The organism is Acinetobacter sp. YH12132 (assembly GCF_013418645.1).
Lineage (GTDB): Bacteria > Pseudomonadota > Gammaproteobacteria > Pseudomonadales > Moraxellaceae > Acinetobacter > Acinetobacter indicus.
This window is the reverse complement of record NZ_VPBR01000003.1, coordinates 115,344-173,014: the sequence shown is the minus strand read 5'-3', so window position 1 is coordinate 173,014 and position 57,671 is coordinate 115,344. Positions and strand designations below refer to the sequence as shown.

Genomic DNA, 57,671 nt, shown 5'->3' with positions numbered 1-57,671 from the left:
AGTTGCAAACCGTCGTTTGGCGTTTGCTCGTACTCGTAATGCAGCAACTGTTGGTAAATTATTTACCGTTCTTGGCCCTCGTTACAAAGAACGTAACGGCGGTTATCTACGTGTTCTTAAAGCGGGCTTCCGTGCAGGTGATGCTGCACCGATGGCTTACGTTGAACTTGTAGATCGCGAAGTTAAATAATTTCGCAAGAGCAGTTCAGTTGTTCTAAAAAAGGTCGGTTTTTTAAACCGGCCTTTTTTTATGGCCAGTTGTCAGACAATTTTTCTGTTGTGTCCCGAATTGATATAAATTTTATCGCTTTTTATTAAACTTGACATTGAGTATTGTCAAATTTGTGCTTTAATAAAAACAGAACGTTGAACAGGTATAAAAACAAAATGGACAAGCATGTTGATATTCTGATTGTGGGTGCGGGCATCTCTGGTATTGGTCTGGCCGCGCATCTTTCCAAACACTGCCCGCAGCGCACCTTTGAAATTATCGAGCGTCGTGAGAGCTTTGGGGGCACTTGGGATTTATTTAAATATCCGGGTATTCGTTCCGATTCGGATATGTCGACCTTTGGCTTTAATTTTAAGCCCTGGACGCAAGACAGCATTCTGGCTGATGGCGCTTCAATTAAGAACTATCTGTCAGAAGTGATTGCAGAGTATCAACTGAAATCCAAAATTCATTTCCAGCATCGGGTGCTGTCTGCCAATTATGATAGCCAGACCCAGAAATGGTCTGTCGTGATTGAAAATGCACAGGGCAAAAAACAGACCTGGATCGCCAATTTTGTTCTGGGGTGTACCGGTTATTACAATTATGATCAGGGCTTCCAGCCGGATTTCCCGAATCAGTCGGCATTTAAAGGTACTTTTATTCATCCACAGCATTGGCCGGAAAACTTCGATTATTCTGGTAAAAAAGTGGTGATTATTGGCAGTGGTGCTACCGCTATTACCTTGGTGCCTGCAATGGTCAAAGGCGGTGCAGCGCATGTCACCATGCTGCAGCGCTCACCGACCTATATTGCTTCCATTCCATCGGTAGATTTTATCTATAACAACATGCGCAAGGTGTTGCCGGAGGAGCTGGCTTATAAGCTGACGCGGGCACGAAATATTGGTATGCAACGCGGTGTGTATGCGCTGGCACAGAAACAGCCGAAGCTGCTGCGTAAATTTTTATTAAAGTCAATTGAGATGCAGCTGAAAGGCAAAGTGGATATGAAACACTTTAGCCCGAGCTATAATCCATGGGATCAGCGTCTGTGTGTGGTGCCAGATGGAGATTTGTTTCAAGTGCTGCGTGAAGGGCAGGCCAGTGTTGAAACCGACCAGATTGAAGCCTTTACCGAACAGGGCATCCAGTTAAAATCTGGCAAACATCTCGACGCAGATGTGATTGTGTCGGCTACCGGTCTGCAAATTCAGATTTTAGGCGGGGTTAAAGCCACCATTGATCATCAGCCTTTGGATACCTCGAAACATATGCTGTATCAGGGTGTGATGGTCAGCGATGTGCCGAATATGGCCATGATTATTGGCTATATCAATGCCTCCTGGACTTTAAAAGTTGATATTGCTGCGGATTATATCTGCCGTCTGATTAATCATATGGATCAGCAAGGCTATACCGAAGTGATTGCGGAAGGTGATCCTTCAGAGTTGATGGAAGACACTGTGATGGGTAGTTTAACTTCGGGTTATATTGCCCGTGCCGCGAATGTGATGCCAAAGCAGGGTAAACATGCGCCTTGGCGGGTGAGCAATAATTACCTGAAAGACCGTAAGGATTTAAAACAGGCTTCATTTGCTGATCCGGTGCTGAAGTTCCGTAAAGCAGTCAGTGAGTCTGCACGTAAACCTAAACTGGTGTCTTAAGCACACATCATCATGATCGTGCAATGAACAAAGGAAGCTCAATTGAGCTTCCTTGTTGTTTATATCGGGTTCTACGCTTGTAATGCGTTATAGGGAGCGGGAAATCAGCTCTTTCATAATTTCATTGGTACCGGCATAAATCCGGTTGGCGCGATTGTCTAAATACGCACGGGCAATCGGATATTCCAGCATATAGCCATAGCCGCCATGCAATTGCAGACATTCATCCACCACTTTGGAAAACAGCTCCGAGATTTTGTATTTGGCCGCCGCTGCTGCATCAACACTTAGCTGATCTTCGAGCTGCAGTTCCATACACCGGTCCAGATAGGCGCGGCAGAAATCAATTTCAGTGCGCATTTCCGCCAGTTTAAAGCGGGTATTCTGAAAGGCGCCAATCGGTTTGCCAAAGGCTTTACGTTCTTTGGTGTATTGCAGGGTATGCGCAAAGGCTGCTTCGGCACCAGCTTGGCAGATAATCGCCACAATCATGCGTTCCCAGGCCAGCTCTTTCATCAGCATGATAAAGCCCATGCCTTCCATGCCGAGCAGGTTTTCTTTGGGTACCCGGACATTGTCAAAAAACAGCTCGCAGGTGTCCTGACCTTTCATGCCAATTTTATTCAGCGGTTTACCTTTGCTAAAACCGGCACGATCTGCCTCGACCATAATCAGCGACAGGTTGGCAGAACCTTTGTCGCTATTGCCAGTTTTACACACCACAATCGCCATATCGCATAAATAGCCATTGGTAATAAAGATTTTTGAGCCGTTAATGACGTATTCATCGCCCTCTAAAACTGCTGTGGTGCGTACCGCCTGTAAATCTGAGCCTGTGCCCGGTTCGGTCATGGCAATGGCGGTGACCACTTCACCTGTCGCCATTTTCGGCAACCAGTACTGTTTTTGCTGTTCGTTGCCAAAGTTATGAATATAGTTGGCGACAATATCGGAATGCAGCGAGAAGCCGGTGGCCGAGTCGCCAGCATAGGCCTGTTCTTCAATCAGAATCATACTGTAGAGGCGATCTACCCCGGAGCCACCATACTGCTCTGGCATGGTGGTACACAGCAGCCCCAGTTCACCGGCCTTGTTCCATAAATCGCGGTCTACATGCTGTTGCTGTTCATATTTTTCCGTATTCGGCAAAACTTCCTTTTCATAAAACTTGCGCACCGTATCGCGGAATGCCTCATGCTCACTCTGAAATAATTTTCGTGGCAACATGTTGTTGAGTGGGCGAATTGCAGCAGATTGCATGGTTAGAGTTCCTTCACTTATTTTTATGCCTTGAAACTAAAGCAAACTGAGCCGGCAGTACAATGTGCAGAAACATCATTTCTGGCTTTTTGCTGGCGGTTTTGGTCAGTCCGATAAATTCATCGAAACTTTTTCTGGGCTGGGTTAAACTAATTGCGATATCAATATGATGTGGACAAAACCATGAGTGAAGACATTAGCTTAGAAGAGCGTAAAGTGATTTATCGTGCCCGTCGCGGTTTAAAGGAAATTGATGTCTACTTTGATCCTTATGTGAAAAACTATTATTTAACCGCTGATCCGGAAGAAAAAGCCACGTTTGCGGCGCTGGTTGAACAGGAAGATCCGGATTTACTGGACTGGTTTATGGAAGTGTCTGAACCGCCACGCCCGGAAATGCGCGAGCTGATCCGTAAATTAAAACACTATGTCCACGGCTAAGCGCGACTTTCAGCTGAAACCGAGCCGTCTGGCGCTGCTGTTTCAGCTGAGCCTGCTGATTCTATTTTCTGTTTTAAGTTTTCAATTATTACATCCGCTGCTTTGGCTGCTAGGTCTGCTCCTGGCGGCTGTCAGTTATTACGGGTTTCAGCGACGCTCCCAATTAACCGCCTTGGCGCATTTAGATGGGGCAGAGTGGAGTCTGCAGTTTAATTCTGGCTCCAAGATTCAACGCGGTCTGCTCGAGCATATTCTGGATCATCAGCTGTATCTGGTGCTGTATTTTCATCATGCACCGGTCAAATCTGCAGTCATCTGGCGTGACCAAGTTTCGTTTGCAGAGTGGAAAGCCTTAAAAACATTGGCAAAAACCATCTAATTGTCAGACAGTTGTATATTTTAATATAAAAATAAGATATTGATTTTAAATAAATTTATAAAGTCTACCATTTTATTTGTCCTACACAGTCACGGTAAATTGGCAAAAAATACCGATTGTTGGACAAAAGCCTCTTGTGTTTGAAAATTATCCAGATATATTAAAGACACCAACAGCAAACAGGGAAATCGCCAGGGTGATCGCCACGTGAATGTTTCTGGTCATCGCAATTGTGTTCAATTGTGGCTGGATGATGAGGAAGCTTGCTGAAGGAACGAATTGCACCAATAAAATGCCCGTAATTGGGTTCCAGTTAATAAGTAGCATGTGCTGAACCGTCGCAATGCTACTTTTTTTTGCCTAAAATTTGGCTTTCCTGCAAATTCAGTCAATTTTCTTGCCCGCTTTTCATGTCAAAGTACAGCTCTCAGATTAGAGTAAATGCTCTTTTATTCAGATAATGCATCTGATATGTTTGTTGCCATGGACATAAACACAATTATAGAGGACAGGAAAATGTCGCAAGTCCAAAAAATCTGCCAGGGTGTGGCGGTTATTGCATTCACAACAACACTTCTTTCCGGCTGTTCACAAGTGGTGAAAACCGGTGCCAATGTGGCTTTAGGTTTTACAGAAAAACATATTGTTCCTCCCATTCTGGCTATGGATGATGCCGAAATGGTCTGTAGCAGTGGTAATTCCCTGACCCCTGCAATTATGGCCACCAAAGATATGGGGGCAGACCCGACCCGGGTTGCGGTGCTAATGTATTCAGCCGCCGGTATCTGTGCGGAAAACCGTGCCCTAGATGCCGAGCTGCGTTATTTGCGTGCGTCAAAAGCCGGACAGGTCAGTGAAGCGCAAGATGCCCGGATTGAACAGAAACGCTGGGCGGCCATTGCGGCACAGCGCCAATATACCGGTTATCAGTTATTTCAGAATCGCTGGGAAAAGAAATACAGAAAACCACTGGGTGAAGGCTGCCCGAAAATGAATAGCGATATTGATCAGACCGTATATTTGCTTGGCATGATCAGCGGTTTGCAGGCCATGACCAATGACATTAACTCGGGCGGTGCGGTGCATGTGCCCAAAGATATTGCTGCCGTGGTCGAGCGTGGCATGACCTGTCTGAACAACGAAAAGTTCTGGGGTGCACCACAAGCCACCCGTGCCGTGATCTGGACCTTGTTGCCAGGTGCGGGAGAGGGCAAACCGGAGCCGTATCAGACCCTGAAACAGTCGATGCAAATTGGCGAGCAGAAAGGCGTGCGCCTGTCGCATGCCCTGTATGCAGTGGCCGCGCAGGCCAGCGGCGATGATGCCAAGATTCGTGATGCGCTAAAATCATTTGCGGCTGCACGCACCGAAGAAAAACCAATTAACCCGCAATTCAAGCTAATTGACAGCATGGCTGCCACCATGGTGCAGGGGATTTCAGACCGTTACTGGACTGAAAATACCGGGGTACGTACTGCCGATGATGGCATGAGCCGTTTCTGGGATGAGCAGGACAATGCGTCTGAACTGGATGATTTATTTGGTGAAGATACAAGCGCTGATCCAGATACGGAACTCAACAATCTGTAAATAGTCGCTACGAGGAGGACGCTTTATACTTAAAAGATTCAACAGGGACAACGACATGACACTTCATTTTTTCAGTAAGAAAATTATTTTTATTGCCGTGTTTATGTCGCTGGCGGCCTGTTTGCAGGTGTTTGCGGATCATTTTATTTATTGGCGTCCTGCTCTGTTACAAGAATTCTGGCGCTTGTGGACAGCGCATTGGGTGCATGTGGGTTGGGTGCATTATCTGCTGAATATTCTGGCCTTTGCCTGTTTGCCTTTTATTTTTCCGCGGGTCAAAACCTGGCATTTTGTCAGCCTGTTATTGCTGTTACCTCCGGCTATCAGTTTCAGTTTCTATTTCCTGTTTCCACATATTGAAGCCTATGCCGGCCTGTCTGGGGTGCTGCATGGAGCGTATATGGCAGTGGCGGTGGTGCATCTGCTTGATGCTCAAGAACGCCGGTTTGCCGCGCTGGTATTGCTGCTGATTCTGGCCAAACTGCTGTGGGAAAATACCTTTGGCAGTAAGGAAACGGCCGAGCTGATTGGCAGCCCGGTACTGGTCGAGGCGCATTTGCTGGGCGTGATCTGGGGTGCGGGATTGGCGATTGTCTATCTGATCTATACCTACAGCTTGAAAAAGTGATCCGGTTGACCATTTCTACCAAAAAGAAAATGAATATTGTCATTTTAAATGAATGTACTTTGATGCACATTCGAAAAGAATGACAACAAGATTTGAATAGCAGCAGGATGGCTGCTTGCTACAGGATGCGCGAAATACGGCCCTGTTGCCGTTTCCGAAAATAAAAAAACAGGAAAAAATATGTCAAATCAAGGACAACGCAGATCCGGACTGGATCTGCTCAGATATATATGGACAGAATGGATTTCTGCCTTTGTGATTCTGGTGCTGCTGCTGCTGACGCTGATCATTGGAACCGGTGAGATGATTCACGGCCAGCTGTTGCGTATGGGCGAACGTCTATACGGTGATCCTGCCACCGGTATGCAGTATTCATTCTTGCGCGCTGAACCAAGTGCCCCTGACTGTGACCGCAACCCGGATATTGACGGCCAGGTGCAGGCACAAATGAAAGCCAATGCGGCCGATGAATTTGCTGATATTTTTGGAACCCCGTCTGAATCGGATGTGCGTGCCTCAATTATGGCCGCGCAGCAGGTCTGTGAAGAAAAATATGTGTTCTATGATCAGGCCGTGCAGCATATGCAGGCGCATCCAAGTTTACGCACCTATCGCAGTGTAGAAACCACTTTCTTTGGCATCTTTAAATTTGGTACGGAAAACCGTGCCTTGCTGCTGGTGTTGATGGTGGTGTTTGCGGCGATTAGTGCCACTTTAAAAACCCATCATATTGGTTTGCGTGGGCCTGCCACACGAATTGATTATCGGATATATACCACCTGCATGACCGTGGCCAATGCCTTTCTGGCATTCTCGGCCTATAGCCAGTATCGTTCGGTGCTGAATTCCGGGGTGCCAATGACCGGTGAAATGCAGATCATTTACTGGTTGTGGATGATCCTGTTTAGTGCGCTGACCCTCATCAGTTTATGGCAGTTTGTTCGTCCGCCTGCACCAACGCGAGAAGGCGGCAGTCTAGGTCTGGCTTTCCTGAGTGTACCGCTGTATGCCTATATGGCCATTATTACCGGTATTGCCTTTACCTTCTTCATGGATTATCCAATGGGGCAGGGGATTTACCTGGGCCAGCTGGTGGAATTCTCCAGCATCTTCCTGAATCTGGCGCTGTTTATCTGGGCCGGTATGCTGCTGAAACAGACCCGTGTGGTGGATAAATTCCTGAACATCATGCGGCCATGGAATCTGGCACCCGAAACCCTGACCTGGTTAATCCTGATTGGTGCGGCATTACCGACAGCCTATACCGGTGCCTCGGGGATTTTTGTGATCGCGGCCGGTGCCATCATTTATAAAGAAGTCTGGAATGCCGGCGGGCGCCGTCAGTTTGCCCTGGCAGCAACGGCTTTATCTGGTTCGATGGGGGTAGTCTTACGTCCATGTCTGCTGATTGTGGTTGTTGCCTCTTTAAACAAGGAAGTCACCACCGATGTGCTGTACCACTATGGCGTGTATGTATTCCTGCTGACTACAACAATTTTCCTGGTGGTATCGCTGTTCTTTGCTGAAAGTAAGTTCCGGATTGCTTCACCAGCTGTGGCTGCACCACGATCTTTACGTGCCATGGGTGCGGTGGTGCCGTATGTGATTATTTTCGTGCTGATCTGGATGTTCTACAAATATGCGCTGGACACCAACCTGAACGAATTTACCGCGCCGGTGATGATGCCTGTGATTCTGCTGTTAATTGTCCTGTTTGATAAATTGCGGCATGAACCGGCGCCAATTCCACCAGTAGGTCATTGGGATGAAAGCCTGACAGCAAAATATACCGATTCATCGCAACCGGCGCTGGCGACCGCCAGTGCAGTCAGTGGTGTGGAATACCGCGATGGCGTACATACTGCAACTGAGGATACTGGCATGTCGGCGGATCATAGCGTGGCGGTGTCCGAGCCGGAGCGTGAGGTTGGCTTCTGGAAGTCGATGCACATTTCCATTAATGAAACCGTGGGGCATATTGGCGCGCTGGTGATTCTGATGGCCTTATCGGTCAGTGTCGGCGGCTTCCTGGAACGGATTGAAATCATGGAGGCTTTCCCGACTGATATCAGTAGTACCTTTATTGTGATTAGCCTGATTGTACTGGTGATGGTACTGGTCGGCATGATTATGGACCCGTTTGGTGCGGTCATCCTGATTTCTGCCACGGTGGCACCGGTGGCCTACCAGTATGGGATTGAACCGGTGCATTTCTGGATGATTACCCTGATTGGCTTTGAAATGGGCTATATCACCCCGCCGGTCGCGCTGAACCACTTGCTGGCGAGGCAGTCGATTGGCGATGAAGAAGTGGCGGCGGCAGATGCCGAAGTGCGCCACAAATCCTTCTACTATCGTTTTGAGCGCTGGATTCTGCCGATTCTGGTGATGCTGCCAGCGATGCTGATCATTGCCTATGTACCATACTTCTTTAAACTGTTTGGCTGGTATCAGTAAGCCAGCCGTTCAACCGTGATGATGACCATACCCTGATCTTTTGCGAAAGGTCAGGGTATTTTTATGGCGCCTGTGTAGGACTGGCTTTTTTAAACAGCGGGCTGCACAGTAAAATCGCAATTAAAATCAGGCCAAAGCCGAGCAGGCTAGACAGATCTGGCAATTCCTGCCAGAACAAAAAGCCCCAGATGCCGGCAAAAATAATCGCAATATAATTTACCGGCCCAATCTGACCGGCAGGTGCCAGACTATAGGCCCGCGACATAAAAATCTGGCTGATATTGGCCAGTACCCCGGCACTGATCAGCAGGCCCAGTTCACTCCATTGATAGCTTCGCCATAGCCAGAACATCGGAATGACTGAAATCAGGGTACCAATCAGGCAGAAATAAAACACAATTCGTTCTGGTGGTTCGGTTTGCGTCAGGGCGCGCACAGTGACAAAGGCCATTGCAGCCAGAAAACTGGCGCCCAGACCAATGATCGACAGATGATTGAACAGGCCGGCATCTGGTTTGGCCACACAGAGTACGCCCATTAGACCAAACAGGGCAGCGATCAGCATGGCTGCACTGACTTTTTCTTTCAGGAATAACCAGGCAATGAGCGGAATAAAGATCGGGGAAGAATAGGTAAACACCATCGCATTGGACAGTTTAAGCTGGGCAATGGCATAGAAAAAGCCATACATCGCCAGCAGACCGACCACACTACGCCAGGTATGCATCCACAGACGCCGGGTTTTAAAAAAGCCGAGGCCTTTATTGAACAGCAGCGGCAGAAAAATAAACAGGCCAATAAAATTACGGAAGAACACAATAGTGGCATTGTCGACCGTATGCGAGGCGTAGCGGATACACACGCCCATGAGCGAAAACAGAAAAGCAGAGAGGGTGAGTAAGCCAATGGCTTTGATCAGATCATGCTGAGGCGTGGAGGCAGTCATCATCAACCCGGGCGAGGAATAAGGATGTACTCTAGCCGATTTAACGCAGACTGCCGGTCATAATTATTGCTGTTTGAGCTGGGCTTCGAGCAGCTGAATCTGTTCTTCTTTCAGGCGAATCAGTTCATCAGCATCGGCGTGCTGGGCATTGAGCAGTGCGGCCTGATCATCTAGCTGTGCCTGCAGATCTTCCAGTTTGGCCATTTCTTCTTTGGCCAGGGTCGCGTTGGTAGCAACCGGCTGTTTCAGAATATCTTCACTCACCAGTTGTTGTGGTACTTCTTCCAGCTGCACCGCTGGTTCTGCTTTGGCTTTAGCCGCAGGTGCGGCCGGCTGACTTAGCAGCTCGGCTTCAGGTGTTACCTCTGCACTCTGGTTTTGGCTCATCCATTGATAAGACAGCACCACAAGTACGATTACGATCAGGCCCCCAATAATGGCCCATAATAGTTTTGAGCTATTTCTCTGATCAAGCGTCATGAATAAATGAACCTTAATTTTTTTACTTAGGATGACGTGGTTTAAATTGAATCACACCCACTTCATCAGGCGCTGCCGGTGGCTGAGGTTCATCGACATGGGTCGGGCGATTTTCGCTATAGCCACAGTCGATACATTCAATCCATTCATCATCACCTGAGGTCAGCATGACCACCCGATCCATAGCCTGGCATTTTGGACATTTTGCGCCTGCAATGAAACGACGTTTGATGGTCATCATACTGATCCTGTGTTCAAATTAAGGCCCTAGTTTAAGCGTTTTTAATTGGCTTCGTCCAACCTTGATGACGCAATAATGCATCTATTTTTGGCTCGCGTCCGCGGAAATTGATAAACGCGTCAAGTGCTGAATCTTTTCCGCCAACTGCTAGAATAAACTGCCTGAACTGCTTTCCGGTGTCGGTGTTAAATACCCCTTCATTTTCGAAGCGATCGAAGGCATCGCTGGCCAAAACTTCGGCCCATTTATAGGAATAATAACCGGCCGCATAGCCCCCGGCGAAGATGTGACTGAAGCTATGCTGGAAGCGGTTGTAATCGGTGGTTGGCACCACCGCATATTTATACCGGATTTCATTCAGCACATCCTGAATCTGGCTGGCGGTCAAGGCCGGAGTCATGCAGTGAATATTCAGGTCAAACAGGGCAAATTCCAGCTGGCGTAAGGTCTGCATGCCGGACTGGAAGAAGCGCGCATTCAGCAGCGCCTGCAGTAAATCATCCGGCAGGGTGGCCTGTGTGTCGATATGCTGACTGAGTACATCCAGGCTTTCTTTGTCCCAAGCCCAGAATTCCATAAACTGGCTTGGCAGTTCCACCGCATCCCAGGCTACGCCGTGAGTGCCGGCCACCGCAATGTTGTCGACTTCCGTCAGCATATGATGCAGGCCATGCCCAAATTCATGGAATAAGGTCAGTACTTCATCATGGGTCAGTAAGGCCGGCTGATCCCCCACGGGCGGGGTGAAGTTACAGACCATATAGCAAATTGGCTGTTGCAGGCCCTGGCTTTGCTGCATGCGCGAACGGAAACCGCTCATCCAGGCGCCGCCGCGTTTGCCCTGACGGGCATACAGGTCAAAATAGAAACCGCCAATTACCTGACCCTGATCTTGCAGTTCAAAATAACGGGCGTCTGGATGCCAGACCGGTGCTTCACGCTCGATAATATCGACATCGTATAGACGCTTGACGATGCTAAATAAGCCGTCAACCACTTTCGGCGCCGGGAAATACGGTTTCAGTGCTTCCTGAGACAGATTGAACTGGGCCAGTTTCAGTTTTTCTGAATAGAAACTGGTATCCCAGGGTTGCAGCTGCTGAATGCCATCTGCTGCGGCAATGGCTTTCAGTTCGGCAATTTCCTGTTCAGCTGGCTGACGGGCATGTTCGGCCAGCTCAACCAGGAACTGCTCAACTGCTTCGACACTTGGTGCCATTTTGCTGGCTAATGACAGTTCGGCATAGTTGTTAAAGCCGAGCAGCTGGGCCATTTCCTGACGCAGGCTTAAAATTTCTTCCATCACCGCGGTATTGTCAAAGGCCTGATCGGCCGACTGGTCAGAAGCACGGGTGGTATAAGCCTTATATAACTCTTCACGCAGGCTGCGATCTTCAGCATAGGTCATAATGGCCAGATAGGACGGGAAATCCAGCGTCGCAACCGGCTGCTCCAGCTCACGTTGCTGGCCATACTGCTTGAGTAATTCCACACTGCTGGCAGGCAGGCCGGCTAGTTGTGCTTCTGTGAGCGGTTTAAAGTAAGCCTGTGTTGCATCTAGTACATGGTTGGAAAAGTCAGAGGACAGCTGCGACAGGCGCGCTGAAATTTCCGCATAGCGTTTTTTCGCTTCACCTTCTAAGGCCACACCTGACAATTTAAAGTCACGCAGTGCCAGTTTAATTGCGCTTTGTTGCGCTGCGGGTAAGTCATTAAACGTCACTGCATCATGAACCTGCTGATAGGTCTGATACAGCACCGTGTGCTGACCGAGCTGGGTATAGTATTCGCTCAGGCCAGGTAACAGTGCCTGATAGACTTCACGGGTTTCGGCATTGTTCATCACCGCATTCAGGTGCGAGAGTACGCCCCAGCTTTCGCTCATCTGGTTTTCCAGATGATCGACCTGCGCCAGAACCTGCAACTGTGCATCGCTACTGGCCGGAATGTCTTGGAGTTGCTGTAAAAAGGCCTGCCCTTGGGTGATGGTCTGTTCAACCTGTTGTTTTAATTGGGGCAGCGTAATCTGGTCAAACTGGGGTACTGGCAGGGTTGCCTGTTCTAATGTCATGTCGGTCTGCCGATTTATTTCCTGTGTTATTTGTAGAAGTAAGGCTTCTAGAAGGATAAATCAAGCCTTGGGTGCTATTTATTCTGTGTTGCTTTGACAATTTGGATGGATTCGATCTTTTTGATGTAAGTCCCAAATTGCCCTTGGATGACGGACAGCTTTATCTGTAAAACCTGATTTTTATAGTGTTCATATTCATTTGAACTGAGTCGAAAAATACCAGATCCATCATACGCTGTATCCAAAAAATAGCTGACGCCATGTTTATATGTCTGCTCTTTCACTGCACTTGTCTCAACGGTCACGACACTAGGTGTACCAAAAACAAGGGTATGCAGTAGAGGGGGATAAAACACCAGATTCAAATAACAAATCAAAATTGCAAAAAGAGGCAGTAGCAGTAAGAAATAGAATTTCGGTTTTTTCTTTGCATTTTTCCATGTGCGGGGAATGACCCATTCACCCTGTCGATGGAGCATATAAAAGTAGATCAAAATCACCAAATACATAACGATTGCTAAAATGAAAGCACATATTTTGACGTGATCCGTTGGGGTGAAATCTAAGCTAAAGATGGCAAAAAGCGCTGAGATCGTCAGCAAGAAAAATGCGAACAAGACATAGTTGTGATAATAATATTTCGAGATCTTTTGCGGATTCATTGTTTTTAAGTAGCTTATTTTTATATGGATATATTAAAATAAAAAGAGCGCCGTAGCGCTCTTTTTATTTAGCAAAAATCATTCACCCTTTGCTTTGGCATTGGATTTTTTCTTTTTCGCTTTGGCTTTTTTCTTGACCTTGTCTTTGCTTTCGGCCTTGGCGGTGACTTTTTTCGCCGGCTTTTTGCCATAAGAACTCGGCTTGGATTTGGCCTTTTTCTTCTTCAACGGCTGTTCGCCATCTTCACTCACGGCAAGCTTGACTGGACGATCATGAAAGATTTCTTCGGTGGCTTCAGCACGCGGCGCGGCTTTGGCCACGCGTGGTGCACGGCTGCGGATCGCACGACCGGCATGGGTCAATTGTTTGACCAGCTCGAAATCAATCTTGCGTTCTTCCAGGTTGACTCCGGCCACTTTAACTTTGACTTCATCGCCCAGACTAAAGGTCTGACCGCGTGACTGACCGACCAGTGACTGGCTGGCCTGATCAAACATAAAGAAGTCATCGCCCAGCTGGCTGACGTGAATCATGCCATCGACATACAGATCTTTCAGCGTGACAAACAGACCAAATTCGGTCACGGCAGAAATCACCCCGACAAATTCTTCGCCTAAATGCTGCTGCATATAATGACATTTCAGCCACATGGTCACAGAGCGGGAAGCTTCATCGGCACGACGTTCGGTTTGCGAGAAATGCTCACCGGCATCATCCAGCGCGGCACCCGAAATCGGATATGGTTTCTGGGCCAGATGCGCTTTAATGGCACGGTGCAAGAGTAGATCCGGATAACGGCGAATTGGCGAGGTGAAGTGAGTATAGGCTTCATAGGCCAGACCATAGTGGCCGGCATTGGCCGCGCCGTAATAGGCCTGCATCATCGAGCGTAACAGCACCGCATGAATACTTGGCGCATCAATGCGGTCTTTGGTGGCATCAATCACGGCCTGATAATCGGCCTGGGTTGGCTGTTCCGGGAAATTCAGTCCCAGCAGTTTTACAAATTCACGAACTTTCTGAATCCGTGAAAACTCAGGTGGTTCATGCACACGGTACAGCATCGGAATATCATTTTTGAGCGCAAATTCTGCCGCCGCCACGTTGGCCAGCAACATGCACTCTTCAATCAGTTTATGCGCATCATTACGGGTTCGCGGCAGGATTTCCTGAATCCCGCCGAGTTCGTCGAAGGTCATATAGGTTTCGACGGTTTCAAATTCCATAGCATGACGCTGGGCACGTAAACCTTTGAGTACCTGATACAGCTGAAACAGGGTATTTAGCGATTTGCGTACATCCCGGTCTTCCGGAATGGCAGCGCTGTCGCCGTCAAAATATTGCGCCACCTGGGTATAGGTCAGACGGGCTTTGGAATGCATTACCGCAGGATAGAATTCGAATTTGGTCACCCGGCCGGCACGGGACAGGTTCAGGTCACAGACCATACACAGACGATCTACCTGCGGATTTAGCGAACATAAGCCATTTGATAAGGCTTCTGGCAACATCGGCAAGACAAAATGCGGGAAATAGACCGAAGTGCCGCGTTCCTGAGCTTCATCATCCAGCGGTTTGCCCGTGCGGACATAGTGGCTGACATCGGCAATCGCGACCACTACGCGGTAACCACCCCCTGGACGTTTTTCTGCATACACCGCATCATCAAAGTCGCGGGCATCTTCACCATCAATGGTGACCAGAGCTAAATCACGTAAATCGACCCGGCCCTCACGGTCTTTGGCTGACGGTTCTTTAAAACTGTCGGCATCTTTTAAGACATTGTCCGGAAATTCATACGGCAAACCAAACTCTAAAATGGTTTGTGGAATGATGATTTCAGTGTCGGCTTTATCGGCCATCGACTGCACCACATGGCCGGTGGCAAATTCTTCACGGCTTGGATAGTCATCAATGGCGACGCGAACTGAATCGCCCAGATTCAGTTTGGCGTGTTCAACCAGCTCTTTTTCTAAAGTCACCGGCTGATGGCTGTTCGGATTGCCCGGCTGAATAAAATATTCACCGTCATACATCGACAGTTTGCCAATGATCTGTTTCACACGGCGCTGCTGGACTTCGGTAATAAAGCCCCAGGCTTTGCCTTTGCGATCGACCGAGGTCTGGCGCACTTTGACGCGATCGCCATTAAACACCAGACGCAATTCACGCTCGGGTAGCAGGATGTCATTTTGTCCGTCAATATGAGCAGAACCCAGACCTTTGCTATTAATGTAGACCGTGGCTTCATGGGTAGGCTGCTCGGCGGCAAGCTGGAACTTGAATCCGTCTTTCATGAGCTGGCCATCACGCACCATGGCAATTAAGCGGTGGCTCAGGGCATCAATACTTTTCTGATCGGCAATTTCAAAATATTCAACCAAGTCGGCATGCGACTGGGCCTGTTGCAGTTTTTCAATACTTTCAAGAATCAGTGTGCGACTTGGAATCGGATTATCGTAACGTTCGGCTTCAGCTTTTGCTTCAGGATCGACCCAGTTTTTCATCATGTCTTTGGCTTCAAGTCAGAAGATAGGTTTAGCATAAGTCATGCAGCGTCAGACTGCACGTAAATGATTGCAATAATGTGTTTTAAGTCTTTATTTTAAGATGATTGCGAGTAGATAAAATCACATTCCCCGTAAATTTGCAGAAAATGCCAGGCTAGAAGCAATAAATTGTTTAAAAAATATTTAATTGAGCAAAAAACTGCAAAAAATAGAGTGACTGCGCTTGCAGTGCTACAGTTAAATTTGTATTATGGCGGCACGTTACGGTGAGATGGGTGAGTGGCTGAAACCACGTCCCTGCTAAGGACGCATACGGGCAACTGTATCGAGGGTTCGAATCCCTCTCTCACCGCCACTTTACTTATGTCGCGCTCATAGCTCAGCTGGATAGAGCACTTGGCTACGAACTAAGGGGTCGGGAGTTCGAATCTCTCTGAGCGCACCAATAAGTAAACCGGGAAATAACGCAGTCTGATATAGACGACACAAGTGACGCGCTCATAGCTCAGCTGGATAGAGCACTTGGCTACGAACTAAGGGGTCGGGAGTTCGAATCTCTCTGAGCGCACCAACTTGAACAATTAACCGCACATGTTGCGGTTTTTTTGTGCCTGCAATTTGGCTACTCAGCTGCATCCGCCGGCTTCCTTATTTGTTACAATTTCAACTGCAATTTAAAACCTGTATAAAATCAGCGCACAAATACATGATTTGTCCAATATCTATCCATTTGGTTGCATTTTTATGAAATAAGACTTAACAAATACCGAAAAGCCCGTATAATGCACCCCATCAAGACGTCGCGCTCATAGCTCAGCTGGATAGAGCACTTGGCTACGAACTAAGGGGTCGGGAGTTCGAATCTCTCTGAGCGCACCAATCTTGATAAAGAATTCTGAAAAAACCGCACATGTTGCGGTTTTTTTGTGTCTATAATTTACTAAAACATTCCCGCATTATTTGATCTTCTGTTGAATCTTTAAGGTCAGCACAGTATTGCCACCCAATGCCGGCAGCAGCTCGTGATACGGCATACTGCGCATGGCGCGTAATAAAAACGGTGCCTGCGCATCAATGTTCATGGCACTGGTCACATTCAGTAAACTGCCCTCAACTTGCGGCAAAATCTGCATGCCGCCTTGCACATAGCGTAAATCTCCACCCACCGCCTGAAACTGCTGCTCCAGAGCGCCTTGTGCCTGAAAACGCAGTTTAAAATCAAACGGAATCTGAATCACGCCCAGTCCGACCGAAATTTTATAGTCGGCATCCAGCTGCCGGGCAGAGGACTGCTGAATATGAACTTTTTTAATTTGCCGTGGAAACAGGTGCTGGTAGGCCTGCGGTTCAAGCCAGGGTTTTAGCTTGCTGGCCGGCTGGGCATAGTACTGATAGCTGCTGCTAAAACGCATGATTTCCTGCTTTGCACCATAGGACACCTGATAGGCCGGTAAAATAAAGGATACGGGTTCTTGTGATTTCTGGCTGATCTGCCGGATTTTGTTCATCTGGCTGACACTTAATTCAGGGGCTGGTACGTCGCCGGCGGGTAAGGCTCGGGGTGTGGTGCTTTTAAATTTACGTTGCAGTGCTTCCAGAATAAAGGCATTGGTGCCGGCCGGCAGGCCCAGTTTGGCATCGGGCAGGGCATTCAGGATGGTACGAAATAAAAAGCCTTTGGGCTGCGCCAAATCTCCCCAGTGCGTGACCGTGACCAGCGTCTGATGGGCCGACAAGGCAAACCATTCTATTTTTCCGGCGCCATACGGAATGGGTGCGTCAATCACCAGGGTTTCAATACTGTTGTCGGTGCGCTGATGTTGCAGGATCACATCCTCTTTAAAGTTCAGCACCGGAATGGGCGTGGGAATATGAATCCGGTATTTGACCTGACTGATGTGCTGGCGCTGCTCCAGCATCTTGGCGCTTTTTAAGGTCGGAAACAGCTGGGCATAGCCTGAATAATCACTGAGCAGCGCCGCAACTTTGTGACTGGGCACTGGCAGCACCACCGCAGCACTATAAAATTTACCCCGTTTTGTGGATGCGAAAGTTGGCAGCTGAATCGGTTGCGCGGCATGCGCATAAATCAGAATTCCATCTCCGGTCAGCGCGGCCAGCTGCTCGGCACTGCTGCCATAGCCTTGTAAACTGCCTGGCATTTTTCCTGTCCAGCGAACTAAACTGGCCCAGGCAGAAACCGGCAGCAGCAGACTGCAAAGCAGGGCGATCAATCGGGTGTGCGTCTGTGGCATAAAACATCCTGTTTTTGCTGTGGAGGTGAGCGAATCATCCCGTTTTGAATCGGGTTATTTTTTGAATGGTGGTTGCAGCATCATCATGACAGCACTGGCGAGAAAAAGAATAAGGAAATCACCTATTCTGGTGTAATATTTAGCGTAATTTAACTGATTTGATGATGAGCCGATGTCGGAACTCAAGCCTGCCTTGTCGCTACGTTATTTTTTAAATCTGGAAGAATCTCAGGATGGCTTTGCTCTGGCCACCTTTGGTAAAAAACAGTTTACCCGTTTTATTACTCCATTAATTAGTGTCGGGATTATTGCCTGGGGCATTTATTTGGGCCTCGATGGCGTGGGCCGTTACTATCTGGCATTGGGGGTATTTTTTCTGGTGCTACAGATGCTGATGCGCTACTGGTTCCTGCCAATGATGTTTAAGCGTCAGTTTGTCAAATACCAGTTTGGAAAAAGCGAACAGGGCATTGCGCTGTATCAGGATTATGCCGAGATTTCTGCCAATGGCCGTGACAAAGTGGTGCATTATAACGAAGTGCAGAATTTTGCTTCAGGCAAGCTGACTTATATGATTGAGCTGAAAAACCGCATGGTGATTATTGTGCCAAAACGCGTGTTTGAAAGCACAGCCGATCAGACCCTGTTTGAAAATACCTTTAAAAAATAAGCCTGTTAAAACCATCACATTATAAGAGGGAAGATCATGAATACACGTCCATCCAAAATTGTCTGTGTGGGGCGCAGTTATGCGGATCATGCCAAAGAACTGGGCAATGCGGTTCCTGATCGTCCGGTGCTGTTTATCAAACCGCCGAGCAGCCTGCGTCCGTTATCTGCCGGGATTGCCTGGAATCCGGCCTGGGGCAGCTGTCATTATGAATGTGAACTCAGCCTGCGTATTGACCAGCCCTTAAAGGCAGAAACCGATCCGCAAAAAGCCTTGCAGGCCGTGGGGGCGGTGACTTTGGGGCTGGACCTCACCTTGCGTGACTTGCAGGATGAACTGAAACAGAAAGGCCATCCATGGGAACGAGCCAAAGCCTTTGATGGGGCTTGTGTATTGGCAGACTGGGTCGATGTTGCAGAAGTTAACGACTGGAAAGATGTGCACTATACGCTGCATATTAATGACGAACTGCGTCAGCAGGGGCATACCGCGCTGCTGATTTTTGAAATTGGTGCGCTACTGGCTGAAATTAGCCACAGTTTTAGTTTGGAGCCGGGCGATGTGGTAATGACCGGTACTCCGGCCGGGGTGGGTGCCTTAAAGGCCAATGACCAGTTAAGCATGCGTTTGCAGGGTAAAACCCGGGAATTTGTCTGGAGCACTTTTGTTCAGGCTTAACTGCTTCTCCAGACGACAAGGACTGCAATTGCAGTCCTTTTTTATGGCGCTTTTCGAGCCTTCCTGGTTTCAGTCTTTGAGTAAATCCTGAAACTTGCTATGCAGCTTCATCAGTTTGGGTGGAATTACAAAGTTGCAATAGCCCTGAGTCGGGTTATTGGCAAAGAAGTTCTGATGATAGGCCTCTGCCGGATAAAAACGCGGTGCAGCGGTCACTTCGGTGACCACAGCAATGCCTTCTGCCTTGAGCTGCTGGATCATCTGTTCGGCCTGTTGCTGCTGCTCCGGATTTAAATAATAAATCACCGAACGATACTGGCTGCCGACATCATTGCCCTGACGGTTAAGCGTGGTCGGGTCATGGGTGGCAAAGAACACATTTAACAGCTGGGTATAGCTGATTTGACTGTCATCGAAATCAATCAGAATGACTTCAGCATGGCCGGTATCACCATTGCACACCGCTTCATAATTTGGATTGTCCATCTGGCCGCCGGCATAGCCACTCACCACTTTGGCCACACCGCGCAGTTGGAGAAATACCGCTTCGGTACACCAGAAACATCCACCACCAAAAATTGCCTGTTGCATAGGGTCAGCCTTCTGTTTTCAATCGTTCATAAAAAAGGTCTGCAAAGGTGCAGGCCGGTGCAGTATTAACGCGGTTGTACGGCACTTTCCAGCTGAATCAGCAAATTGCCATAACGATCCAGCAGTTTCAGGGTTTTACCAAAGACCTGATAATGGGTCACTTTGGCCAGTGCTTCATTGAATTTCTGATCAATGCCATTGCTGTTGAGGCAGGCCATACGGGTGCCAGCCATTTGGCTTAGCGTTAGCGTGTCACGGCCGGCGCTGTAGCTGCCCATAATCCGGTTACAGCCATCGGCACCGCTAACGCGTTGGGTGGCGCTATCAAATTGCAGGCTTGGAATATTGTGGGCAGTCGGTTCGGTGCGAACCGCGGTATTGCCAATCTGGGTCACAATCCAAGTGCGGTTTTGCAGCTGGACAAGATTGGCAGTTTCAACGGTAGCACCCGGGGTTGGTAAAGTTTCACAGCCGCTAAAAACTAGGGCTGAACCTAAAAGGGCAACGGCAGCAAGATGTTTAAGCATATGGATTTCTCTTTATTTTAAAGCTGATGGATGTATCTAAACCAATTTTAAATTTGATCGCCAGTTAAAATTGTATCATTGATTTGACGGAGCGCCAGGAGCGGATGGCGCGGGCAAACCCTGCCGGATTAGTGCTGAAAATTGTGCACTATCCAGCTGGCCCGGCTGTTCCACACGCGGATTGATATAAGCGCGCTGATACCAGCTTTCAATGCTCAAGCTCTGATCAAGCGCCTGTAAATCATACAAATAATTGGGTAAATAACCCGAAGCTAGCAGGCGATAATCGGTGGGCAAGGTCTGGTTGGATACTGCCTGCACCATGTCAAAGACCAGGGTAGTGCAGTTACTGGTCAGGGTGTTATACCATTTGGGCTGTTGTGCCAGTTCATCGGCTTTGGTCAGATATTCCAGAAACAGGGCTTTTTGCATTTCTTGCGGCATCTTCAGCGGGAAAAAATAGACCTGTTCACCGCGAATATTACTGCGGGTATAGATAATATCTTTTTCATCCGCCGCCACCAGACTCAGTTCATATTTGCGGAAGAATCCGCCCAGCGAAGAAAATTCTTCATGGCGTTCTTTGCGGATTTCAATCGAAAAAGTCAGCGGTGCGGCATTGGCAAAATCGAAACTGACCAGGGTGTGGGCAATTTGTGGTCCCATCCAGTAGGAAGTGATGATGTTGACGCCCCGAATCTGGTTCAGGTCATAATGGCGACTTTCCCAGCGCTGCTCGTAGGAACCATCGCTGTGCCAGTTAAAGTTACGCACATTGTGCAGAATGACCTGATCGCCGTGACGCTCGGAATGTAACAGCTGCGCCACTTCGGGATTCCAGTCGCGGTCCTGGCGAGGTGGCAGGCCAAAATACCAGAGCTGGCTGCACAGAAACACCAGCAGATAAATCAGCACATCCAGTTTACGGCTAATCAGATGCCGGCTGATATAGATGCCCAGAATGCTCATGGCAAAGGCAATCCACAGGCCAATCAAGATCCGGCTAAACAGCAGTCCAAACGGCTGCTGAAACCACAGGATCAGCACCAGCCAGATCGAGCTGCCAATTACAAACAGGCTAAACAGGCCATGCAAACTGCCTTGAATCAAACGCTGTGCCAGTTCGGCCTGTTGGGGTGTCTGCATGCTGATGAATTCATTCAGAAAAATAAGCTTTATTTTCGGTAGCTGGCAAACTCAAATGCAATGCCAGTTTTGTCATCCAAATGTTGCTCGGCACTGACTTTCTGGAACGCTGCCGGAATTTCCGGATAATGCGCATCGCCCTGCACATCCAGCTCGACATGGGTCAGTTCCAGACGGTCGGCAATATCCATGGTCTGTTTAAAGATTTCACCACCGCCAATAATAAAAATACTGTCCGGCTTTTCTGAAGCCTGCACATCAGCCACGGCCTGAGTTAAAGCTTCTTCAATTGAATAGGCGACTTTGGTGCCCTCAAAGGCCCAATTTGGATCTCGGGTAATCACCCAATTGACACGTTTCGGTAAGGCACGACCCATTGATTCCAGGGTTTTACGGCCCATCACTACCACGCCGCCCTGGGTAATTTCCTTAAAATGTTTTAAGTCGGCAGAAATATGCCATGGCAAATCATTGGCTTTTCCAATACAGCGCTGCTGATCCATGGCCACCACGTGTACAACTTCTAAACCTTGAAATGCCATGCTGTTTCATCCATATCTCATGCGAAAAATTAACCCTATTAAAATGTAAAATCCCCCTCGATGAAAGGGGGATGGGGCATTTGTCCGGAATTAATTGGCTTTAAACCGCTACCGGGGCCTTAATTGCCGGATGTGACTCATAACCGACAATTTCAATATCTTCAAATTTAAACGCGAACAGATCTTTGACGTCCGGGTTCAGTTTCAGCTGGCACAGCCCCAGCGGTTCACGACTGAGTTGCAGTTGTGCCTGTTCAAAATGGTTGGCATATAAATGGGTATCGCCGCCGGTCCAGACAAAATCACCAACCTCTAGATCACATACCTGGGCAATCATATGGGTCAGCAGCGCATAGCTGGCAATATTGAACGGCACACCCAGGAAGACATCGGCACTACGCTGATACAGCTGGCAAGAGAGTTTGCCGTTATGAACAAAAAACTGGAACAGGGTATGACAAGGCGGTAACGCCACCTGACCGGCTTCCTGCGGATTCCAGCCCGATACAATTAAACGGCGTGAATTCGGGTTGGTTTTAATCTCGTTGATTAGCCAGGAAATCTGGTCAAAACCATCCTGATTGTAGCTGTTATCGGCATTTTTGCTGGCGCCAAAGTTGCGCCATTGATGGCCATACACCGGACCAAGCTCGCCTTCAGGACGGCCGAAACGCGCCGTCTGTTCTGCCGTTGACCATTCATCCCAAATCGTAACTTTGTTGTCCTGCAGATACTGGACGTTGGTATCACCTTTCAGGAACCATAACAGTTCAATCACAATTGAACGGAAATGTACTTTTTTGGTGGTTAACAGCGGAAAACCCTGAGACAGATCAAAGCGCATCTGATGACCGAATACAGAACGGGTTCCCGTGCCGGTACGGTCGCCTTTGTCGCCGCCGTGGTCAAGGATATGTTGTAACAGGTCAAGATATTGGCGCATGAAATTCTCTCAATCAAATAGTGATGTGGCTCCTGTGTCGACCTTCATTGCAGCGCAAAAGGCTGGCTGTATTGAAGATCTTGGCTTTAAATGAGCACATAAAAGTGCAGCCATCATAACATTGATGCCGGGCCGAGATGAATATTCATCATCATTAAAAAAGGCATCTTAAAAAAGATGCCTCAGCAAAATAGCGGCAGCTTATGCGGTTGGCCGACCGGTGTGCGGGGTGTAAATCAGATCACTTAGGTCATAACCCAAGCTTTTGGCCTGCGCCAGATATTCATTTTGTGTGGCTTCATCCAGCTGTGGATGACGATGCAGCAACCATAAGTATTTGCGGCTCGGGTCACCGACCAGTGCGGTCTGATACTCCGGATCAAGTTTTAAAATCCAGTAATCACCTTTGGTAAACGGAATCCAGCGCAGGCCTTCTGGCAAGAAGCTGACTTCCAGCTTGCCATGTTCAGCATCGACCGGGGTGGCTTCACCAATCGATTCATCTAGTTGACCCTGACCATCCAGACGGCGGTTTTGCACACGCACTTTGCTATCTTCATTCAGGCTGTAGGTGGCGGAAATATCGGTACTGTCTTCGGGTTCATGGCGCATTGGCAAACGGGCAATTTCGTACCAGGTGCCCAAATAACGTTGCAGGTTAAAACCGGAAATGGTGTTCAGTTCTGAATTCATAAACAACTTCCTGAATTATTTTCATAAAGACTGCAGTTATTCTAAGCAGGCTGAACGGGATTCGGGTTATTGTTGTTAGCGCTCCTGTTTCGGCATGTATGCAGTGTAAATTCAGCCCGGTTTTCTGTGCAGCAACTGCTACACAGGTTATTAAAATGCAAAAAATTGGACAGGAAAATAAAGCTTAGGAGTCAAACCGTTTGGCACGTTGCTGGTAGATCGACACCATAAACAGTCCTACCAAGATAAAGCCGAGTGCTTGCAAGGCCATGGCCCAAAGTTGCATTTTCGGTAGAAACAGCAGCAATACGGCCAGCAGGAGCAGCGGTGCCAGATTCAATCCCCCGTACATCAGTCTGCGCTGATGTTCTGGCCAGGAACGACGATTGCTCCATTGATACAGCAGATGTAAGCCCATGCCCAGAATCAGACTGAGGATGACCCAAAACGGTGGCAGCTGTGCCTGCGTCGAGGCCAGATAAATCAGCAGACAGGTACCAATACAGATCATCAGTTTGAGCTGACGATGACAACGCGCGGAATACCAGAAACTGAGCATTTATGCCTGATCCTGATGTTGATGCAGCAATGACAGTGGCGAGAACAGACAAATTGCCAGAGCCATAAAGCCAAGTCCTTGTGCGCCCGGTAATAAAATTTCACCCTGTTGCATATTCATGAAAATTAGTGCCAACAGCAGGGCAATCGGAATCCAGGTCAGCAGGCGATACAGTAAACCGGTGGGACGTTGTGCCGCAAAATGAATTTTGCAGTAACGGCAAATCAGAAAAATAATTCCGGTGCCCATAAACATCAGGATGGCATCATAGGCCAGCGGTTGCATCCAGTATAAAACGCCGGTGACCACTGCAATCAGAATAAACAGCATGAGTTTTTGCAGTACGGATACGTTGGGATTAAACCAGAATTCGAGCATAGCCCACCAGATGAATTGTGCAAGGGTGCATGCACTTTAGCAAAAATGGTATAAAAAAAGCGAGGCCAATGCCTCGCTCCGGTTTAACTATTTTTCTGTGGGCCCCAGTCATAGATTTTTTTCTGGTAGGCGTACCACATCATCCAGAGACCGACCAGAATCATTGGCAGACTCAGGAATTGGCCTTTACTCATCCAGGCAATAAATAGCTGACCATTGTCCGGTTCGCGGAAGAATTCCACCACAAAACGCGCCAGACCATAACCAATCAGGAACAGTGCCGAAACCGCCATACGTGGACGCGGTTTGGAACTGAACCACCACAGCAGAATAAATAACAGCAGCCCTTCAAACAGCGCCTGATACAACTGTGATGGATGACGTACCAGCTGTAGTGGATCGGTCGGGAAAATCATGCCCAGTGCAAAGTTTGGATCAGTGACCGGACGGCCATATAACTCGCCACCAATAAAGTTGCCGATGCGTCCAAACATCAGCCCGGTCGGGACACAAGGTGCAATAAAGTCCAGGGTTTGGAACCAGGTCATCTGGTATTTTTTACACCAGAACAGCATGGCCAGCATGACCCCCAGGAAACCACCGTGGAAACTCATGCCTCCGGTCCAGACCTGAAACAGCCACACCGGGTTGGCCAGAAACTGCTCAAAGCCATAAAAGAACACATAACCGACGCGGCCGCCAATGACCACACCCAGCGCACCGTAAAAGATCAGGTCCGAAACCATGTCCGGTGTCCAGCCACGCTGCTTGGCGCGATAAGTGGCCAGACCCCAGGCAAATAAAAAGGCCAGTAAATACATCAGTCCATACCAGTGGACTTGTAAGGGACCCAGCGATATCGCCACCGGATCAATATTTGGATAGGTCAGCATTCCTGTTCCTTGTCATTCTGTTTTGCACAGATTTTAGCTGAATAAGATGAAAAATGTTGTACATTCAATGTGTAAAGATAGCGAGCAGGAAATTATGTGTATTGTGGCCTTTGCCTGGCAGGTTCTGGATGAGCTGCCTTTATGTTTAATTTCAAACCGTGATGAGTTTTATCAGCGTCCAACTGCGGCGTTGCATGCCTGGGAAAATAGCCCGATTTATGCCGGACAGGACTTGCAGTCGGGTGGCACCTGGATGGGCGTGACCGCCAGCGGCCGCTGGGCCATTGTTACCAATTTTCGTAATGGACAGGATCAGCACAATTATCCGACTTCACGCGGGCATCTGATTCAGGATTTTCTGGAATCTGAATTAAGTCCAATTCGCTTTGCGCAAGCCTTGGAGCCGCGCCAGTGCGATTATGCCGGCTTTAATTTATTTGTCGGCGACCGGGAACAGGCGGTGTATATGAGCAACCGAGGGGAGGCGCCGCAAGTGCTGGCCAAAGGGGTATATGTGGTGTCCAATGGCTTAATGGGCGAGCATTGGGAAAAAACCGGCCATTTGCGTAAACGCTTTACCCAAGAATTTTTACCGATGTTACAGCAAGCCCAGTTGCCAGAAGCAGATCTGCAGCATGCTGCCTGGGATATTTTGGAAGATGAACGCAAGGTGATTGCAGATTTATTGCCAGAAACCGGCATTTCTGTCGAGCTGGAAGAGTTATTGTCGTCGACCTTTATTCAGAGTCCGGCGTATGGTACACGCTGTTCCAATATTTTAAGATTAAATGCTCAGCAATGGCACTGGTTAGAGAAAAGCCAGCAGGGTGAAACCGCTGGGCAGATCGTGGAGCTGAATATTCCACTACAGAAATAAAAAATACCGGCATCAAGCCGGTATTTTTAAGTTTAAGCATGCTTAAGAGAAAGCGTTTTATGCTTGCTCTAGTGCCTCACCTGCAATCGGACCACCGTCTTTACGGGTGATGACCACAGTAGCTGAACGAGGAACTTTACCTAACGCGCTGTAGCGGGTACTTTGGTTCGCTGGCCAAGCACCACCTGGATGCTGAACATTGACAAAGATCGCTTTATAGTCAGGTGTAATGGTTACCCCGGTAATTTCACAGCCAGATGGACCAACCAGGAAGCGGCGGACACGGTCATTAGAAAGCTGTGCACCCACAATTGTTTCTTGACCACCTGCTTTAGTACTTGCTGCAATCGCGGTACCGCCATCACCGACTGAACCTGGAAGTGCTGCAAGCATCATACAGTTGGTTTCATCTGTATATTGACCATCATCGGTTTGAATCCAAAGGATACCACGTGGGTCAAACCACATACCATCCGGGCTAGAGAAGTCGTTCATATCGTCTAGACCAGACAGGTTGATGTTTGACTCAGCGCGTGCTTCAGCACCAAATAAGAAGATATCCCATTTAAATGCTGTAGCGGCTACCGTGTCGCCTTCTTCACGGAAGCGAATAATATGGCCATTCATGTTTCCGGAACTACTTGCGCTTGTGCCCTTGAAGTCAATATAGCTACGTGGGTTAGCGGCATCAGTTGGATACGAACGACCACGGCTGCTGTTATTGGTTAAGGTGACATAAACTTCGCCATTTTCAGGGTTCACTGCAACCCATTCTGGGCGGTCCATTTTGGTTGCACCAACGTGGTCTGCAGCAAGACGGGCATGAACAACGACATCATCCTGACCGGAGAAAGGATAGATTGCATTCGCAGAGGTGAGGCCATTCTGGTTATGCGACAGTTCTAACCATTCACCGGTACCATCATCATTGAACTTGGCAACATATAATGTACCGTTATTCATATATTTGTCGCCAGCAGCATAGCCGCCGTTTACATCTTTAGGGTCCCACACTGCATCTGATACGAACTTATAGATATATTCACCTGTCGCATCATCACCCATATAGAACGCTAATGGCTGACCAGGGATCGGGTTACTACAACGACAATCTTCATGTGCAAAACGGCCGAGTGCAGTACGTTTTACTGGACGTTCAGTTGCGCTAAACGGGTCAATTTCAACAATAAAGCCACAAGTGTTCATGACATTACGGTAGTCTGCTAGCGCGTTTTCACCTTTAACTGAAATATCCCAACGATCATACAGATCTTTGTCACCAGTTAACTCGGCAACTGGAGTATTCCATAAATATTGCGAAGAACGGGCATTAGCACCACCACGACCATAACGTGATAAGGCAATTTCTTCTTTTGCAATGGCACGTGTGTCATTGGCTTGACGAGCGAAATAACCGCTCCAGTTTTCTTCTGCAGTCAGATATGTCCCCCAAGGTGTATAACCGTTACCGCAGTTTGCAAATGTACCACGTGTTAAAGTACCGTCTTGAGAGAATCGGGTTTTAACCAGATCAGAACCGCGCGCTGGACCACGGATTTCCATTTCAGTTGCGGCAGTAATACGACGGTTAAATTCAGAATTTAAATTAATTTTAACGTCTTGGGTATTTTCATCTTTGCTAATTTCAACAACAGATACACCGTGAGCATTTACTTCACGTAAAACCTGATCTTCAGGGCGGATGCCATCTACTGAAATCGTGCCCACAGGGGTATGTAACTGAGATTGCTGCAGATACTCATGGTTTAATACCAGCAAGCCTTGTTTTGATTCTTTGGCAGCATAGTTTTTGTTGGTTGGATGCATACCGAAGAAGCTCATACCATCATGGTTATCGCCGGCACGGAATTGATAAGATGCACCTGATGGTAGTTCAGCATCGGTTTTTTCTGGATAAGTAGGGTTAATTGGATCGCCTACTGCATATAACACTTTTAGCTGGTAACCTGCAGGAACACTGAAGAAGTTCGCTGTATTTTTTCTCACAGGTTCAAAGGTTAATTTATTCGGGCGGGCGTTCAGATCGCTCCACTCATGTTGATCAGGAGAGGTTGTGTCTGGAGGAGTGGTTGGATTTTCACCTGGATTAGCAGAATCATTATCATCATCTGAACAGCCGCTCACGCTTGCTGCAAATGCTAATGCCATTGCCCCACTTGTAGTTTTTGCAATAAAACCACGACGATTCATATGTTGATCAAGAATCGTTTGAAAATGCGTATTATTTGAAGTGTTACTATCTTCGGTCAGATCCTGACACGGAATCATTTCATCGTTGTTCATTTAAAAGTCCTAGCTTTTCTTTAATGGCTTGGTTGCTGCTTAAAAGCTAGAAATAAACTACCCGCTGAATATGACAGTACCTTGAAGAAAATATTTCAAAAAAGTTAAATAAGAACAATGGTTTACTAAAATAAAAAAGAGCAGCCGGAGCTGCTCTTTTTTAATCGGGTTTGTACAAACTTATTCTGCAGTCAGCCGACGCTTCTCAATGAGCTTGCCTGCAAATAAGCCCAATTCGAATAACATCCACATTGGAATGGCCAGCATAATCATCGACAGCGCATCCGGTGGGGTCACAAACATCGAAACAAAGAAACAGCCAACAATAATAAAGCGACGTTTTTCGACCAGCTGCTGGGTACTAACCACACCAATTAAAATCAGCAATAGGGTAATAATCGGAATTTCAAAGGTAAACCCGAACACCAAAAACAGTTTCACACAAAAAGTCAGATAGCTATTAATATCCGTCATCGGGGCAACTGTTTCCGGTGACACACTGATGAAAAAGTGCAGAATTGACGGCAGTGCAATAAAGTAAGCAAATGAAATCCCAATATAGAACAGGGCAATACTGCTTATGAGCAATGGCAGCGCCAGACTTTTCTCTTTTTCATATAAGGCCGGTTTTACGAAAGCCCACAGCTGATAAATAATAAACGGCATCGCAATCATCAATGCCACAAAAAAATTTAGCTTAAACGGTGCCATAAAGGTGGCCGTGACATCGGTAGCAATCATGGTCGATGAGGTCGGCAACTGCGCACGCAGCGGCTCAGATAAAATCTGATAGGTGCGATTGGCAAAAGGCAATAAGCAGAAAAACAGTGCAATAACCAAACCCACAATTTTAAATAGATGCTTGCGCAGAATCACCAGATGTTTGGTGATCGGCATTTCTTCTAAAGCAGCTTGCTCGCCCACTGTCGCCGCTGGCAATTGAGAAGGAGAACTTTGACTCATACAGCCACCTTATAATCGGTAAATTGTGATGTGGTCGGAGGGATAGCTTCAGTCGCGGTTAGCGGTTGATGCTGAGGACGCAGCAACAGCGAAGGTTGCGGGGCAATAAAGGTATAACGCGTCGGCAAATTTTTATTATCCGTTGCAGCGGTCTGGTTCGGTTGTTCTTCCGCGAATATTTTTTGTTGTTTTAGCTCATGCATCTGAGACTGCATTTTTTGCTCAAGTTCCTGAATACGTGCCATTTCCTGTTGCATCTGTTCACGCAGTTCAGAAAGTCGAAGTTCCCGATCAATATCATTTTGCACATTGCTGATGGTACGTTTAATTTTGCCGTACCACTTTCCAACAAAACGTGCAGCTTCAGGCAGCTTTTCTGGACCCAGCACCAATAATGCAATGATGCCGAAAAACAGCAGTTCCGTCATTCCAATATTGAGCATAACAAAATTACCTGAAAAATTATTGTTTTACAGTCGTGTTAACATCAGATGATGTCGCTTGATGTTCAATGGTCCGTGGCTCGTTTAGGGCCGCAGTGGTGGTTTCATCATCTTTAATTGATTTTTTAAAGTCTTTAACCGCACCGCCCACATCTTTACCCAGGTTTTTCAGTTTAGATGTACCAAACAGAAGAATCACCACGATTGCAAAAATCAGAACGTGCCAGATGGATAAACCAGCCATAATATTTACCTCTTTTTAATTCAAGACATATCTCAACAGGTCTAGATGACAGCGAGGTGACAGGAATATTGCGATTCAAAGACAGCAGATGGGCTAAAAGCATGTTGTGCCATCAATTATGTTAGGATAATCACCACTTTTCTGCCTTCCTGTGTACCCGCATGGCGCTGCTGCTTCCGCTAATTTCATTTCTGATTGGATACTTCGGGGTCGCGTATTTAAAGCCGTTGCGTCCGGTGCTGGCGATGTTACTGGCCCGGCTGTTTATTCCGTTACTGATTATCTACAACATGGTGTTTTATCAGGACGGCAGCTTGTGGCTGATTGGTTTTAGTCTGATCAGTTCCATCCTTTTCTTTGCAGTCTTTTATGTCTTGCAAAAAGATAAACTGATCGCACTGTGCTTCAGTTATTTAAATGGGGCCTGGCTGGGTTTTCCCTTTGCCTTGGCCCTGTTTGGACCTGCGGCCAGCAGTATTATTGTGGCGCTGTATATTGGCGGATCCTTATTTGGCAATGTTTGTGCGGTGATGGCGGTGAGCCAAACCCGGCAAGAATTAAAGTTTATTGTTAAAAATGTGCTGCTTTCACCGCCGGTGATTGCCCTGAGTCTGGCGGGTATTCTATCTTTTTGGGATGTGAGCCAGTTTGAACATCAGACCTGGGTACAAGTGATTTACCAAAGCAATAAAGTACTGGTGACCTTTGCCGGCATGTGCGTGCTGGGGATGTGGCTGAGTAAAGTTCGGATTGGCTGGGCTGACTTAAAGCGTAGCCTGGGTTTACTGGTCGCACGTATTCCGCTGGCCTTGTTGCTATGTGCTGTGGCGTACTGGTGTTTACCCATTCCGCAGCAGACCTTGATTTATGCCGTCATGCTGATGTTTTTCCTGCTGCCACCGGCTGCCAATATTGTGGCACTAGAAACCCATTATCAGGGCACCGGTGATTCTGCCAAATATATTGCCTCAGGAACGATTGCCAGTGCGATTTTGATTGGCGTATATGGCGTGGTGGTGCATGCGGTGGTGCCGGGTTTATAAATCAAAAAGTTCTCTCTCCCTTTGGGAGAGAGTTAGAGAGAGGGTATAAAAGTTTTTGAAAGTCCCTCTTTATTAAAGAGGGGGATTTACGGAAACCCTTTGTAGAAATGAGCAATATTTTAGCGTCAGAAGAAAGATGTATAGAAGAATCTCTCCCAGCCTCCCTTTTTCAAAGGGAGGAGTTTTAAAAGGATGTTACTTCTCCAAACTCGCTTTAAACAGCTGCATCGCCTGACCTCGATGGCTGATCTTATTTTTTTCTTCCTTGCTCATCTCGGCGCTGGAAATACCCAGCTCCGGTAACCAGAACAGTGGATCATAACCAAAACCATTTTCACCACGTGGAGCATCCAGAATTTCACCTTGCCAGATGCCCTGGAAAATTTGTGGTAAAGGATCTTCGGCATGCTGCACCAGGGCCAGCACACAAACAAACATGCCTTCAATCGCTGTTCCATCTTTGCGTAAAGGCTGTAAGTCTGCCAGCAGTTTTTCATTATTGGCGGCATCATTGCCATGTGCGCCAGCATAACGGGCAGAGTAAATTCCCGGTGCGCCGCCCAGTGCCGGTACGCAAATCCCGGAATCATCAGCAATCGCAGGCTTGCCAGAAATTTTAGAGGCATGACGCGCTTTAATAATCGCATTTTCAACAAAGCTCAGACCATCTTCAATGGCATCTTCAATATTGAGCTGGCCTTGCGGGATGACATCAACCGGTAAATTCAGTTCTGCAAATAGTTTTTCAAATTCCGCAATTTTGCCTTTGTTATTGCTGGCCAGAACCAGGGTGCCTTGAGAGAGCCAAGCAGGTGCAGTCATCTCGAATTACTCATGATTGAAAATATGCCGGCTAGTTTAACCGAAAACCGCTAGACAGCAGGCATGAAAAAAGCACCCGAAGGTGCTAGTGTTTTTGAACCTGGCTTATTGTGCCTGAATCCATTTGTCGGCACGGTCACGTGCCTGACGAATCTGTTCTTGGGTCAGGTTGGCGGCCAAGGCCGTTTTTTTGCCTTCAGATAAAGAAATCACTTTATTGTCGAGCATGCCATCACGGGTAGACAGCTCATACCACTGATAAGCGCCCATATAGTTTTTCTTTTTCTCTTCCATCATCGCCAGGTTAAAGCTGGCACGGTTATCACCGCGGCTGGCCGCTTTTTCAAAATACTGACGGGCCAGGACTTCATCTTTTTTGGTGCCAATGCCATCAGCCAGCATACGACCCACGTTCAATTGGGCTGAAGACAGTCCCTGATCGGCAGCGGCTTTATACCAGGCAAAAGCCTGACGTTCATCTTTAGCGACATCTTGGCCATGCAGATATTTGGTTGCTAGATAGAACTGCGCACCGGCCTGACCGGCTTTGGCGGCTTTAATCAGACCCTGAATGTCCATCACCGAATACTGGGCGGCCTGGCTCGACACCGAGCTGCCTGGCGCCACGTAATCTGCATGCGCCTGCAGGCTAAAAAGTCCAACCAGTAGCGTCGTGCTTAATAATAATTTTTTCATAGAGCGCTCACTCGATAAATTGCGACTTCACCAAACAGATTCGGGATATGTTTACTGAGTAAACTAACTTGTTGATCCCCATTCACAGCGAGTCGATTAATAATACGGATATTGTTTTCAGCACAGAGTGCTTCGAAATCACGGAAAGTACAGAGGTGGATGTTCGGGGTGTTGTACCACATATACGGCAAAGCTTCTGAAACCGGCATTTTTCCTTTCAGTGCCAGGAAAGAACGGGTCCTCCAGTGGGCAAAGTTCGGAAAGGTAATAATCGCCTGTTTTCCGACACGCACCATATCACGCAATAATACGTCAGGTGCATCTACAGCTTGCAAGGCTTGTGCCATGACCACATAGTCAAAAGACTGGTCGGCAAAGCGGCTTAAACCGAGGTTTAAGTCTTGTTGGATGATATTTAACCCCCGACTGACGGCAATTGCAATCTTTTCTTGGTCAATTTCCAGGCCGTAAGCACGAATATTGTGCTTTTTACTCATGTGGGCCAGCAGTTCACCATCACCACAACCAAGGTCTAAAACGCGGGAACCGGGTTTAATCCACTTTTCGGCAAGTTGCTGATCAATACGCATTACACAGCCTCCTGCGGGGTGGCCTTGAGGTGTTCAGCACCTCCCAAAAATGCTCTTAAAGATTTGACATATAACGGAATCGGGAACAGGAAGGAGTCATGGCCCTGTTCCGCATCAATATCTAAATAGCTGACTGGTTTATGGTTGCTAATCAGCGCATCGACAATTTCCTGCGAACGCGAAGGCGAGAAACGCCAGTCGGTGGTAAATGAAATCACCAGGAACTGACATTGGGTATGGGCCATAGCCTGTACCAGCGACTGTTCGTATTCACGCGACGGATCAAAATAATCTAGCGCCTTGGTCATAATTAAATAGGTGTTGGCATCAAAGTTACGGCTGAACTGTTCACCTTGATAGCGCAAATAGCTTTCCACCTGAAACTCGACATCGAAACCGTACATGAATTTGCCCAGTTTCAGGTCACGGCCAAATTTCTGCTTCATGGCTTCTTCAGACAGATAGGTGATGTGTCCGACCATCCGCGCCAGAATCAGGCCACGTTTTGGATAGCTGTCATGTTCCAGATAACGGCCATGATGAAAATCAGGATCAGAAAGAATCGACTGACGCGCGACTTCGTTAAAGGCAATATTTTGTGCCGACAGTTTTGGCGCACTGGCAATAATCACACATTTTTCCAGACGGTCCGGATAATCAACCGACCATTGTAGAGCCTGCATGCCCCCCAAAGAACCGCCAATCACTGCATACCATTTTTGAATGCCTAAGCGGTCTGATAGCATGGCCTGGGTTTTGACCCAGTCACGCACCGTCACCAGCGGGAAATCCGGACCATAAGGGCGGTTTTCATTTTCCGGGTTGGGTGAGGTTGGACCGGTCGAACCATGACAGCCACCAATATTGTTCAGTGCCACCACAAAGAATTTAGAGGTATCAATGGCTTTGCCCGGACCAATACAGCTGTCCCACCAGCCAGACTTTTTATCATCTTCATGATGATAGCCCGCCGCATGATGATGCCCGGACAGGGCATGGCAGATTAAAATGGCATTGGATTTGTCGGCATTCAAGCTTCCGTAAGTTTCAACCATCAGTTCAAAACGTGGCAGAATGCGACCACATTCCAGCTCTAACGGCTCTTCAAATTGAAACTGTTGTGGCGTTACGACACCCACAGAGTTAGCAGGGAAAGACACAGGAATAATTCGCCTTAGAATCTTTAGAATGAATAAATAAAAAGGATACCACTTGGGGTATCCTTTCTAAAGTACTTTATGTGCTTAAACGGCAGCAGCAACCAATTGTTCTTTGCTTAATACGCCCTGATCAATCAGACGGTTAGTGCTGGCAATAATGGCTTCAATGGATGAAGTCACAATGTTGTCATGCACCCCGGCACCAAAGGCAGATTTACCGGTACCTTTCACCTGCAACTCAACCAAGGCCAAGGCTTTGGCATTGGCACCCGAGCTGATGCCGCGTTCTTCATAGTTCAAGACATCAATTGGTAACTGCAAGGCATCCAAAATGGCCGAGATCGGACCGTTACCTTCACCGCGCAACTGCTGTGTCGAGCCATTCACCACCACTTCAAGTTCAATTACCTGTTTGCCATTGTCATCAGACAATTTATAGCTCTTGGCAGAATAATGTGAATCTTTGGCATCGACATAGGTTTGCTGGAACAATGACCAGATTTGCTGTGCTGAAATTTCAGTGCCTTCTTCATCGGTCACTTGCTGCACCACTTGTGAGAACTCGATTTGTACACGACGCGGCAACACCACGTTGTAGTTCGATTCTAACAAGTAAGCAATCCCGCCTTTACCTGACTGCGAGTTCACCCGAATCACGGCATCATAGTCACGGCCCAAGTCTTTCGGATCGATTGGCAAGTAAGGCATATCCCAGATTTCTTCGTTTTTCTGGTATTCAAAGCCTTTTTTAATCGCATCCTGGTGTGAACCCGAGAACGCCGTGAACACCAAATCACCGGCATATGGATGACGTGGATGCACAGGTAAACCGGTACATTCTTCTACGGTCGCAATAATTTCGTTGATGTTAGAGAAATCCAATTCTGGTGCCACGCCCTGGGAGTACATGTTCAAGGCAATTGCTGCCACGTCAACGTTACCGGTACGCTCGCCGTTACCAAACACACAACCTTCAACACGGTCAGCACCGGCCATAATTGCCAATTCAGAGGCAGCAATACCACAGCCACGGTCGTTATGACAGTGAACAGAGATGATCACCCCGTCACGACGTTTGATGTTACGGTGCATCCACTCGACCTGGTCGGCATATACGTTTGGAGTCGAAACTTCTACAGTCGCAGGCAAGTTTAAGATGACTTTGTTTTCAGGAGAAGCTTCCCAGATTTCAGTCACGGCGTCACAGACATCTTTAGCCACTTCCAATTCGGTTGCGGTGAAACATTCCGGGCTGTACTGGAAAATCCAGTCCGTTTCTGGATATTGCGCTGCGTATTCTTTCACTTTTTCAGCAGCGTTAATGGCCAACTGTTTGGCACCCGCGACATCAACATTCAAGACTTTTTGACGGAAGGTTGGCGAGTTGGAGTTATAGATATGTACAATCGCGCGTTTTGCACCTTCCAATGCTTCAAAGGTACGCTGAATCAAATGGTCACGTGCCTGAACCAAAACCTCGATATACACATCATCTGGAATGTGGTTTTCTTCAATCAATTTACGGGTGAAATCGAAGTCAATTTGTGAAGCAGACGGGAAGCCAATTTCAATATGCTTAAAGCCAATTTTCACCAACATCTGGAACATTTTGAACTTCTGTTCAATGCTCATTGGTTCGAAAATTGCCTGGTTACCATCACGCAGGTCGGTGCTCATCCAGATAGGCGCTTTTGTAATTTCGTTGTTCGGCCATTGACGGTCTGGCAAGTCAACACGTTGATACATGCGACGATATTTTTTACTTGGATCAGCCAACATCATGAGGTAACTCCTTGTGAAGCATGGGTTGCTTAAGCTTATAGAAAAGCAACGTACTACTTATATAGATGGTATCTATGGTATCAATTTACAAGCGTATTTCCGGAAAATATTAGGATCAGTCCACATTTTCAGAAAGAGTTGCTACCTGGCTGGTACCGTTCGCGGTCTTGCAAATTCCTAAGATAAATATAAGCCAACTGAAGTGGAAATTATTCTCTTAATTTGCATCATTAAAGGTTGTGGAGATAAAAAATTTCACTGGATCTGGTTTTTGTGAAAAATATAGCGACTATTGATCTCTTGCAGGCGCGCCGTTCCCATTAAAGCCATGGTCACTTCCAGTTCTTCCCGCAAAATTTTAATCACATGCGCCACACCTAACGCACCGGCTACTGCCAGACCATAAATATACGGCCGGCCAATCAGCACGGCGGATGCGCCCAAGGCCAGCGCCTTAAAAATATCGGAGCCGCGGCGGATGCCACCATCCAGCACTAAGGGAAAATTTGCCGGCAGTTGTGCGCGTATCATCTGTAGAGCTGTCAGTGGGCTAATGCAGTCATCTAGCACCCGGCCACCATGATTGGAAATGACCAGTCCCTGTACACCGTATTGCAATGCCAGTTGAGCATCTTCAGGATGCACAATGCCTTTGAGCAGCACCGGTAAAGACGTTTGCTGTACCAGCCAGGCGATATCTTCCCAGGTCGGTGCCTGTTGCATCAGACCATCAAACAGGGGATGTTGCTCTGGCCTGAGGATGGGGGATGTAAAGGAAGATAGATGCGGATGAGGCAGATGCGCCGGCACTTGAAAACCGGCCCGACGTTCACGGTCACGAACGCCGCTATGCGGTGAATCGACGGTCACCACAATGGCTTTAAACTGTTGTTGCTCTGCCAGTTGCACCAGTGCCAGCGATTGTTCGCGATTGCCTTGCCAATACAGCTGAAACCATTTAAGAGAGGTTGTTGGCGCAACTTCACGCAGATCGGTAGTACTTAAATGACTCAGGACCAGATTACTGCCCACCGCTTCTGCTGCGAGGGCAGTGGCTAGTTCACCCTGTGGATGAAACAGTTGCTGATGGCCAACCGGGGCTAGAAAAATTGGATGGGGAAATTCCTGCCCGAACAGTTCGCAGCGGGTATGGCCTTGGCTTAGGTCACGCAGCATTCTGGGCAGCAGTTGCAGCTGCTGAAACTGGTCCAGATTCTGTTGCAGGCTGCGCTCATCCATGGCGCCGCCTTGTAAATAGTGCCAGGTGGCCGGCGTTAAATGTTTGCTGGCCTGAGCTTCATAGTCGGCAATAGTTTGCAGATAAGCGGGAATCTGAGTAAGCGGCGGCAGTGGCTGGGCAGGCATCATAGTTCGCCCCATTGACGTAGCAGATTATGATAATGCGCGGTCAGTTGCAGCACTTGTTCATTATCGCCAAGTTGCTGGCGTAGTTGGCCGATGGTCATATCCAAATTAAACAGCATGCTGCGCTGCCAGTCATCGCGAATCATGCTTTGTGCCCAGGTAAAGGCGGCAATGCGCCGGCCGGCAGTAACCGGTTCTACCCGGTGCAGGCTGGTGGCGGGATAGAGAATCACATCACCGGCATCCAGCTTGACTTCATGAGCCCCGTAAGTGTCTTCAATCACCAGTTCACCGCCCTGATATTCTTCCGGTTCAGACAAAAATAAGGTCATGGAAACATCAGTACGAATCAGCTGCTGATGTGCAGCCGAATAATGCACGGCGCTGTCGACATGATTGCCATACGTCCCTTGCTGCTGATAGCAGTTAAACATCGGCCGTAGAATATGTTTGGCTAAGGTCGCAGATTGTACCAGCGGATGCTGTCTCAGTGCCTGTTCAATCTGTTCAGCCACCGCTGGATACACCGGATGCTGCGGGTCAAATTGCAGATTGTGTTTGCTTTTCTTGGCCTGTGGCCCGGCACTGTGCTGGCCATCAATCCAGGCGGTGTGCTGGTCGAGCTGCTGACGGATGTCAGCCACGGCCGCTTTACTGAGAACTTGAGGAACATGCAGCATCATGAGACTTGAATCATCCTTCAGACAGAGCGCTGTCTGTCATCATAAAGCCAAATAAAAAATGAAGCAGCATTTCAGATAAATGCTGCTTCAACAGAACAAAATAAAACTTAGAACTTATAGTTAAAGGTCAGGCTGGCACTGCGCTCCTGACCAAGCGTCATACGCGAACCGCCGTTGTTCAAGGTGCTGATGTATTCTTCATCTGCCAGGTTATAGACATTCAGGTTCAGTGAGGCATTTTCATTGAACTGATAACCGGCCATGGCATCAAATACCACATAGCTTGGAATGCTTGGCATATTGGCTGGAGCAGTGCTGTCGGTGACGACACGTTTTTGCTCATCGATATAACGTGCACCCAGACCCAGTTTAAAGCCGGCAATGTCATAGGTGGTCCATAATGAGGCGGTCCATTCCGGTGACCAGCGCACGCTATCGGTACGGGTCATGACATTGTCACGGAAACTTTGCTGATCTTCCTGTTTGGTTTTCATATGCGCCACACCGGCAGAAATATTCCAGGCATCGGTAATCTGGCCGACTGCACTCAGCTCAACCCCATCGACGATGGTTTTGCCTTCCTGGATGGATTCCTGTGTAATCGCATCCTGGGTAAACTGGTTTTCATTTTCCGTGCGATAGACTGCGGCATTCAGGGCTAGACGGCCATCAAGCAGATCCCATTTGCTACCCAGTTCATAATGATGGGTTTCTTGTGGTTCTGCCGCTGCGCTGTTAATGCCCGACTCAGACATTACAAAGTTGGCGCTGCCCGGTGGGGTTAAGGATTTGCCATAAGAAGCATAAACGCTGCTGTAAGCAGTTGGTTTGTACAGACCGCCAAGTTTCCAGCTCAGCAGGGTGTCATGTGCACTGATATCTGAAGCTACAAGGGCATTTGTGCCGCGAGGTAAGGACAGGCCTTGATAGTCAGTTTCGTAATAATCTACCCGTACTCCACCGTTTAACTGGAAGCGTTCGCCAAACTTTAAGGTATCAAACAGATAAGCCGCAGCCGTCTGGGTTTCACCATCGCTATAAGCACCGTTATAGATCAGGTCGGCCATCGGATCATTGGGGTTTGGGTTATACAGGTTGGCTTCAGTGGTGGATGCTGTTGGTTCATCCGGCATTTGGGTGGCCAGATTGCGGGTGTATTGCTGCTCTTTTAAAAATTCCAGGCCAGCTACCACATCATGTTCAATAGCACCGGTTTTCAGGTTCAAATTTAAAGTGGTCTGGTTGGCCAGAATTTTATTTTCCTGATCAACCCCCTGACGTGAACGGCTGATAGTCCAGTCGGCTGGATTGGTCGAATCATGTGCAGAAATGGTGTTAATCCCGGTCAGGACTCGGTTCATCTGGGTTTGACCCAAACGGGTGATATTAGTCAGTTTTAGATTATCTGCCAGATCACTTTCAATTTTCGCGGTGAACATGTCGGCATCGACATCTTCGTAATCATCTACATGGCCATAATAGTTTTCACGATTAACCTTGCCAGCTTGGGCAATATCCGGATTGGCATTCCAGAAGCCTTCCATACCAATGGTTGGAATACCGCCATCTGGAATATTACGCTGACGGACGTGTTGTGAATATAAATACAGGCGGGTCGGAGTATTCAGGCCAAAGGCAACAGATGGGGCAATGGCATAACTGTTGTTTTCGAGCACATCACGGCCTTGCACGCCGCCTTCTTGTCCCATGACATTGAGACGAAAAGCGGTATTGTCATTGATGGCTTGGTTGATATCGGCCGAGAGGCGGGCATTTTCTGCGGTATTGTAGCTGGCAGAGACTTCGCTACTGTTTTGCAGATGTGGCAGTTTGCTGACCAGGTTGATATAACCGGATGCCGAACCACGACCGGCTTCGGCACCGGCCGGGCCTTTCACGACTTCAACCTGTTCCAGGTTAAATACATCGCGGCTGACTGCGCCCAAATCACGGATGCCATCGACATAGGTAGAGGTTTGGGTAGAGAAACCACGCATCTGGAAGGTATCACCAGCGCTGGTATTGCCGTTCTCACCCATTTGTAAGGTAATGCCCGGGGTATTGCGTAGCGCTTCGACCAGTGACGTCGCGCCTTGTTCTTTTAATAAGGTTTGATTAATAACAGAAACTGTTTGTGGGGTATCGACCAGTGGCTGGGTCTGTTTCGCGGAGCTGAGCTGATTGGTTTTATATTTATTTTCAGCCTGAGATTTCACCGTGATTTCAGGAAGCTGGGTGACTTCTTCGGTTGCTGTGGTTGCATGTGCCATGAGCGGCAGGGTGGCTGCAAGGGCAACGAATGATGCAGTGCGTTGATGTTTTCGGCTCTTAATCTGTGCCATGGTGGTGTATTTCCTGATATGAATGACAAAATTCCCTTACCACAATGATTTGAGTGCGCAGTTCAAATGCAGAGTAATGATGGACTTATTGTATGTGTTTAACAAGTAATGCGAATTTTAGTGATAATAATTCTCAGTAACAATATGAAAATTGGTTAAAACAAACTAAACAATTAAGAAAATAATTATGGATTAGAGCCATTTAATGAAATAAATCAATAAGAATATTTGAATAATCGTATTTTTGATTTAATTTGATCGGTTTTAAGAATTAAAAACCCTGCCGGGGCAGGGTTTTGGGTTCTTATGTGAAATCCAGATTAGAAGTCATAAGAGATGGATAACCAGTAGTTGCGGCCTGGGAGATAAGTTCCCTCTAAACCAGATAAATATCTGTAACTTTGAGTCGTTTCATTATTAGTGCCATCTAAATACTCCACAGTTGTGTATTCTGTAAAGTCTTTATCTAGAAGGTTATTTACCGCCATATTGAAGCGCAGTTGGTCATTTACTGTGTAAGTCGCCCCTAAATTAAACAAATTATAACCAGCTAATTTGTTGCCTGAAGCTTGGTAAATGGCTTGGCCTTCCGCATCTAATGATTCAAAAGAATCAGTTGAGCGAACGCGACTTGATTTATATTCGTGTTGTAACCATAAATCAAAGTTCGGGTTAATATGCCATGTCGAAGTTAGGTTAAATGCATTACGTGGATTATTGTTGTAGTAATTGCTTTCAGTTTCAGGGTTATTACTATCAGTAATCTTACTCTTTGTATAAGTATAAGCAGCTTTAAGGTCCCATTCAGGAATAATGCTATATTGTAGAGTGGTTTCTACACCATAGACTTCAGCTTCATTAGCATTAATATTCTTTGAACAGGTTTTTCCAGTTGTACAAAGAGGATGGTCCTGAGCACCTACACTTACAATAGCATTTTCGATTTCATTATAGAAAGCGGTTGTTGTAAATGTAATTTGGTCATTTGGTTGAAGGTTAAAACCAAGTTCATAGTTAGTCGATTCTTCAGGTTTTAAATCTGGATTACCAAAAGTAAAGCTCTTTCCTTGTCGACTAAGGTTGATTAGATTATCTTCCAAAGCTTTAGCTGATGGCACTTTATAACCTGTGCTGACACCACCTTTAACTGTCAGAATATCATTAGTATTCCAAACTAAGTAAGCGCGTGGGCTGAAGTGTCCGCCAAAACCAGAGTGATCTTCATAGCGACCACCTAAAGTAAAACCGAGGTTGTCAAGAATACGCCATTCATCCTCGGCATAAAGTGCCCAAGATTTGCTATCAAACTCATTTTTACCGGTAATATGCTGAGCAATATTATCTTCAATGATTTGTTCTTTATATTGTGTTCCAACAGTTACTTTGTGATTACCAATAGTTGAAACTAGATGGCTATCGGCAATGATATCGGTATTTTTTAATTTTCTTGGGCTTGCAATTAATGGATCATTGTTAAGAATTTCAGATTCTGTGAATGCACCAGTTGGTAGTGAACGTCCTTTAGTCTCAGTCGATGAGTGACTGATATATGTTTTCCATGTACCAAAATCGTAATCACCATCATGACCAATTGCGAGTTGAGTACGATTGAACTCTAATTCATCTTTATAACCATCCGCTGAAGAAACTACAGAGCCATCAGAAAGTTTCGTTGTGGTCGTCCAATCTTCATTACCTAAGCGATTGCCTTCATTACTATAAGTTTGGCTAGAATGGAAAGTATCAAGCCAGAATGAATTCTGATCATTCATGACAAATGAAAGTTTTCCACCTAGATCGTAATTATCCGCTTTATTTGGACGAGGATCACGACTTGTTGAGCCTTCAACTACACGTTCAGAACGTTGTCGATCTAAATAAGAGCCACGTAACTGTAATCCGAGTTTGTCAGTGATTAATGGACCATTGAGTAAAAAACTTGTTTTCCATGAGTCAGCTTCTTTACCATGCTCCATGACATTACCGCTGACAGTCACGTTGCCATTCCATTCATCTGATACTTTTTTAGTAATAATATTAATCACACCACCCATGGCATCTGAACCATACAGGGTAGACATTGGGCCACGGATGACCTCAATACGTTCAATTGCTGAAAGTGGTGGCATAAATCCTGTTGATGTTTCACCAAAACCGTTAGGAGTTACATCAGTAGATGTTGTTTGACGACGACCATCAATTAAAATAAGAGTGTCATCAGCTCCCATACCACGCATGCTGACATTTAATCCACCCGTTTTACCAACGCCATTACGCACGTCGATACCCGGAACATCTGCTAACAAATCAGCAATACTGGTGGCATTTTTCTTTTCAATATCTTCTTTTGTGACCACGCTAATAGAAGCAGGTGCATTTTTAATATCTTGTTCAAAACCTGCCGCAGAAACCACAATCGTGGATAATTGATGTGTCGGGTCAGCTGTTGTTTCAGTGGTTGTATTTGCAAATGCGGAACTAGCAGAAATTCCAAGAATCGCGAGCGAAAGCGGGCGAAGGTTAAAGGTGCGCATAACCGAATTCCAGTATTGGGATATAAGAAGAATAGTTAAAAATATGAGTTAAAAACCATTGAATATTAATGATAGTACTTATCATTTGCAACAAATATTAGACAATAGATAAAAATAGCGAAGGGAATATGAAGAATTTAAGCCGAAAAATTGTTCTGATCGCTTGTTATTTTGTATATCTTTAAATGTTGTCATATAATATGGCACTTTTTTAAAAACTGTTATTACTAAATATCGAGGAAGCCATGCAAGTAACTTCTGAAGCGGTTTCGGGCGTTGCCCGTCGTTTAAATGTATCTGTACCGACGAGCCGTATTAACGAGCAGTTCGAAGCTCGCTTAAAACGCACAGCTAAAACTGCGAAGATTAACGGCTTCCGTCCAGGTAAAGTGCCTGTAAACGTTGTACGTCGTGAATATGGCGCGGGTATCTATCAAGAAGTTGTAAACGACATCATTCGTGACACCGTATTTGAAGCAATCCAACAAGAAAAAATCAATGCTGTTGGTATGCCAAACATTGAAAAAACTGAAATGAAAGACGACGCTTTAGTATATGAAGCGACTGTTGAAGTTTATCCAGAAGTTGAAGTGAAATTCGAAGGTCTGGAAGTTGAGCGTAAAGCATCTGAAGTTAGCGACAAAGATGTAGATCAAATGATCGAAAACCTGCAAAAGCAGCGCGCAACTTGGGCTGAAACCAAAGGCATGGCGAAAAAAGACATGCAAGTAACTTTTGATTTCGAAGGCACAGTAGATGGCGAGAAATTTGAAGGTGGTTCTGCTGAAGACTTCAAACTGGTATTAGGTTCTGGCCGTATGATCCCGGGCTTTGAAGATGGCATCGTGGGCATGAAAAAAGGCGAAGAGAAAGTTATTGATGTAACTTTCCCGGAAGACTACCAAGCTGAACAGCTGGCAGGTAAAGCAGCTCAGTTCAAAATCAATGTAAAACTGGTTGAAAAACAAAAACTTCCAGAAGTTGATGCTGAATTCTTAAAAATCTTTGGTTTAACTGAAGAAGAAGGCGTTGAAAAGTTAAAAGCTGACGTTCGTAAAAACATGGAACGTGAAGTGAAAAACGGTCTTCGTAACCAGGTGAAAGGTGCAACGTTTGATGCACTGGTTGCTGCGAACGAAATCGAAGTTCCAGAATCTATGGTTAAGCAAGAAATTGACCGTCAACGTCAACAAATGATCCAACAGTTCACGCAGCAGTTTGGTGCGCAAGGTGCGAAAGCATTTGACTCAAGCATGCTTCCAGACGAACTGTTCAAAGAACAAGCTGAAAAATCTGTAAAACTTGGCGTATTGGTGAGCAAAGTTTTAGCAGACGCGAAACTTGAAGTGGATGCTGCACGTGTTGATGCTTACATCGAAGACATGGCATCTTCTTATGAAGATCCAAATGAAGTAATTGAATACTTCAAAAATGACAAACAGCAACGTGCTCAAATTGAAGCAGTTGTGTTAGAAGACCAAGTGGTTGATCACATTCTTGCGGCTGCAAAAGTGACTGACAAACAAGTCAGCTACGAAGACTTATTGAAAGAGCAACAAGCTCGTCAACAAGGCTAATTTCAGCTGAAGTAAAAAAGGCGCCTAAGGCGCCTTTTTTATATAATATAAAAACTTGGATGGTTTTAAAGTTTACAAAGCTTATGCAAAAAATATCCATGAATTGTGGGTGAATATTTTGCAATTTAGATGATTATCCCTCATATTGTGATCATGGGTGAACTCACAAGAATTTAGGAATAAATAAACGTATGTATGTTCCATCAATTGATAACGCATTGGTTCCAGTAGTCGTTGAGCAATCATCTCGTGGTGAGCGTTCTTTTGATATTTATTCACGTCTTTTGCGTGAACGGGTGATTTTTTTAACGGGTGAGGTTGAAGACAACATGGCCAACTTGATTGTGGCGCAAATGTTGTTTTTAGAAGCAGAGAACCCAGATAAGGATATTCATTTATACATTAACTCGCCAGGTGGCTCAGTCACAGCCGGTATGGCGATTTATGACACCATGCAGTTTATCAAGCCAGATGTGGTGACTTACTGTATGGGTCAGGCAGCGTCCATGGGTGCATTCCTGCTGAATGCCGGTGCCAAAGGCAAACGTTACTGCCTGGAAAATGCCCGGGTCATGATTCACCAGCCTTTAGGCGGTTTCCGTGGTCAGGCTTCTGATATTGAAATTCATGCGCGTGAAATCCTGTTCATTAAAGAGCGCTTGAACCGTTTGATGGCAGAGCACAGTGGCCAGGACTATGAAAAAGTGGCCAAAGATACCGACCGTGATAACTTTATGACTGCACAGCAGGCCAAAGAATACGGTTTAGTGGACGAAGTGTTATCTAAGCGTCCATAAGTTTTAAAGATTTAAATTGGAGAGAATATGTCCGAACATCCTCAAGGACAAAAACATTGTTCATTTTGCGGTAAAACGCAGTCTGAAGTCGGGAAGCTGATTGCAGGCGAGGACGCATATATCTGTAATGAATGTGTGGACGTATGCCTGGATCTGGTTCAGACCAGTCAACAAGTTGAGTCGAGTGACTGGGCCGCCCGTCCGTTGCCAAAACCGCATGAAATTCGCGCTGCACTGGATCAATATGTGATTGGTCAGGACCTGGCGAAAAAGACCTTATCGGTGGCAGTTTACAACCACTATAAACGTCTGAAAGTGACGCATAACGGTCAAAAAACCAATGATGCAGTCGAAATTGCCAAAAGTAATATCCTGCTGGTGGGTCCAACCGGTTCGGGTAAAACCTTATTGGCACAGACTTTAGCGCGTTTGCTGGATGTTCCGTTTGCCATGGCCGATGCCACCACCTTAACCGAAGCCGGTTATGTGGGTGAAGATGTTGAAAACATCGTGCAGAAGCTGCTGCAAAAAGCCGATTACGATGTCGAAAAGGCGCAAAAAGGCATTATCTATATCGATGAAATCGACAAGATTACCCGTAAGTCTGAAAACCCGTCGATTACCCGTGATGTATCGGGTGAAGGTGTGCAGCAGGCCTTGCTGAAAATGATTGAAGGCACAGTGGCGTCTATTCCGCCGCAGGGTGGCCGCAAGCATCCGCAGCAGGAATTTATCCAGATTGATACTTCAAACATCCTGTTTATCTGTGGTGGTGCATTCTCGGGTCTAGAGAAAATTGTGCAGCAACGTCAGGAAAAAGGTGGTATTGGCTTTACCGCTGAAGTACGTAACAAGGATGAAAGCAAAAAACTGTCTGAACTGTTCCGTCAGGTTGAAGCAACAGATTTGGTGAAATTCGGTTTAATTCCGGAATTTATTGGCCGTTTGCCAGTTATTGCAACGCTGGATGAGCTGGATGAAGATGCATTAATGCAGATTCTTACCGAGCCGAAGAATGCCTTGACGCGTCAATACGAATATCTGTTCGAGATGGAAAATGTCGACCTGATCTTTGATGATGCCGCATTACGTGCAGTGGCGAAAAAAGCCTTGGAGCGTAATACAGGTGCGCGTGGTCTGCGTTCAATTCTGGAAAATGCCTTGCTTGAAATCATGTATGACTTGCCAAGTCGTAGTGATGTAGGCACGGTTATTATCACGGAGGCAGTGATTAATGGTCAGGCCAAGCCAGAATTAAAACCGGAACGTCAAAGTAAAGAAGCTGCGGTAGAACAGCCGAAAGCCGATTTAAAAGTCGTGAATTCAAAAACGGCTTAAGACGCTATTCGTCAGAAACGTGCGGAAATCAACGGTTTTCGCACGTTTTTTATTTGAAAAAATAAGACAGAGTGCTAATCTCTGCATCAGGGCCTGGATGCCAAACCCAATAAAAATATTGAAAAAGTGTTAAGTGTAAAAATAAAAACGAAGGAATGAGGGATGTTCATGCGTGCTATATCAATCGTATTTCTGGCTGTCGCATTGGCTGGCTGTCATGGGAAGTCGTCAACCGAGGCGCAACTGCCGCCCATCTCTACGTTAAAAGCTATTGATCAGAACGAAAAGCCGAGTTTGCTGGAACAGTACCGCTTTGGCATGTTTACCATTGGCGGTTGGGTCAATCAGAAATTAGGCCAGCGCTTTCAAGCCATTCAGCCGCAGCATGATCAGGCCGCCGTGGTGTATTTATATCGTCCGGATTCACGCTGGAACCGTCAGGAAATTGTAGCCTCCAGCCTATTTATCAATAGCGAACGCATTCCAAGCCTGCTGCATAATCATTATTACTGGATTGAATTGCCTGCCGGGGATTATCGTTTATCTACCAGCCGTCCTTTAGGTGTGCAGCATTTCCAAAAGCCGAAGTATCTGGATTTTTCCGTTGAAGCAGGCAAGTCCTATTTTATTAAATATGATGAAGAAAATAGCAGTACCCGCCGCACGATTTCTGGTCCCTTAATCATGATGCCGGAAACGGTAGGCCTCAATGAAATTGCTTTTACTCAATTGAAATCGCACAGTTATAATTTTGTGGCTGAAGACCAGAGCACCGGTAAAATTCGCTCTAAGGCACAAAAAATCAAACATGCCGATTATGACCCGGCCAGCGATGTGCAGTTGACTAAGCCATTTAAATTGTGGGACCCACGCACCTGGTAAAAATGCTTGAATCGAGAAATAAAAAAAAGCACCCAGATTTGGGTGCTTTTTTAATCGCTTCAACAGCATTCATTAGCCAGCAGCGGCATCAACCACTGGAATCTTGCCAATTTTAGCTTGCCAGATTTTTGGTGCAGTCGCGTGTACAGAAGTACCGTTTACGTCAACTGCGACAGATACAGGCATGTCTTTTACTACAAACTTGTAGATCGCTTCCATACCCAAGTCTTCAAAAGCAACTACTTCAGCTTCGCGGATTGCTTTAGATACCAGGTACGCAGCACCACCGACAGCCATCAGGTAAGTTGCTTTGTTGTCTTTAATCGCCTCAATGGCAGCAGGACCACGGTCTGCTTTACCAATCATGCCATAAAGACCAGTCGCTTCTAACACCTGACGAGTGAACTTGTCCATACGAGTCGCTGTTGTCGGACCTGCAGGGCCAACCACTTCATCACCCACTGGATCAACAGGACCTACGTAGTAGATGAACTTGCCTTTTAAATCAACCGGTAATTCTTCACCGTTGTTGAGCATGTCAACCATACGTTTGTGTGCAGCATCACGGCCGGTATAGATGGTACCGTTTAGCAGCAGTGTATCGCCTGGTTGCCAAGAGTTCATTTCTTCTTGGGTGATGTTGTCGAGGTCAACACGTTTAGACGAAGATGAGTCCCAAGTAACTTCAGGATAATCTTCAAGACGTGGTGCCTGAATATGGGCAACGCCTGAACCATCTAAAGTGAAGTGTGCGTGACGTGTTGCAGCACAGTTCGGAATCATACCGACTGGTTTGCCCGCAGCGTGGCAAGGGTAGTCTTTAATCTTGATGTCAAGTACAGTGGTTAAACCGCCCAGACCTTGTGCACCAATACCGAGTGCGTTTACTTTTTCGAAGATTTCAATACGAAGTTCTTCAAGTTTATTTTGTGGACCACGACGAAGCAGTTCGTCCATGTTGATCTCTTCCATGAGTGCTTCTTTGGCCAGCATCATGGCTTTTTCGGCAGTACCACCGATTCCGATACCGAGCATACCTGGTGGACACCAGCCTGCACCCATGGTTGGAACAGTTTTCAGTACCCAGTCTACGATAGAGTCAGATGGGTTAAGCATTGCTAGTTTAGATTTGTTTTCTGAACCGCCACCTTTGGCTGCAACAGTAATATCGACTTTATTGCCTGGAACCAGTTTGTGGTAAATCACCGCAGGGGTGTTGTCTTTGGTGTTCTTACGACCAAATGCAGGGTCAGCAAGTACAGATGCACGCAGGACGTTCGAGTTTTCTAAATAACCTTGACGCACACCTTCGTTAATCGCGTCGTCTAAGCTCATTGTTAAATCAAATTTAACATCCATGCCCACTTCAACGAATACGTTGACGATACCGGTATCTTGACAGATTGGGCGGTGACCCTCTGCACACATACGAGAGTTAATTAAGATTTGTGCAATCGCATCTTTTGCAGCTTTGTTTTCTTCACGGTCATACGCACGGCTCATCGCTTGGATGAAATCTTGTGGGTGATAGTAAGAAATGAACTGAAGCGCATCTTTAACCGATGTGATCAAGTCATCTTGCTTGATAATAGTTGTCATATCAAAATTCTCTTGAGCGGGCTGATAGCTAGCGGGCTAAATTATAAGATAAAATGACGGCATTGTGGGCGTTTTAGAAGCGGATTGGCCGAAAGTTTATAGTGGTGCTTTTACGCGGGATTTTGGGTGATTTTTACTGTATTTGGCAGGAGGTTTTGTCATATTTGAGCTGAAATTAATGTCATATTACAGCTTAAGTTTAGATAAAATTTTATTAAGTTGTTGAATTTTAATTATTTAATAAAATTTAAATATTTCAGCTTTGTCATATAACTGTCATAAAACTTTCGCATAATTGTCACATCCAAAAACGAGATCTTAAAGATGACAACAGGTATTTTGATGGTTGCGGGCTTTTGTGTATATATCGCTGCAACTTGGATGTATGGCCAAAAAGAAGATCAAGCTTAAGCTTTATCTTCTTTTTTCATTTTAGCCTGATAAAAATAATATTTTTCTCAATTCTCAATTCTCAATTCTCAATTCTCAATTCTCAATTCTCAATTCTCAATTCTCAATTCTCAATTCTCAATTCTCAATATTTATTTATAGCTTTGCTTTATCCTCCTTTAAAGAAGGCAAGTTCTAAAGCTCGATATGCTGAAATCTGATACCCCACTTTGTCTTGCATTAAACGATAAAAACTTTCAAAAACCGCCTCATTTTTTAATTCGTCCAGAAGCGTTAGATATTCCAGATAAGTTTCAGGACGTTTAAATGCGAAGTTATGGGGTTCGTTGCCGCTTAAGAATCTAAATACACGGCTATCCCAAATCGCATAGTGTTCAGGATGAATAAAGTGCAACAATTTAGATACACCGACAAGAGAGTTATTGAATGCACTTTTGAGTGTTTGAAGTTCTGGTACTGTTAATTGATGACCTTGTTTTGCTTTGTTAAATATTTTGATCAGATCATCTGCTGCAGTTAAATCAATTTTTTTCAAAATAGTCGGCATCCACGAATAGGTAAAGCTGATGCCGATAACAATGTCATCCAGGGTGAGTACATCTGTTTTTTTGAAATAATTTAAAAAATGGGAATACGCAATGAGATAATTTTCTTGCTCTTTGTCAAATTGATTGGCGATTTCAAAGATCTGTTTAAAAACTTCGTTGTTATTTTTTAATGTTAAAGGCATGTGATTACCACCTAACCTATACAGAAAATGAGATGTATTTGATACGTCTGGTCTAAATTAAAAAACCACCCAATCTTTCGAAAGGGTGGTTTAGAACTCGAAACTAAAATTAAGCTTCTTGCTGTTCAGCCTGAATTGCAGTGAGTGCAATGGTAAACACAATATCATCGACCAATGCACCGCGTGACAGGTCATTTACCGGCTTGTTCAAACCTTGCAACATTGGGCCAACACTCACCACATTGGCAGAGCGTTGTACTGCTTTATAAGTGGTATTACCCGTGTTCAGATCAGGGAAAATAAACACATTGGCACGACCAGCCACCTGAGAGTTTGGCGCTTTAGAACGACCAACGCTTTCAACCGATGCAGCATCGTATTGCAGCGGGCCATCAATCAGCAGGTCTGGACGGCGCTGTCTGGCAATTTCAGTCGCTTGCGCTACTTTTTCTACATCGGCACCGGCACCTGAAGTTCCGGTTGAGTAAGAGATCATGGCAATACGCGGGTCAATACCAAAGGCTTTGGCCGAGTCAGCAGATTGAATGGCAATTTCAGCCAGTTGTTCTGCATCCGGGTCCGGGTTAATCGCACAGTCACCATACACATAAACTTCATCTGGCAGCAGCATAAAGAACACTGAAGATACCAGTGAATATTCAGGTGCGGTTTTAATCAGCTGGAAGGCCGGACGTACGGTATTGGCAGTGGTATGTACTGCACCAGAAACTAAGCCATCAACCTGATCCAGCGCCAGCATCATGGTACCTAAAACTACCGTATCCTGAAGCTGTTCGCGTGCCTGTAATTCGTTAAGTTTGCCTTTACGCAGCTCAACCATTTTCTCGACATAGTTTTCGCGAATCAGGTCCGGATCAATAATTTCCAAGTCATGCGGCAATTCAATACCACGGGCTTTGGCCACTTCAACTACGGCTTCAGGTTTGGCCAGCAAGATACAGTGCGCAATACCACGCGATTGGCAGATGGCCGCAGCCTGAACTGTACGTGGCTCATCACCTTCAGGTAAAACAATGCGTTTTTTCGCTGCAATTGATTTTTGTACAAGCTCATGACGGAAGGCAGAAGGCGATAAACGTGGGCTATGCGCACCGCTAATCAGCGAGTTTAACCATTCCGGATCAATATGGCTGGACACAAAACGGGTCACCTGTTCGGCACGTTCAATATCATCGACCGGAATTTCATTACCGAAAGTCGAGAGCTGTTGCGCCGTTTCAAAGGTGGTTAAAGGGGTATGTAATACTGGCAAACCTTGCTTGATGGCAGTTTGACAGAAATTTAAGGCCTGTTCATTCGGTTGATGCTGCTCGGTTAAGACTAAGCCTGCTAAAGGAATGCCATTGCTGTTGGCCAGACTGCTGGCCAGTAGTACATCGGTACGGTCAGCTGCGGTAATAATCAGTTCACCGGCCACGAATTTGTGCAGTTCATGCTCGATATTCGAAGTAATCAGGCTGCTATGTAACACACGACGTGTATTGGCTTCGCCCTCATGAATCCACTGGGCAGAAATATGCGCTGCCAGATCAGACAGGCGCGGCACACTCAGGGTGTTACTAAATGGTACCAAACCAATCACTGGCAGTTTTTCTGTGCCAATGTAGCTATAAGTTTGCTGAATGCTGGCCACAAACTTGCTGGTATCTGACAGTAAACGCAGGTTTGGATCAATCGTCACAGGAATTTGCGCAGAATCTTCTGGCAAACCTTTGGTCCGCATAAACAGCACACCGCGTAAACGGTTCGATTCTGCACCACCGAAGTTACGAATCTGGTGTTCAATTCGTTCAGCAGAGCGAAGCGGATTGTTGATGTCGGCACCGCTGACAATCACTACCTGTGCATCTAGGGCTTGAGCCAGCAGGGCATTCAGGTCATCTGCGAAGCTGTCACGGAAATTCGGTAACAGGCCTTCGACAATAATCAGGTCATGCTGTTTGGCCACTTGGCGGTGTAAGCGAACCGCTTCTTCCAGCAATTCATCTTGCTGGTCATGGCTTAGTTGATGCACCACCTGTGCATAAGGAATGGGTTGAACCGTTTTGGTTTTAGAGACATGCTCAAACAGCGCTGTCGTCCGTTCGTTTTCAGGCTGTAATTCTTGAGAGAAAGGTTTGACGAAACCGGGTTTAATGCCCTGGCATTCCAAAGCATACACCAGACCTAAACATGCAGATGTTAGACCAACACCTTCTCCAGTCGGGACAAGTAGAATTGTTTTCATAAGGTATTATTCAAATCAGCCAAAAGTAAACAGGGTAAAACTGCGATTGCTTAAGCAATCGCAGTTTCTAATTCAGACTTTTTTGCCGGAGTTGCTCCCAACTCAGACTCCACCACCGCGCTGGTTTCTTTGGCGATACGGCCTTCTTCATCGGTTGGAACTACCCAGATTTGTGGACCGGTACCGTTATCGATACGACCTTCGGTGCCACGTTTCAGGCTGTCATTCTTCTCTTTGCTAAAGTTAAAGCCGAAGTGTGGTAAGTAAGACAGAGTTTTTTCACGGATATAAGCCGAGTTTTCACCAATACCACCTGTGAAGAACAGGCCATCTAGACGCGGTAAGCCACAGCTTAATGCTGCTAAAGATTTCGCTAAACGGTAGCAGAACACTTCAATGGCCAGAGCTGCATCTTCATTGCCTTGTTCAGAGGCTTCAATCAGGGTGCGCATATCGTTAGAGAGGCCAGATAAACCGAGTAGACCGCTTTGGCTGTTCAGCATCTTGTCAATTTTGTAGATATCCCAACCCAAGTTGCTGGCCAGGAAAGTGTGTAAAGATGGATCTACATCACCACTACGGGTACCCATCACCAGACCTTCAAGTGGGGTAAGGCCCATAGAGGTATCTACACTTTCACCGTTCCAGATGGCACAGGTCGAGCTACCATTGCCGAGGTGCGCTGTTAACCAGCCGCCTTGTTTCAGGCTGCCGGCCAGTTCTGAACCACGTTCAGAAACATAGGCATGGCTGGTGCCGTGGAAGCCGTAACGACGTACGTTATGATCGGTGTACAGGAATTTTGGCACAGCATAACGATAAGCATGTGCTGGCATGGTCTGGTGGAATGCGGTATCAAATACAGCAACCTGAGGTAATTCAGGGAATAAACGCATGGTCGCTTCAATGCCTACCAGGTGCGCCGGGTTATGTAACGGTGCCAGTGGGGTTGCTTCACGAATGCGTTGAATAATTTCTGGGGTTAAGCGCTCGGCTTTGGTCAAGCTGCCGCCATGTACCACACGGTGGCCAATCGCTTGAGGATTGTATTGTGACAAGCGCGATAAAATAGTTTCTAAGGCTTTTTCATGATCTGCGTGCGGAATAGAAAGTTCGAGCGGTTCACCTCCGACAGTGATCCCTTTAATACGTGCCTCGGCAGATCCTAAATTTTCAGCCAAACCAAAAATACGGTCTTCGCGACGTTCAGAAACAAGCGCGTATTTAATTGAAGAAGATCCGCAGTTAATTACTAATACAGTTGTAGACACGTTATTTTACCCGAATTCTAATTGAAATATTTGTATCCCGTATTGATCTGCCCCTGTTCCAACATGGTGCAATCTTGATCAATAACTAATTTTTATCATGGGATGGGTATCGCTTCTAGATAGACTTTAGGAGATTAGACTTAAGCACTATCGACCCTTTCGGGAATAATAACTAAAATTTATCGGTTGATAGATTTCATTTATTAATAAAATAGTAGTCATGTCCAGTCGCGTTGTTCTTCTGTTTACCATAACACGCCTTGAATCAAAGCATGTGACAGAACTGTTTGAAAATATTTCTTATTCCTTCATATTCAAGGTTTCTGATACTTCATTTCCGACCAGCGCACAATCACATAGGCAAATAGCGCCACCATAAAAAATACCAGCATCATCCAGGCCAAGCCTTGCAGGGTTTCAATTAAGGTGCGGTAAATTTCCAGAAACCAGCGTTCCTGCGTCAGTTCAATAATAATTTTCTGGTCGTTTTCGCTATAGGTGAGCGGGGTAATGTATTTTTCCATGTCATAAATCCGGATTCCGGAGGATGTTCCAACCACCATACCGGCAAATTTGGTATATCTGGCCCAGGCTTCATGAATCGGATCATGAATAATACGCGCCAGAATACGGTTAATGGAACTGGAAAAAATACGCATCACCACAAATGACACCAGCAGTGCCAGAACAAATGTGGTCACAATTAAATAATAGAACATTGTCCACCTCTTATTCTCATTCTTAAGACAGTGTACGGTGGAATAGACAGGGAAAACAGCAGAAAAATGTTCAGCCTCCGCAAAGGCTGAACATTCATATCTTTAGAAAAGTGAGTTATTGGCGAATCTGGCCATCTCCAAACACCACCCATTTTTGCGAGGTCAGACCTTCCAGACCGACTGGGCCGCGGGTGTGGATTTTATCGGTAGAAATACCAATTTCAGCCCCTAAACCGTATTCAAAGCCATCGGCAAAGCGGGTAGAGGCGTTAATCATCACTGAACTGGAATCAACACGGGCCAGGAACTGACGCGCCAGACTGAAGTTTTCAGTAATAATGGCATCGGTATGGTGTGAGCCATATTTATTGATATGGGTAATCGCTTCATCCAGACCCGACACCACTTTAATGGCCAGAACCGGACCCAGATATTCGGTATACCAGTCGTCTTCGGTAGCCGTTTGAACGCTGTCGCCTAAAATACGCTGGGTTTCGGCGCAGCCACGGAGCTCGACCTGTTTTTCTGCATACAGCTCGGCAATACGCGGTAAAAACTCATCTGCAATGGCTTCATCCACCAACAAGGTTTCCATGGCATTACAGACGCCATAACGATGGGTTTTGGCATTCAGGGCAATCGGTAGGGCTTTTTGCAAGTCAGCCTGTGCTTCGACAAAGACATGACAGTTACCATCCAGATGTTTAATTACCGGAATACGGGCTTCATTGGTGATGCGCTCGATTAAGCCTTTACCGCCACGTGGCACAATCACATCGACATATTCCGACATGGTAATTAACTGGCCTACAGCAGCACGATCTGGGGTATTGATGACCTGTACCGCCGTTTCTGGCAAGCCTGCAGTTTTCAGACCGTGCTGAATGGCTTCGGCAATGGCTTTATTCGATTCCAGCGCTTCTGAACCACCACGTAAAATAATGGCATTGCCTGATTTTAGCGCCAGCGAAGCTGCTTCTAAGGTCACGTTCGGACGGGATTCATAAATCATGCCGACCACGCCTAAAGGCACACGCATTTTGCCAATCTGAATACCCGACGGACGATAGGCCATATCGGTAATTTCACCAATTGGGTCAAGCAGGCCAATCACATCTTTCAGGCCCTGTAACATGCCTTTAAAGCGCGGGGGAGTCAGTTCTAAGCGATCAAGCAGGGCGCTATCCAGATTGTTGTTGCGACCTTTGGTCATATCAATCTGGTTGGCAGCTAAAATTGCTGTTTCACTGTTTTCAAGCGCAGTGTAAATAGCAGATAAAGCATGGTTTTTTGTTTGGGTAGAAGCACTTGCCAGAACTGCGGAAGCTTGGCGCGCTTGTTGTCCTACCGTTTGCATATATTGTTCAATAGACTCGTGCATAGCGGTTTGATCACTTAGAAATTTCTCCTCGATATTAACAGTCTAGGTCGGGACAATGAAGCAGTTTGATGGAATTTTCCGCAGGAAAGCCGGAAAAGCGCTAAACATTTTGAAATTGTTTCCTGTTTAAAAGCAGACAAATGGTTGCAGAAGAGGTTGCGTGTCAAAACGACACCTGTATAGAATGAAACACGATGGACATTGAAGTCATACAAATAACAATGAAAGAGCAGGATGCGATTTTTGCTCAATTTTAGAAATCATCTCTTGCACAATAAAAATAAGCGCGAGAATGGAGGAAAGGAATATGAATTCCATTATCCAAATGGACTCGGAAGTCGGGCAGTCAAGTGCTCACTTTGGTTTTTTTGATCTTTACGATAAGCACAGTTTCAAACAGCCAGCGCGTACAACCTGGATTGACGGTTGGAAGATTGAATACATGGCGATTGCTCGCCCAGACACCTTGCACATGACGCCGATGGTGATTATCGGGGGCGCTTTTCAGAATTTTAACTCCTATAAATACTGTGTTGAACAACTGTTTGATGCCGGCCCGATTATCCTGATTGATTTACCTTCCATGGGCGCCAACCAGCAAATCAGCAATGTCGATACTGGCATATCTGCCGGTACGCTGGAGCTGGAAGATCTGGCAGCCATGCTCGGTCGCTGGCTGGATATTGTTGGCTTGAGTCAGGTCGCGGTATTGGGCATGTCCCTCGGTTCGGTGGTGGCCTCTTGCCTGGCGCATCAGCGTCCGGAACTGATAGACCGCATGATTCTGATGGGTGTCATGCAAAAGACCCGGAAAAGCTGGCGTATGCTGCTGGAAGAATCGCTGCATTTAATGAAAGAGCAGCGCATGGATGAGTTTGGTCAGGCGGTAATTTTATATCTGGTCAATCATGCTAAGCTGGAAGCGACCCGCATGTCGCCAACCGCCAAGCGGCTGTTCTTCCGGCAAATGGCCGAATTCACCGCCACCGAACAGGAACGCTATGATATCAATTGTAATCGTCTGCTGCGCCTGACTCACGTTCCTATTCCGCAGTGCAAGGTGCTGGTGGCCTGTGGTCAGTATGACAGTTTTACCTTGCCACATGAAAATGCCAATTTTGCCTTGCAATGTCCGGACATGGAATTTGCCATGATTGCCAATGCCGACCATGTGCCGCAGTTGCAGCGCCGTAAAGAAACCATGCGCCTGTTTGCCACCTTCTTAAGAGATGAACCAATTCAGTCGCTAGAAGGTATTATCCCCATGACCCGTGCCCAGCTCTTGACCATGGAGCGCCGTGGAGAAGAACGCATTGCCGTGCAGCAGCCATTTAGTCAGTTAACACACCGTCATTCCGATTTAAGTTTTGCCACGGAAATTGTCGATCTGAACTTTTTTGGCGTATTGCTACGTTTTGAAGACGGACAGGCAGAACGGGCTGCGCAGTATG

The 57,671-nt window shown here is 46.6% G+C and carries 53 protein-coding genes and 4 tRNA genes (2 of these 57 cut by a window edge); 20 read left to right on the top strand and 37 right to left on the bottom strand.

Features of this window, described 5'->3' with window-relative positions:
• Positions 1-190, top strand: the 3' portion of a protein-coding gene (gene rplQ / locus FTU67_RS04720; RefSeq protein ID WP_004754212.1) for a 50S ribosomal protein L17. The gene continues 176 nt to the left of window position 1, outside the view; the window shows 190 of its 366 coding nt (coding positions 177-366); its start codon lies off the left edge, out of view; it ends in the stop codon at positions 188-190.
• Between the two features lie 197 nt (positions 191-387).
• Positions 388-1,878 (top strand): NAD(P)/FAD-dependent oxidoreductase, encoded by a 1,491-nt coding sequence (locus FTU67_RS04715; RefSeq protein WP_180061470.1) that lies wholly within the window; start codon positions 388-390, stop codon positions 1,876-1,878.
• A gap of 87 nt (positions 1,879-1,965) precedes the next feature.
• Here FTU67_RS04715 and FTU67_RS04710 read toward each other — a convergent pair whose 3' ends face one another.
• Positions 1,966-3,138 carry an acyl-CoA dehydrogenase family protein gene (locus FTU67_RS04710; RefSeq protein WP_127801045.1) on the bottom strand — a complete coding sequence of 391 codons (1,173 nt, stop codon included), beginning with the start codon at positions 3,136-3,138 and terminating at the stop codon, positions 1,966-1,968.
• A 183-nt stretch (positions 3,139-3,321) separates the two neighbouring features.
• On the opposite strand from FTU67_RS04710, the gene FTU67_RS04705 reads away from it, so the two are divergent.
• Together FTU67_RS04705 and FTU67_RS04700 are read left to right on the top strand one after the other, a co-directional pair.
• On the top strand, positions 3,322-3,579 hold the full coding sequence (locus tag FTU67_RS04705; RefSeq protein ID WP_005180238.1) for a succinate dehydrogenase assembly factor 2: 258 nt from the start codon (positions 3,322-3,324) through the stop codon (positions 3,577-3,579).
• Positions 3,566-3,958, top strand: a complete 393-nt coding sequence (locus tag FTU67_RS04700; RefSeq protein ID WP_005180237.1) for a hypothetical protein — start codon at positions 3,566-3,568, stop codon at positions 3,956-3,958. Before FTU67_RS04705 ends, FTU67_RS04700 begins: the two co-directional genes overlap by 14 nt.
• A gap of 147 nt (positions 3,959-4,105) precedes the next feature.
• Here the strand turns inward: FTU67_RS04700 and FTU67_RS04695 are convergent, their stop codons facing one another.
• The gene (locus tag FTU67_RS04695; protein ID WP_127801044.1) at positions 4,106-4,285 is read right to left on the bottom strand and encodes a hypothetical protein; all 180 of its coding nucleotides are present in this window, start codon (positions 4,283-4,285) and stop codon (positions 4,106-4,108) included.
• Between the two features lie 189 nt (positions 4,286-4,474).
• Between FTU67_RS04695 and FTU67_RS04690 the strand changes: the two genes are divergently transcribed.
• The 3 genes from FTU67_RS04690 to FTU67_RS04680 all read left to right on the top strand — a co-directional run bounded on the left by FTU67_RS04690 (position 4,475) and on the right by FTU67_RS04680 (position 8,633).
• Positions 4,475-5,548: a hypothetical protein gene (locus FTU67_RS04690; RefSeq protein ID WP_163145409.1), complete on the top strand. Its 1,074-nt coding sequence runs from the start codon at positions 4,475-4,477 to the stop codon at positions 5,546-5,548.
• 55 nt (positions 5,549-5,603) lie between these two features.
• Positions 5,604-6,176 (top strand): rhombosortase, encoded by a 573-nt coding sequence (gene rrtA, locus FTU67_RS04685; protein ID WP_005180235.1) that lies wholly within the window; start codon positions 5,604-5,606, stop codon positions 6,174-6,176.
• Between the two features lie 180 nt (positions 6,177-6,356).
• Positions 6,357-8,633, top strand: a complete 2,277-nt coding sequence (locus tag FTU67_RS04680) for a TRAP transporter large permease subunit (protein WP_168417097.1) — start codon at positions 6,357-6,359, stop codon at positions 8,631-8,633.
• A gap of 61 nt (positions 8,634-8,694) precedes the next feature.
• On the opposite strand, the gene FTU67_RS04675 is transcribed toward FTU67_RS04680, so the two are convergent.
• From FTU67_RS04675 to rnr, 6 genes are all read right to left on the bottom strand, one after another.
• Entirely contained in the window at positions 8,695-9,582 is an 888-nt protein-coding gene (locus FTU67_RS04675) for a DMT family transporter (protein ID WP_016658540.1), read from the bottom strand.
• A 60-nt stretch (positions 9,583-9,642) separates the two neighbouring features.
• Positions 9,643-10,059: a hypothetical protein gene (locus FTU67_RS04670; protein WP_075167410.1), complete on the bottom strand. Its 417-nt coding sequence runs from the start codon at positions 10,057-10,059 to the stop codon at positions 9,643-9,645.
• A gap of 22 nt (positions 10,060-10,081) precedes the next feature.
• Positions 10,082-10,291 carry a YheV family putative zinc ribbon protein gene (locus tag FTU67_RS04665; RefSeq protein WP_171065117.1) on the bottom strand — a complete coding sequence of 70 codons (210 nt, stop codon included), beginning with the start codon at positions 10,289-10,291 and terminating at the stop codon, positions 10,082-10,084.
• Positions 10,292-10,331: 40 nt separating this feature from the next.
• Positions 10,332-12,371, bottom strand: a complete 2,040-nt coding sequence (locus FTU67_RS04660) for a M3 family metallopeptidase (RefSeq protein WP_104511469.1) — start codon at positions 12,369-12,371, stop codon at positions 10,332-10,334.
• 74 nt (positions 12,372-12,445) lie between these two features.
• Positions 12,446-13,033, bottom strand: coding sequence for a hypothetical protein (locus FTU67_RS04655; protein WP_005180225.1), 588 nt, complete (start codon positions 13,031-13,033; stop codon positions 12,446-12,448).
• Between the two features lie 78 nt (positions 13,034-13,111).
• On the bottom strand, positions 13,112-15,544 hold the full coding sequence (gene rnr / locus FTU67_RS04650; RefSeq protein WP_168399731.1) for a ribonuclease R: 2,433 nt from the start codon (positions 15,542-15,544) through the stop codon (positions 13,112-13,114).
• Positions 15,545-15,809: 265 nt separating this feature from the next.
• On the opposite strand from rnr, the gene FTU67_RS04645 reads away from it, so the two are divergent.
• The 4 genes from FTU67_RS04645 to FTU67_RS04630 all read left to right on the top strand — a co-directional run bounded on the left by FTU67_RS04645 (position 15,810) and on the right by FTU67_RS04630 (position 16,423).
• Positions 15,810-15,899, top strand: a tRNA-Ser gene (locus FTU67_RS04645).
• Positions 15,900-15,912: 13 nt separating this feature from the next.
• Positions 15,913-15,989, top strand: a tRNA-Arg gene (locus FTU67_RS04640).
• Between the two features lie 49 nt (positions 15,990-16,038).
• A tRNA-Arg gene (locus FTU67_RS04635) sits at positions 16,039-16,115 on the top strand.
• Between the two features lie 231 nt (positions 16,116-16,346).
• Positions 16,347-16,423: transfer RNA gene (locus FTU67_RS04630), tRNA-Arg, on the top strand.
• Between the two features lie 77 nt (positions 16,424-16,500).
• Here the strand turns inward: FTU67_RS04630 and FTU67_RS04625 are convergent.
• A complete protein-coding gene (locus FTU67_RS04625) occupies positions 16,501-17,799 on the bottom strand; it encodes an SRPBCC family protein (protein WP_180061469.1) in 1,299 nt (432 codons plus the stop codon).
• A gap of 172 nt (positions 17,800-17,971) precedes the next feature.
• Between FTU67_RS04625 and FTU67_RS04620 the strand changes: the two genes are divergently transcribed.
• Together FTU67_RS04620 and FTU67_RS04615 are read left to right on the top strand one after the other, a co-directional pair.
• Entirely contained in the window at positions 17,972-18,469 is a 498-nt protein-coding gene (locus FTU67_RS04620; RefSeq protein ID WP_005180217.1) for a YcxB family protein, read from the top strand.
• A 36-nt stretch (positions 18,470-18,505) separates the two neighbouring features.
• The gene (locus FTU67_RS04615) at positions 18,506-19,147 is read left to right on the top strand and encodes a fumarylacetoacetate hydrolase family protein (RefSeq protein WP_005180214.1); all 642 of its coding nucleotides are present in this window, start codon (positions 18,506-18,508) and stop codon (positions 19,145-19,147) included.
• A gap of 69 nt (positions 19,148-19,216) precedes the next feature.
• Here FTU67_RS04615 and msrA read toward each other — a convergent pair whose 3' ends face one another.
• From msrA to lgt, 9 genes are all read right to left on the bottom strand, one after another.
• Positions 19,217-19,738 (bottom strand): peptide-methionine (S)-S-oxide reductase MsrA, encoded by a 522-nt coding sequence (gene msrA, locus FTU67_RS04610; RefSeq protein ID WP_016658546.1) that lies wholly within the window; start codon positions 19,736-19,738, stop codon positions 19,217-19,219.
• 65 nt (positions 19,739-19,803) lie between these two features.
• A complete protein-coding gene (locus FTU67_RS04605; protein WP_005180208.1) occupies positions 19,804-20,265 on the bottom strand; it encodes an META domain-containing protein in 462 nt (153 codons plus the stop codon).
• Positions 20,266-20,340: 75 nt separating this feature from the next.
• On the bottom strand, positions 20,341-21,411 hold the full coding sequence (locus FTU67_RS04600) for a DUF4105 domain-containing protein (RefSeq protein ID WP_180061468.1): 1,071 nt from the start codon (positions 21,409-21,411) through the stop codon (positions 20,341-20,343).
• A 29-nt stretch (positions 21,412-21,440) separates the two neighbouring features.
• Entirely contained in the window at positions 21,441-21,953 is a 513-nt protein-coding gene (locus tag FTU67_RS04595) for a dihydrofolate reductase (RefSeq protein ID WP_016658548.1), read from the bottom strand.
• A 100-nt stretch (positions 21,954-22,053) separates the two neighbouring features.
• Positions 22,054-22,896, bottom strand: coding sequence for a thymidylate synthase (gene thyA / locus FTU67_RS04590; RefSeq protein ID WP_005180203.1), 843 nt, complete (start codon positions 22,894-22,896; stop codon positions 22,054-22,056).
• Between the two features lie 201 nt (positions 22,897-23,097).
• Complete coding sequence (locus FTU67_RS04585) at positions 23,098-23,589, bottom strand: lipocalin family protein (RefSeq protein ID WP_005180198.1); 492 nt, start codon at positions 23,587-23,589, stop codon at positions 23,098-23,100.
• A gap of 184 nt (positions 23,590-23,773) precedes the next feature.
• A complete protein-coding gene (locus FTU67_RS04580) occupies positions 23,774-24,148 on the bottom strand; it encodes a hypothetical protein (protein WP_005180197.1) in 375 nt (124 codons plus the stop codon).
• Positions 24,149-24,526: a hypothetical protein gene (locus FTU67_RS04575; RefSeq protein ID WP_016658550.1), complete on the bottom strand. Its 378-nt coding sequence runs from the start codon at positions 24,524-24,526 to the stop codon at positions 24,149-24,151. It abuts the gene before it with no gap.
• An 83-nt stretch (positions 24,527-24,609) separates the two neighbouring features.
• Positions 24,610-25,419: a prolipoprotein diacylglyceryl transferase gene (gene lgt / locus FTU67_RS04570; protein ID WP_016658551.1), complete on the bottom strand. Its 810-nt coding sequence runs from the start codon at positions 25,417-25,419 to the stop codon at positions 24,610-24,612.
• A gap of 94 nt (positions 25,420-25,513) precedes the next feature.
• Here lgt and FTU67_RS04565 point away from each other — a divergent pair, with 94 nt between their 5' ends.
• Positions 25,514-26,296, top strand: a complete 783-nt coding sequence (locus FTU67_RS04565; RefSeq protein ID WP_104989342.1) for an NRDE family protein — start codon at positions 25,514-25,516, stop codon at positions 26,294-26,296.
• A gap of 57 nt (positions 26,297-26,353) precedes the next feature.
• Here FTU67_RS04565 and FTU67_RS04560 read toward each other — a convergent pair whose 3' ends face one another.
• From FTU67_RS04560 to tatA, 4 genes are all read right to left on the bottom strand, one after another.
• The gene (locus tag FTU67_RS04560) at positions 26,354-28,600 is read right to left on the bottom strand and encodes a PhoX family phosphatase (protein ID WP_180061467.1); all 2,247 of its coding nucleotides are present in this window, start codon (positions 28,598-28,600) and stop codon (positions 26,354-26,356) included.
• Positions 28,601-28,780: 180 nt separating this feature from the next.
• Positions 28,781-29,563: a twin-arginine translocase subunit TatC gene (gene tatC, locus FTU67_RS04555; protein WP_180061466.1), complete on the bottom strand. Its 783-nt coding sequence runs from the start codon at positions 29,561-29,563 to the stop codon at positions 28,781-28,783.
• Positions 29,560-30,006, bottom strand: a complete 447-nt coding sequence (gene tatB, locus FTU67_RS04550; RefSeq protein ID WP_016658555.1) for a Sec-independent protein translocase protein TatB — start codon at positions 30,004-30,006, stop codon at positions 29,560-29,562. The genes tatC and tatB overlap by 4 nt, the downstream gene beginning before the upstream one ends.
• A gap of 19 nt (positions 30,007-30,025) precedes the next feature.
• The gene (tatA, locus tag FTU67_RS04545) at positions 30,026-30,250 is read right to left on the bottom strand and encodes a Sec-independent protein translocase subunit TatA (protein WP_005180185.1); all 225 of its coding nucleotides are present in this window, start codon (positions 30,248-30,250) and stop codon (positions 30,026-30,028) included.
• A 161-nt stretch (positions 30,251-30,411) separates the two neighbouring features.
• Here tatA and FTU67_RS04540 point away from each other — a divergent pair, with 161 nt between their 5' ends.
• Positions 30,412-31,293 carry a permease gene (locus tag FTU67_RS04540; protein WP_180061465.1) on the top strand — a complete coding sequence of 294 codons (882 nt, stop codon included), beginning with the start codon at positions 30,412-30,414 and terminating at the stop codon, positions 31,291-31,293.
• Positions 31,294-31,488: 195 nt separating this feature from the next.
• Here FTU67_RS04540 and rdgB read toward each other — a convergent pair whose 3' ends face one another.
• From rdgB to FTU67_RS04495, 9 genes are all read right to left on the bottom strand, one after another.
• Positions 31,489-32,115 carry an RdgB/HAM1 family non-canonical purine NTP pyrophosphatase gene (gene rdgB, locus FTU67_RS04535; protein ID WP_016658557.1) on the bottom strand — a complete coding sequence of 209 codons (627 nt, stop codon included), beginning with the start codon at positions 32,113-32,115 and terminating at the stop codon, positions 31,489-31,491.
• 105 nt (positions 32,116-32,220) lie between these two features.
• The gene (locus FTU67_RS04530; protein ID WP_005180179.1) at positions 32,221-32,811 is read right to left on the bottom strand and encodes a tetratricopeptide repeat protein; all 591 of its coding nucleotides are present in this window, start codon (positions 32,809-32,811) and stop codon (positions 32,221-32,223) included.
• Positions 32,808-33,401, bottom strand: a complete 594-nt coding sequence (gene metW, locus FTU67_RS04525) for a methionine biosynthesis protein MetW (protein WP_005180178.1) — start codon at positions 33,399-33,401, stop codon at positions 32,808-32,810. The genes FTU67_RS04530 and metW overlap by 4 nt, the downstream gene beginning before the upstream one ends.
• Positions 33,401-34,561, bottom strand: coding sequence for a homoserine O-acetyltransferase (locus tag FTU67_RS04520; protein ID WP_005180176.1), 1,161 nt, complete (start codon positions 34,559-34,561; stop codon positions 33,401-33,403). The genes metW and FTU67_RS04520 overlap by 1 nt, the downstream gene beginning before the upstream one ends.
• A gap of 84 nt (positions 34,562-34,645) precedes the next feature.
• On the bottom strand, positions 34,646-36,343 hold the full coding sequence (leuA, locus tag FTU67_RS04515) for a 2-isopropylmalate synthase (RefSeq protein ID WP_180061464.1): 1,698 nt from the start codon (positions 36,341-36,343) through the stop codon (positions 34,646-34,648).
• Positions 36,344-36,598: 255 nt separating this feature from the next.
• On the bottom strand, positions 36,599-37,711 hold the full coding sequence (locus FTU67_RS04510; RefSeq protein WP_373684865.1) for an alpha-hydroxy acid oxidase: 1,113 nt from the start codon (positions 37,709-37,711) through the stop codon (positions 36,599-36,601).
• A complete protein-coding gene (locus FTU67_RS04505; RefSeq protein ID WP_104471600.1) occupies positions 37,708-38,391 on the bottom strand; it encodes a Fe2+-dependent dioxygenase in 684 nt (227 codons plus the stop codon). The genes FTU67_RS04510 and FTU67_RS04505 overlap by 4 nt, the downstream gene beginning before the upstream one ends.
• Before the next feature lie 107 nt (positions 38,392-38,498).
• Complete coding sequence (locus FTU67_RS04500; RefSeq protein ID WP_180061463.1) at positions 38,499-40,733, bottom strand: catecholate siderophore receptor Fiu; 2,235 nt, start codon at positions 40,731-40,733, stop codon at positions 38,499-38,501.
• A gap of 320 nt (positions 40,734-41,053) precedes the next feature.
• Positions 41,054-43,267, bottom strand: a complete 2,214-nt coding sequence (locus FTU67_RS04495) for a TonB-dependent receptor domain-containing protein (protein ID WP_180061462.1) — start codon at positions 43,265-43,267, stop codon at positions 41,054-41,056.
• 245 nt (positions 43,268-43,512) lie between these two features.
• Between FTU67_RS04495 and tig the strand changes: the two genes are divergently transcribed.
• The 4 genes from tig to FTU67_RS04475 all read left to right on the top strand — a co-directional run bounded on the left by tig (position 43,513) and on the right by FTU67_RS04475 (position 47,861).
• Positions 43,513-44,844 carry a trigger factor gene (gene tig, locus FTU67_RS04490; RefSeq protein WP_075167430.1) on the top strand — a complete coding sequence of 444 codons (1,332 nt, stop codon included), beginning with the start codon at positions 43,513-43,515 and terminating at the stop codon, positions 44,842-44,844.
• A gap of 191 nt (positions 44,845-45,035) precedes the next feature.
• Positions 45,036-45,641: an ATP-dependent Clp endopeptidase proteolytic subunit ClpP gene (clpP, locus tag FTU67_RS04485; protein ID WP_005180162.1), complete on the top strand. Its 606-nt coding sequence runs from the start codon at positions 45,036-45,038 to the stop codon at positions 45,639-45,641.
• 27 nt (positions 45,642-45,668) lie between these two features.
• The gene (clpX, locus tag FTU67_RS04480; protein ID WP_075174636.1) at positions 45,669-46,979 is read left to right on the top strand and encodes an ATP-dependent protease ATP-binding subunit ClpX; all 1,311 of its coding nucleotides are present in this window, start codon (positions 45,669-45,671) and stop codon (positions 46,977-46,979) included.
• Between the two features lie 168 nt (positions 46,980-47,147).
• Positions 47,148-47,861 (top strand): DUF2846 domain-containing protein, encoded by a 714-nt coding sequence (locus FTU67_RS04475; RefSeq protein WP_180061461.1) that lies wholly within the window; start codon positions 47,148-47,150, stop codon positions 47,859-47,861.
• 72 nt (positions 47,862-47,933) lie between these two features.
• Here FTU67_RS04475 and FTU67_RS04470 read toward each other — a convergent pair whose 3' ends face one another.
• The 6 genes from FTU67_RS04470 to FTU67_RS04445 form a co-directional block, all read right to left on the bottom strand.
• Entirely contained in the window at positions 47,934-49,460 is a 1,527-nt protein-coding gene (locus FTU67_RS04470; protein ID WP_005180157.1) for a fumarate hydratase, read from the bottom strand.
• A 559-nt stretch (positions 49,461-50,019) separates the two neighbouring features.
• The gene (locus FTU67_RS04465) at positions 50,020-50,601 is read right to left on the bottom strand and encodes a hypothetical protein (protein WP_005180155.1); all 582 of its coding nucleotides are present in this window, start codon (positions 50,599-50,601) and stop codon (positions 50,020-50,022) included.
• A gap of 109 nt (positions 50,602-50,710) precedes the next feature.
• Entirely contained in the window at positions 50,711-52,849 is a 2,139-nt protein-coding gene (gene pta / locus FTU67_RS04460) for a phosphate acetyltransferase (RefSeq protein WP_168390897.1), read from the bottom strand.
• Positions 52,850-52,899: 50 nt separating this feature from the next.
• A complete protein-coding gene (locus tag FTU67_RS04455; RefSeq protein WP_005180151.1) occupies positions 52,900-54,120 on the bottom strand; it encodes an acetate/propionate family kinase in 1,221 nt (406 codons plus the stop codon).
• Positions 54,121-54,434: 314 nt separating this feature from the next.
• Positions 54,435-54,839, bottom strand: coding sequence for a hypothetical protein (locus tag FTU67_RS04450; RefSeq protein WP_005180148.1), 405 nt, complete (start codon positions 54,837-54,839; stop codon positions 54,435-54,437).
• A gap of 115 nt (positions 54,840-54,954) precedes the next feature.
• Positions 54,955-56,220: a glutamate-5-semialdehyde dehydrogenase gene (locus FTU67_RS04445; RefSeq protein ID WP_075167437.1), complete on the bottom strand. Its 1,266-nt coding sequence runs from the start codon at positions 56,218-56,220 to the stop codon at positions 54,955-54,957.
• A 307-nt stretch (positions 56,221-56,527) separates the two neighbouring features.
• Here FTU67_RS04445 and FTU67_RS04440 point away from each other — a divergent pair, with 307 nt between their 5' ends.
• Positions 56,528-57,671 carry the 5' portion of an alpha/beta fold hydrolase gene (locus FTU67_RS04440; protein WP_160240959.1) on the top strand. Its footprint extends 179 nt past the window's final position, so the window shows 1,144 of its 1,323 coding nt (coding positions 1-1,144); it begins with the start codon at positions 56,528-56,530; its stop codon lies off the right edge, out of view.

Bases quoted from the DNA above. Each gene is read 5' to 3' on its own strand.
- FTU67_RS04690 (WP_163145409.1), top strand. From the start codon at position 4,475: ATGTCGCAAGTCCAAAAAATCTGCCAGGGTGTGGCGGTTATTGCATTC.
- FTU67_RS04675 (WP_016658540.1), bottom strand. From the start codon at position 9,582: ATGATGACTGCCTCCACGCCTCAGCATGATCTGATCAAAGCCATTGGC.
- FTU67_RS04530 (WP_005180179.1), bottom strand. From the start codon at position 32,811: ATGAAAAAATTATTATTAAGCACGACGCTACTGGTTGGACTTTTTAGC.
- FTU67_RS04715 (WP_180061470.1), top strand. From the start codon at position 388: ATGGACAAGCATGTTGATATTCTGATTGTGGGTGCGGGCATCTCTGGT.
- FTU67_RS04600 (WP_180061468.1), bottom strand. From the start codon at position 21,411: ATGCAGACACCCCAACAGGCCGAACTGGCACAGCGTTTGATTCAAGGC.
- tig (WP_075167430.1), top strand. From the start codon at position 43,513: ATGCAAGTAACTTCTGAAGCGGTTTCGGGCGTTGCCCGTCGTTTAAAT.
- FTU67_RS04620 (WP_005180217.1), top strand. From the start codon at position 17,972: ATGTCGGAACTCAAGCCTGCCTTGTCGCTACGTTATTTTTTAAATCTG.
- FTU67_RS04605 (WP_005180208.1), bottom strand. From the start codon at position 20,265: ATGCTTAAACATCTTGCTGCCGTTGCCCTTTTAGGTTCAGCCCTAGTT.
- FTU67_RS04510 (WP_373684865.1), bottom strand. From the start codon at position 37,711: ATGATGCCTGCCCAGCCACTGCCGCCGCTTACTCAGATTCCCGCTTAT.
- FTU67_RS04465 (WP_005180155.1), bottom strand. From the start codon at position 50,601: ATGCCTTTAACATTAAAAAATAACAACGAAGTTTTTAAACAGATCTTT.
- lgt (WP_016658551.1), bottom strand. From the start codon at position 25,419: ATGCTGACCTATCCAAATATTGATCCGGTGGCGATATCGCTGGGTCCC.
- rrtA (WP_005180235.1), top strand. From the start codon at position 5,604: ATGACACTTCATTTTTTCAGTAAGAAAATTATTTTTATTGCCGTGTTT.
- FTU67_RS04660 (WP_104511469.1), bottom strand. From the start codon at position 12,371: ATGACATTAGAACAGGCAACCCTGCCAGTACCCCAGTTTGACCAGATT.
- FTU67_RS04475 (WP_180061461.1), top strand. From the start codon at position 47,148: ATGCGTGCTATATCAATCGTATTTCTGGCTGTCGCATTGGCTGGCTGT.
- rnr (WP_168399731.1), bottom strand. From the start codon at position 15,544: ATGATGAAAAACTGGGTCGATCCTGAAGCAAAAGCTGAAGCCGAACGT.
- FTU67_RS04695 (WP_127801044.1), bottom strand. From the start codon at position 4,285: ATGCTACTTATTAACTGGAACCCAATTACGGGCATTTTATTGGTGCAA.
- FTU67_RS04595 (WP_016658548.1), bottom strand. From the start codon at position 21,953: ATGGCATTTCAAGGTTTAGAAGTTGTACACGTGGTGGCCATGGATCAG.
- thyA (WP_005180203.1), bottom strand. From the start codon at position 22,896: ATGCGCCAATATCTTGACCTGTTACAACATATCCTTGACCACGGCGGC.
- FTU67_RS04580 (WP_005180197.1), bottom strand. From the start codon at position 24,148: ATGCTCAGTTTCTGGTATTCCGCGCGTTGTCATCGTCAGCTCAAACTG.
- FTU67_RS04500 (WP_180061463.1), bottom strand. From the start codon at position 40,733: ATGGCACAGATTAAGAGCCGAAAACATCAACGCACTGCATCATTCGTT.
- FTU67_RS04565 (WP_104989342.1), top strand. From the start codon at position 25,514: ATGTGTATTGTGGCCTTTGCCTGGCAGGTTCTGGATGAGCTGCCTTTA.
- FTU67_RS04540 (WP_180061465.1), top strand. From the start codon at position 30,412: ATGGCGCTGCTGCTTCCGCTAATTTCATTTCTGATTGGATACTTCGGG.
- FTU67_RS04560 (WP_180061467.1), bottom strand. From the start codon at position 28,600: ATGAACAACGATGAAATGATTCCGTGTCAGGATCTGACCGAAGATAGT.
- FTU67_RS04470 (WP_005180157.1), bottom strand. From the start codon at position 49,460: ATGACAACTATTATCAAGCAAGATGACTTGATCACATCGGTTAAAGAT.
- FTU67_RS04625 (WP_180061469.1), bottom strand. From the start codon at position 17,799: ATGCCACAGACGCACACCCGATTGATCGCCCTGCTTTGCAGTCTGCTG.
- FTU67_RS04680 (WP_168417097.1), top strand. From the start codon at position 6,357: ATGTCAAATCAAGGACAACGCAGATCCGGACTGGATCTGCTCAGATAT.
- tatB (WP_016658555.1), bottom strand. From the start codon at position 30,006: ATGCTCAATATTGGAATGACGGAACTGCTGTTTTTCGGCATCATTGCA.
- FTU67_RS04505 (WP_104471600.1), bottom strand. From the start codon at position 38,391: ATGATGCTGCATGTTCCTCAAGTTCTCAGTAAAGCGGCCGTGGCTGAC.
- FTU67_RS04705 (WP_005180238.1), top strand. From the start codon at position 3,322: ATGAGTGAAGACATTAGCTTAGAAGAGCGTAAAGTGATTTATCGTGCC.
- metW (WP_005180178.1), bottom strand. From the start codon at position 33,401: ATGCGTATTGATCAGCAACTTGCCGAAAAGTGGATTAAACCCGGTTCC.
- FTU67_RS04710 (WP_127801045.1), bottom strand. From the start codon at position 3,138: ATGCAATCTGCTGCAATTCGCCCACTCAACAACATGTTGCCACGAAAA.
- FTU67_RS04495 (WP_180061462.1), bottom strand. From the start codon at position 43,267: ATGCGCACCTTTAACCTTCGCCCGCTTTCGCTCGCGATTCTTGGAATT.
- pta (WP_168390897.1), bottom strand. From the start codon at position 52,849: ATGAAAACAATTCTACTTGTCCCGACTGGAGAAGGTGTTGGTCTAACA.
- leuA (WP_180061464.1), bottom strand. From the start codon at position 36,343: ATGATGTTGGCTGATCCAAGTAAAAAATATCGTCGCATGTATCAACGT.
- FTU67_RS04655 (WP_005180225.1), bottom strand. From the start codon at position 13,033: ATGAATCCGCAAAAGATCTCGAAATATTATTATCACAACTATGTCTTG.
- tatA (WP_005180185.1), bottom strand. From the start codon at position 30,250: ATGGCTGGTTTATCCATCTGGCACGTTCTGATTTTTGCAATCGTGGTG.
- FTU67_RS04670 (WP_075167410.1), bottom strand. From the start codon at position 10,059: ATGACGCTTGATCAGAGAAATAGCTCAAAACTATTATGGGCCATTATT.
- FTU67_RS04615 (WP_005180214.1), top strand. From the start codon at position 18,506: ATGAATACACGTCCATCCAAAATTGTCTGTGTGGGGCGCAGTTATGCG.
- tatC (WP_180061466.1), bottom strand. From the start codon at position 29,563: ATGAGTCAAAGTTCTCCTTCTCAATTGCCAGCGGCGACAGTGGGCGAG.
- FTU67_RS04575 (WP_016658550.1), bottom strand. From the start codon at position 24,526: ATGCTCGAATTCTGGTTTAATCCCAACGTATCCGTACTGCAAAAACTC.
- clpX (WP_075174636.1), top strand. From the start codon at position 45,669: ATGTCCGAACATCCTCAAGGACAAAAACATTGTTCATTTTGCGGTAAA.
- msrA (WP_016658546.1), bottom strand. From the start codon at position 19,738: ATGCAACAGGCAATTTTTGGTGGTGGATGTTTCTGGTGTACCGAAGCG.
- FTU67_RS04700 (WP_005180237.1), top strand. From the start codon at position 3,566: ATGTCCACGGCTAAGCGCGACTTTCAGCTGAAACCGAGCCGTCTGGCG.
- clpP (WP_005180162.1), top strand. From the start codon at position 45,036: ATGTATGTTCCATCAATTGATAACGCATTGGTTCCAGTAGTCGTTGAG.
- rdgB (WP_016658557.1), bottom strand. From the start codon at position 32,115: ATGACTGCACCTGCTTGGCTCTCTCAAGGCACCCTGGTTCTGGCCAGC.
- FTU67_RS04445 (WP_075167437.1), bottom strand. From the start codon at position 56,220: ATGCACGAGTCTATTGAACAATATATGCAAACGGTAGGACAACAAGCG.
- FTU67_RS04450 (WP_005180148.1), bottom strand. From the start codon at position 54,839: ATGTTCTATTATTTAATTGTGACCACATTTGTTCTGGCACTGCTGGTG.
- FTU67_RS04585 (WP_005180198.1), bottom strand. From the start codon at position 23,589: ATGAATTCAGAACTGAACACCATTTCCGGTTTTAACCTGCAACGTTAT.